50 protein-coding genes and 2 rRNA genes (1 of these 52 running past the window's edge) are annotated in these 57671 nt (G+C 48.8%); 31 read left to right on the plus strand and 21 right to left on the minus strand.

The window, feature by feature from the left end:
• The 8 genes from P8P30_01590 to P8P30_01625 form a co-directional block, all read left to right on the plus strand.
• Nucleotides 1–1469, plus strand: a 23S ribosomal RNA gene (locus P8P30_01590); the annotation flags it as partial.
• A 163-nt stretch (nt 1470–1632) separates the two neighbouring features.
• Nucleotides 1633–1748: ribosomal RNA gene (rrf, locus tag P8P30_01595) — 5S ribosomal RNA — on the plus strand.
• Nucleotides 1749–2204: 456 nt separating this feature from the next.
• On the plus strand, nt 2205–2993 hold the full coding sequence (locus tag P8P30_01600) for an ABC transporter permease (GenBank protein ID MDG1286239.1): 789 nt from the start codon (nt 2205–2207) through the stop codon (nt 2991–2993).
• Nucleotides 2983–4257, plus strand: a complete 1275-nt coding sequence (locus P8P30_01605; protein MDG1286240.1) for an ABC transporter ATP-binding protein — start codon at nt 2983–2985, stop codon at nt 4255–4257. The genes P8P30_01600 and P8P30_01605 overlap by 11 nt, the downstream gene beginning before the upstream one ends.
• Nucleotides 4258–4375: 118 nt before the next feature.
• Nucleotides 4376–5065 carry a class I SAM-dependent methyltransferase gene (locus P8P30_01610; GenBank protein ID MDG1286241.1) on the plus strand — a complete coding sequence of 230 codons (690 nt, stop codon included), beginning with the start codon at nt 4376–4378 and terminating at the stop codon, nt 5063–5065.
• A gap of 218 nt (nt 5066–5283) precedes the next feature.
• The gene (locus P8P30_01615; GenBank protein MDG1286242.1) at nt 5284–7797 is read left to right on the plus strand and encodes a calcium-binding protein; all 2514 of its coding nucleotides are present in this window, start codon (nt 5284–5286) and stop codon (nt 7795–7797) included.
• Between the two features lie 123 nt (nt 7798–7920).
• Nucleotides 7921–9663, plus strand: coding sequence for a type I secretion system permease/ATPase (locus P8P30_01620; GenBank protein ID MDG1286243.1), 1743 nt, complete (start codon nt 7921–7923; stop codon nt 9661–9663).
• Nucleotides 9663–11150: an HlyD family type I secretion periplasmic adaptor subunit gene (locus P8P30_01625; protein MDG1286244.1), complete on the plus strand. Its 1488-nt coding sequence runs from the start codon at nt 9663–9665 to the stop codon at nt 11148–11150. The genes P8P30_01620 and P8P30_01625 overlap by 1 nt, the downstream gene beginning before the upstream one ends.
• A 13-nt stretch (nt 11151–11163) precedes the next feature.
• Here the strand turns inward: P8P30_01625 and P8P30_01630 are convergent, their stop codons facing one another.
• The 6 genes from P8P30_01630 to guaA all read right to left on the minus strand — a co-directional run bounded on the left by P8P30_01630 (nt 11164) and on the right by guaA (nt 19454).
• Nucleotides 11164–13326, minus strand: a complete 2163-nt coding sequence (locus P8P30_01630) for a response regulator (GenBank protein ID MDG1286245.1) — start codon at nt 13324–13326, stop codon at nt 11164–11166.
• A gap of 66 nt (nt 13327–13392) precedes the next feature.
• Complete coding sequence (flhB, locus tag P8P30_01635) at nt 13393–14463, minus strand: flagellar biosynthesis protein FlhB (GenBank protein MDG1286246.1); 1071 nt, start codon at nt 14461–14463, stop codon at nt 13393–13395.
• A 113-nt stretch (nt 14464–14576) separates the two neighbouring features.
• On the minus strand, nt 14577–15947 hold the full coding sequence (der, locus tag P8P30_01640; protein ID MDG1286247.1) for a ribosome biogenesis GTPase Der: 1371 nt from the start codon (nt 15945–15947) through the stop codon (nt 14577–14579).
• Between the two features lie 5 nt (nt 15948–15952).
• A complete protein-coding gene (locus P8P30_01645) occupies nt 15953–17272 on the minus strand; it encodes a PQQ-binding-like beta-propeller repeat protein (protein MDG1286248.1) in 1320 nt (439 codons plus the stop codon).
• 1 nt (nt 17273) lies between these two features.
• Complete coding sequence (locus P8P30_01650) at nt 17274–17903, minus strand: tetratricopeptide repeat protein (GenBank protein MDG1286249.1); 630 nt, start codon at nt 17901–17903, stop codon at nt 17274–17276.
• A 3-nt stretch (nt 17904–17906) separates the two neighbouring features.
• Complete coding sequence (guaA, locus tag P8P30_01655) at nt 17907–19454, minus strand: glutamine-hydrolyzing GMP synthase (protein MDG1286250.1); 1548 nt, start codon at nt 19452–19454, stop codon at nt 17907–17909.
• Between the two features lie 196 nt (nt 19455–19650).
• Here guaA and cpaB point away from each other — a divergent pair, with 196 nt between their 5' ends.
• The 8 genes from cpaB (at nt 19651) to P8P30_01695 (ending at nt 27980) form a co-directional block, all read left to right on the plus strand.
• A complete protein-coding gene (gene cpaB / locus P8P30_01660; GenBank protein MDG1286251.1) occupies nt 19651–20616 on the plus strand; it encodes a Flp pilus assembly protein CpaB in 966 nt (321 codons plus the stop codon).
• A complete protein-coding gene (locus tag P8P30_01665; GenBank protein MDG1286252.1) occupies nt 20606–22003 on the plus strand; it encodes a type II and III secretion system protein family protein in 1398 nt (465 codons plus the stop codon). Before cpaB ends, P8P30_01665 begins: the two co-directional genes overlap by 11 nt.
• A complete protein-coding gene (locus tag P8P30_01670; GenBank protein MDG1286253.1) occupies nt 22004–22612 on the plus strand; it encodes a hypothetical protein in 609 nt (202 codons plus the stop codon).
• 74 nt (nt 22613–22686) lie between these two features.
• Nucleotides 22687–23871, plus strand: a complete 1185-nt coding sequence (locus P8P30_01675; GenBank protein ID MDG1286254.1) for an AAA family ATPase — start codon at nt 22687–22689, stop codon at nt 23869–23871.
• A 10-nt stretch (nt 23872–23881) separates the two neighbouring features.
• Complete coding sequence (locus P8P30_01680; GenBank protein ID MDG1286255.1) at nt 23882–25558, plus strand: ATPase, T2SS/T4P/T4SS family; 1677 nt, start codon at nt 23882–23884, stop codon at nt 25556–25558.
• An 18-nt stretch (nt 25559–25576) separates the two neighbouring features.
• Complete coding sequence (locus P8P30_01685; protein ID MDG1286256.1) at nt 25577–26542, plus strand: type II secretion system F family protein; 966 nt, start codon at nt 25577–25579, stop codon at nt 26540–26542.
• Nucleotides 26543–26550: 8 nt separating this feature from the next.
• Complete coding sequence (locus P8P30_01690; GenBank protein ID MDG1286257.1) at nt 26551–27522, plus strand: type II secretion system F family protein; 972 nt, start codon at nt 26551–26553, stop codon at nt 27520–27522.
• 110 nt (nt 27523–27632) lie between these two features.
• Entirely contained in the window at nt 27633–27980 is a 348-nt protein-coding gene (locus P8P30_01695) for a YegP family protein (GenBank protein MDG1286258.1), read from the plus strand.
• 87 nt (nt 27981–28067) lie between these two features.
• Here P8P30_01695 and P8P30_01700 read toward each other — a convergent pair whose 3' ends face one another.
• Nucleotides 28068–28268: a hypothetical protein gene (locus P8P30_01700; GenBank protein ID MDG1286259.1), complete on the minus strand. Its 201-nt coding sequence runs from the start codon at nt 28266–28268 to the stop codon at nt 28068–28070.
• Between the two features lie 26 nt (nt 28269–28294).
• Here P8P30_01700 and P8P30_01705 point away from each other — a divergent pair, with 26 nt between their 5' ends.
• On the plus strand, nt 28295–29710 hold the full coding sequence (locus P8P30_01705; protein ID MDG1286260.1) for a matrixin family metalloprotease: 1416 nt from the start codon (nt 28295–28297) through the stop codon (nt 29708–29710).
• 2 nt (nt 29711–29712) lie between these two features.
• Here P8P30_01705 and P8P30_01710 read toward each other — a convergent pair whose 3' ends face one another.
• A complete protein-coding gene (locus P8P30_01710; GenBank protein MDG1286261.1) occupies nt 29713–30495 on the minus strand; it encodes an NAD kinase in 783 nt (260 codons plus the stop codon).
• A gap of 30 nt (nt 30496–30525) precedes the next feature.
• Here P8P30_01710 and P8P30_01715 point away from each other — a divergent pair, with 30 nt between their 5' ends.
• The 3 genes from P8P30_01715 to P8P30_01725 are packed head-to-tail and all read left to right on the plus strand — an operon-like array spanning nt 30526 to nt 33109.
• Nucleotides 30526–31350, plus strand: coding sequence for a squalene/phytoene synthase family protein (locus P8P30_01715; protein MDG1286262.1), 825 nt, complete (start codon nt 30526–30528; stop codon nt 31348–31350).
• Nucleotides 31340–32107, plus strand: coding sequence for a phytoene/squalene synthase family protein (locus tag P8P30_01720; protein ID MDG1286263.1), 768 nt, complete (start codon nt 31340–31342; stop codon nt 32105–32107). The genes P8P30_01715 and P8P30_01720 overlap by 11 nt, the downstream gene beginning before the upstream one ends.
• 33 nt (nt 32108–32140) lie before the next feature.
• Nucleotides 32141–33109 (plus strand): hypothetical protein, encoded by a 969-nt coding sequence (locus tag P8P30_01725; GenBank protein ID MDG1286264.1) that lies wholly within the window; start codon nt 32141–32143, stop codon nt 33107–33109.
• 89 nt (nt 33110–33198) lie between these two features.
• On the opposite strand, the gene thiS is transcribed toward P8P30_01725, so the two are convergent.
• Nucleotides 33199–33396, minus strand: a complete 198-nt coding sequence (gene thiS / locus P8P30_01730; GenBank protein ID MDG1286265.1) for a sulfur carrier protein ThiS — start codon at nt 33394–33396, stop codon at nt 33199–33201.
• Nucleotides 33397–33436: 40 nt separating this feature from the next.
• Between thiS and P8P30_01735 the strand changes: the two genes are divergently transcribed.
• A complete protein-coding gene (locus P8P30_01735) occupies nt 33437–33865 on the plus strand; it encodes a 3-dehydroquinate dehydratase (GenBank protein MDG1286266.1) in 429 nt (142 codons plus the stop codon).
• Between the two features lie 51 nt (nt 33866–33916).
• Nucleotides 33917–34522 (plus strand): leucyl/phenylalanyl-tRNA--protein transferase, encoded by a 606-nt coding sequence (gene aat / locus P8P30_01740; GenBank protein MDG1286267.1) that lies wholly within the window; start codon nt 33917–33919, stop codon nt 34520–34522.
• On the opposite strand, the gene P8P30_01745 is transcribed toward aat, so the two are convergent.
• Nucleotides 34481–35986: a Ppx/GppA family phosphatase gene (locus tag P8P30_01745; GenBank protein MDG1286268.1), complete on the minus strand. Its 1506-nt coding sequence runs from the start codon at nt 35984–35986 to the stop codon at nt 34481–34483. The two genes, aat and P8P30_01745, sit on opposite strands and share 42 nt — an antisense overlap.
• A gap of 90 nt (nt 35987–36076) precedes the next feature.
• Between P8P30_01745 and P8P30_01750 the strand changes: the two genes are divergently transcribed.
• Nucleotides 36077–37342 carry an O-acetylhomoserine aminocarboxypropyltransferase/cysteine synthase gene (locus P8P30_01750; GenBank protein MDG1286269.1) on the plus strand — a complete coding sequence of 422 codons (1266 nt, stop codon included), beginning with the start codon at nt 36077–36079 and terminating at the stop codon, nt 37340–37342.
• Between the two features lie 31 nt (nt 37343–37373).
• Nucleotides 37374–38270, plus strand: coding sequence for a galactosyltransferase-related protein (locus P8P30_01755; GenBank protein MDG1286270.1), 897 nt, complete (start codon nt 37374–37376; stop codon nt 38268–38270).
• Between the two features lie 173 nt (nt 38271–38443).
• On the opposite strand, the gene atpD is transcribed toward P8P30_01755, so the two are convergent.
• The 8 genes from atpD to P8P30_01795 all read right to left on the minus strand — a co-directional run bounded on the left by atpD (nt 38444) and on the right by P8P30_01795 (nt 48424).
• Nucleotides 38444–39883, minus strand: a complete 1440-nt coding sequence (gene atpD / locus P8P30_01760; GenBank protein ID MDG1286271.1) for a F0F1 ATP synthase subunit beta — start codon at nt 39881–39883, stop codon at nt 38444–38446.
• A 25-nt stretch (nt 39884–39908) separates the two neighbouring features.
• Nucleotides 39909–40784 carry a F0F1 ATP synthase subunit gamma gene (locus P8P30_01765; GenBank protein ID MDG1286272.1) on the minus strand — a complete coding sequence of 292 codons (876 nt, stop codon included), beginning with the start codon at nt 40782–40784 and terminating at the stop codon, nt 39909–39911.
• A 6-nt stretch (nt 40785–40790) separates the two neighbouring features.
• Nucleotides 40791–42323 carry a F0F1 ATP synthase subunit alpha gene (gene atpA, locus P8P30_01770; protein ID MDG1286273.1) on the minus strand — a complete coding sequence of 511 codons (1533 nt, stop codon included), beginning with the start codon at nt 42321–42323 and terminating at the stop codon, nt 40791–40793.
• Nucleotides 42324–42340: 17 nt separating this feature from the next.
• Nucleotides 42341–42910 (minus strand): ATP synthase F1 subunit delta, encoded by a 570-nt coding sequence (atpH, locus tag P8P30_01775; protein MDG1286274.1) that lies wholly within the window; start codon nt 42908–42910, stop codon nt 42341–42343.
• A 115-nt stretch (nt 42911–43025) separates the two neighbouring features.
• Nucleotides 43026–45197 (minus strand): primosomal protein N', encoded by a 2172-nt coding sequence (locus P8P30_01780; protein MDG1286275.1) that lies wholly within the window; start codon nt 45195–45197, stop codon nt 43026–43028.
• A gap of 20 nt (nt 45198–45217) precedes the next feature.
• Nucleotides 45218–46564: a patatin-like phospholipase family protein gene (locus P8P30_01785; protein MDG1286276.1), complete on the minus strand. Its 1347-nt coding sequence runs from the start codon at nt 46562–46564 to the stop codon at nt 45218–45220.
• Nucleotides 46565–46613: 49 nt separating this feature from the next.
• A complete protein-coding gene (locus P8P30_01790) occupies nt 46614–47639 on the minus strand; it encodes an ABC transporter permease (protein MDG1286277.1) in 1026 nt (341 codons plus the stop codon).
• Entirely contained in the window at nt 47639–48424 is a 786-nt protein-coding gene (locus P8P30_01795) for a thermonuclease family protein (protein MDG1286278.1), read from the minus strand. Before P8P30_01795 ends, P8P30_01790 begins: the two co-directional genes overlap by 1 nt.
• 55 nt (nt 48425–48479) lie before the next feature.
• Here P8P30_01795 and P8P30_01800 point away from each other — a divergent pair, with 55 nt between their 5' ends.
• From P8P30_01800 to recA, 6 genes are all read left to right on the plus strand, one after another.
• A complete protein-coding gene (locus P8P30_01800) occupies nt 48480–48806 on the plus strand; it encodes a hypothetical protein (protein MDG1286279.1) in 327 nt (108 codons plus the stop codon).
• 238 nt (nt 48807–49044) lie between these two features.
• Nucleotides 49045–49419, plus strand: a complete 375-nt coding sequence (gene flgB / locus P8P30_01805) for a flagellar basal body rod protein FlgB (protein MDG1286280.1) — start codon at nt 49045–49047, stop codon at nt 49417–49419.
• A 13-nt stretch (nt 49420–49432) separates the two neighbouring features.
• Nucleotides 49433–49843 carry a flagellar basal body rod protein FlgC gene (flgC, locus tag P8P30_01810; protein ID MDG1286281.1) on the plus strand — a complete coding sequence of 137 codons (411 nt, stop codon included), beginning with the start codon at nt 49433–49435 and terminating at the stop codon, nt 49841–49843.
• Between the two features lie 58 nt (nt 49844–49901).
• Nucleotides 49902–50228: a flagellar hook-basal body complex protein FliE gene (gene fliE / locus P8P30_01815; GenBank protein MDG1286282.1), complete on the plus strand. Its 327-nt coding sequence runs from the start codon at nt 49902–49904 to the stop codon at nt 50226–50228.
• A gap of 25 nt (nt 50229–50253) precedes the next feature.
• A complete protein-coding gene (locus tag P8P30_01820; protein MDG1286283.1) occupies nt 50254–51369 on the plus strand; it encodes an aminotransferase class I/II-fold pyridoxal phosphate-dependent enzyme in 1116 nt (371 codons plus the stop codon).
• Between the two features lie 96 nt (nt 51370–51465).
• Nucleotides 51466–52515, plus strand: coding sequence for a recombinase RecA (recA, locus tag P8P30_01825; protein MDG1286284.1), 1050 nt, complete (start codon nt 51466–51468; stop codon nt 52513–52515).
• A gap of 109 nt (nt 52516–52624) precedes the next feature.
• Here the strand turns inward: recA and P8P30_01830 are convergent, their stop codons facing one another.
• Nucleotides 52625–52990, minus strand: a complete 366-nt coding sequence (locus P8P30_01830) for a hypothetical protein (protein MDG1286285.1) — start codon at nt 52988–52990, stop codon at nt 52625–52627.
• Between the two features lie 184 nt (nt 52991–53174).
• On the opposite strand from P8P30_01830, the gene P8P30_01835 reads away from it, so the two are divergent.
• Complete coding sequence (locus P8P30_01835) at nt 53175–53996, plus strand: 3-hydroxybutyrate dehydrogenase (protein MDG1286286.1); 822 nt, start codon at nt 53175–53177, stop codon at nt 53994–53996.
• A 380-nt stretch (nt 53997–54376) separates the two neighbouring features.
• Here P8P30_01835 and P8P30_01840 read toward each other — a convergent pair whose 3' ends face one another.
• Together P8P30_01840 and P8P30_01845 are read right to left on the minus strand one after the other, a co-directional pair.
• Nucleotides 54377–55921, minus strand: coding sequence for a 2-isopropylmalate synthase (locus P8P30_01840; protein ID MDG1286287.1), 1545 nt, complete (start codon nt 55919–55921; stop codon nt 54377–54379).
• 240 nt (nt 55922–56161) lie between these two features.
• Nucleotides 56162–57671, minus strand: partial view of a hypothetical protein gene (locus P8P30_01845; GenBank protein MDG1286288.1) — the 3' portion only. 440 nt of this gene lie beyond the right edge of the window; 1510 of the gene's 1950 nt are visible here — the last part of the coding sequence; its start codon lies beyond the right edge, outside the window; the stop codon is at nt 56162–56164.

A 57671-nucleotide genomic window follows, 5' to 3' on the forward strand; every position in this document is an offset into this window, starting at 1 on the left:
CTCTCGCCGAAAGTCCAAGGGTTCCTGCTTAAAGCTAATCTGAGCAGGGTAAGCCGACCCCTAAGGCGAGGCCGAAAGGCGTAGTCGATGGGAACCAGGTTAATATTCCTGGGCCGTGGAGTGGTGACGGATCCGAGACGTAGTTCATCCTTATTGGATTGAATGGGCTGCTAACGGGTTCCTGGAAATAGCCCTCCTATAAGATCGTACCCTAAACCGACACAGGTGGATAGGTAGAGAATACCAAGGCGCTTGAGAGAACTATGTTGAAGGAACTCGGCAAAATACCTCCGTAAGTTCGCGAGAAGGAGGCCCGGTTCCAAGGCAACTTGGAGCTGGGGGCACAAACCAGGGGGTGGCGACTGTTTACTAAAAACACAGGGCTCTGCGAAGTCGTAAGACGACGTATAGGGTCTGACGCCTGCCCGGTGCCTGAAGGTTAAAAGGAGTGGTGAGAGCTGCGAATTGAAGCCCAGGTAAACGGCGGCCGTAACTATAACGGTCCTAAGGTAGCGAAATTCCTTGTCGGGTAAGTTCCGACCTGCACGAATGGCGTAACGACTTCCCCGCTGTCTCCAACGTAGACTCAGCGAAATTGAATTCCCCGTGAAGATGCGGGGTTCCCGCGGTTAGACGGAAAGACCCCGTGCACCTTTACTACAGCTTCAGAGTGACGTCAGACATGTCACGTGCAGGATAGGTGGTGGGCTTTGAAACCAGGACGCTAGTTCTGGTGGAGCCACCCTTGAGATACCACCCTTGACCTGTTTGGCGTCTAACCGCGATCCTTGAATCAGGATCCGGGACCCTCTGTGGCGGGTAGTTTGACTGGGGCGGTCGCCTCCCAAATAGTAACGGAGGCGCGCGAAGGTAGGCTCAGACCGGTCGGAAATCGGTCGTCGAGTGCAATGGCATAAGCCTGCCTGACTGCGAGACTGACAAGTCGAGCAGAGTCGAAAGACGGTCATAGTGATCCGGTGGTCCCTCGTGGATGGGCCATCGCTCAACGGATAAAAGGTACGCCGGGGATAACAGGCTGATGATGCCCAAGAGTCCATATCGACGGCATCGTTTGGCACCTCGATGTCGGCTCATCTCATCCTGGGGCTGGAGAAGGTCCCAAGGGTATGGCTGTTCGCCATTTAAAGAGGTACGTGAGCTGGGTTTAGAACGTCGTGAGACAGTTCGGTCCCTATCTGCCGTGGGTGTTGGAAATTTGAGAGGAGCTGCCCTTAGTACGAGAGGACCGGGGTGGACGTTCCACTGGTGTATCGGTTGTTCCGCCAGGAGCATCGCCGAGTAGCTACGAACGGAAGGGAGAACCGCTGAAAGCATCTAAGCGGGAAACTCGCCTCGAAACTAGATTTCCCTATCAGAGCCGTGGAAGACCACCACGTTGATAGGCTGGGTGTGGAAGTGCAGTAATGCATGAAGCTAACCAGTACTAATTGCTCGATTGAATTTAAGTTTTTAGACAACTTGAATTGCACGTATACAGTGTAAAAACTGTACAATATCGCTGAATTGACTAGCAAATTGCTAGCAACAGCAGTCAGAATAACCTATTTCAAATACAGACTCAGAGCTTATCTCGATAAGTTATCAGTTTGGCCGACAAGCCGGTTTAATTAGCTTGGTGACTATGGCAAGAGTGGCCCCACCCGTTCCCATCCCGAACACGGAAGTGAAACCTCTTAGCGCCGATGGTACTGCACCTTAAGGTGTGGAAGAGTAGGTCGTCGCCAAGCTTATTAAGCCGGCTTTTTGGCATGAAGATACAGAGAGCCCCGCACATGTTGCGGGGTTTTTTGCGTTTGGGGGCATTGGTTTCGTTCCCTCTGCGCGACATATTGTCGCTCAAATGGAACGCCGCTTCGCGGGCTCATGGCTGGCTCAGCCTACTGGCCTCCCTTTATTATCTAACATTGTCACCCTGAACTTGTTTCAAGGGCTATTTTCCTCAGACTAGCCATTCCAGACTAACCTCTAAGCTTTTGGCTAAAGCGTCTAATTCTCTTTAACTGCATGGGCGTAGCTGTTTGATTCGTATAGGCGGCATTGAAGGGCGCTTAAATACTCGTGAATTGGAGCTTTCGCGTCTTATTTACGGACGTTAACGTGAGGGTTTTTGTTTGCCAGCTTATGTTGAAAAGCAACTTACCTCAATACATGACAATCTCTCCATCTTCCGCTAAACCCTCTTCATGGGAACTATTACGCAACATATCCCGCTGTATCTTTCGCTGGTGAAGCGGGAGGTGGCGTCTAAATATCGCGGGACGGCGCTGGGCTTTGGCTGGTCGTTATTGCATCCGCTTTTGATGCTGGCGGTGTATACGTTTGTATTTTCGGTGGTGTTTAAGGCGCGCTGGCCGTTGCCGGAGGGGCAGCCGCAGGGGCAGTTTGCGGTGATTCTCTTTACCGGGTTGATGATTCACGCGCTGATGGCTGAAACGCTGACCAGCGCGGTGAGCTCGATTACGGGGCAGGCGAATTATGTGAAAAAGATCATCTTTCCGCTGCCGATGTTGCCGCTCGTACCGCTCGGTGCGGCCTTGTTTCACCTAGCATTCTCTACGCTCATCTTGCTGGGCGCGATCTATTTTATTACCGGTACCCTCCATTTAACGGCGCTTTGGTTGCCGGTGGTGATGTTGCCTTTTATCATTGCGGTGATGGGTGCGGCATGGTTCTTAGCCGCGCTAGGTGTGTATCTACGTGATATTGGCCAGATTATTGGGCTGGTTATGATGGCGATGTTGTTTCTGTCGCCGATCTTCTTTCCGCCTGAGGCGTTACCGGAAAGTTATCGTCCGATTCTGTCGCTTAATCCGCTGACTCTCATTATTACCCAAGCGCGCGAAGTGATGCTTTGGGGTGGGGTGCCAGCCTTTAAGTCGCTCGCGATTTATGGCGGGGTTTCACTGGTCTTTACTGGATTGTGTTATGCGTTTTTTAAGCGCGTTCGTAAGGGGTTTGCCGATGTCCTCTAATGCCATTGTCGTGAATAACCTATCGAAGAGCTACAGGCTCTATGATTCGCCGCGCCAGCGTTTGTGGAGTTTGTTGCGTCCGGGGGGGGTGGGTATTGGTAAGCGTTTTGATGCGCTAAAGCCGCTCTCCTTTGAAATTGAAGAAGGCCAAACCATTGGCATTATTGGCCGTAATGGTTCCGGTAAATCAACCTTGTTGCAATGTTTGGCGGGTACATTGACACCGACGACGGGCGAGGCGAGCACTGACGGCACCGTCGCGGCGTTGCTTGAGTTGGGCGCTGGATTCAATCCTGATTTTACTGGGCGCGAGAATGTCTATTTAAATGGCGCCATCCTTGGCTTTAGCCGTGAGTTGATGGCGGAGCGTATTGATTCTATCCTCGAATTTGCCAATATCGGCGAGTTTATTGATCGCCCGCTTTCGACTTATTCGAGCGGGATGGTGGTGCGGTTGGCCTTTGCTGTGGCCACGGCCGTGCAGCCGAAAGTATTGATTGTCGATGAAGCGTTGAGTGTCGGCGATGAAGCCTTCCAGCGTAAATGTTTCCGTCGTATTGAGCAGATGCGTGAGAGTGGCACCTCCATTCTATTTGTATCGCATTCGACGCAAGCCATTGTGCAGCTTTGTGATCGGGTCATCTGGCTCGATCGTGGCGATGTGATTATGGATGGCGAACCGAAGGCGATTACCGAAGAGTATCATCGTTATTTGAATGCTCCAGCAGATCAGCGCGCGGCATTGCTTGAGCAAATCATTGCAGGTGAGGGCGCGGCGCTGACGGTGACGACAGAATCGAAAACGGGGCATGAATATGTGCCCAATGGTGGCCGTATTGAAGCGTTGCAGATTCTCACCAAGAAAGGTGAACCGATCACGACTCTATCACAGGGCGCAGATTATAAGATCCGTTATCAGATTCATTTTGAGGCGGATGTCGAGGATATTTGCTGCGGAATGATGCTGAAAAACCGTACCGGAGTGGAGGTGGCGGCGGCGACCTTGAGTCTCGGCGAGCATAAGGTGGAGCGTGCTAAGGCCGGCGAGTCAGTGCAGATTGAATATAATTTCACCTGTCATTTATGTCCGGGTATGTTCTTCCTTAATGTGGGGGTGATGGGCAGTGTGGACGGCGATGAGCGTTATTTGCATCGCAAAGTCGATGCGATGGAGTTACAGGTGCTTACGCCGCGCAAAGTAAAAGGCATCACCTTGGGTGGCCTAACCGATTTGAATTTTAGCAGCAAGGTAGAGGTATTATGATTCATTCTTTAATCTCAAGGATAGGCTGGAAAAGCCGCCCCGCCAGATTTTTGGCGCAGTCTGCGCAGTGCGGTGAGCGCCTCTTGAATTTGGAACAAAATCAAGAGGGAGAAGTATTATGAAGCCCTCCGCTTATTATGACCCGAATGCGATTACGCGTGAAGTAGAGCAAGGGCGGCATCGTGCAGCGATTGGTGGTTTGTGGGATGAAATGGGGCAATTGCAGCTCGATTTTCTTAAAAGCGAAGGCCTGACGCCGGAGCATAAAGTATTGGATATTGGCTGTGGCGCTTTGCGTTTCGGCCATTTGGCCGTCGATTATCTCGATGCAGGCAACTACTATGGGCAAGATTTGGCGCAAGAGCTCATTCAGGCGGGGTATGAGCAAGAATTGAGTGATGAGCTGCGTTTGAAGCTGCCACAGTCGAACTTGGCGGCGAATGCGGAATTTGATTTCTCGCACCTGAATGCGCCGATGGATTGCGCGATCGCACAATCGGTCTTTACGCACCTTCCCCTTAATCATATACGCCAGTGTTTAATTCAGCTCGAATCACATATGGTGGCGGGCGGGGTTTTCTACGCGACCTTTTTCTTATGCCCGGAGGGGCACGCTTTGACGCAAGCTTATTCCCAAAATGGCGCTATTGAGGGCGAACCGGTCATCACGACCAGCTTGAGTGACCCGTATCACTATCGAATTTCTGACTTTGAATATGCGATTTCGGGGCTTTCTTGGCGTTTAGAGGGGGCGGGCGAATGGAACCATCCGCGCGGCCAGCAAATGTTAAAATTTGTAAAGCAGTAGCGCAAAGCAAGCACTAGCGCGCGTTGCGACAAGGTGACAGGTTGTTATTTTTGCAACACGTGCATAAACCTTAGATTCTACCGCGATTTCTGTCTTATTTATGCTTGCAATTAGGTTGGGTGGAGTTATGACTAGTGTGATTTCAAAGCTCTCTTTGGGGAGCGTAATGAATAGATTTTGGCTTAAAGTTTTAGTAAATAAAGGAAGAGGTTTTCCAAATGACAACATATAGTTTTGATACCGTTCTAGGCCAGAGCATTGCATTCGACCAGGATGCTGATGATCTGAATATTGCCTATGGCGCAGACGTAGTAACGCTTACACAATCAGGTACTTCGCTGATTGTTACCGTTGCTAACATTGGTACAGTAACATTGACAGGCACAACTCTCGGCGAACTCGTCGGTAGCGGTACTAACCAAAATATCTCAGTTGCTAGTGGCACTCTTACAGTGGGTGACAACACAACTAACGACGCGCTAGACGCAACAGCGAATACTATCGCTGGTACAACTGGTAGTGACCTTATCTTCGGTATGGGCGGTGGCGACACTCTCTCAACTGGCTTGTTGGGTAACGATGTTGTCTACGGTGGTACAGGTGAAACTGACAGCACTGATGGTGCTGACGCTATCACAGCGACTACAACGGGTAACCTAACGCTCTTCGCTAACGCAGGTAACGATACTGTTACTTTGGGCGATACGCTTGCGGGTAACACGGTGAATGCTAACACAGGTCTGGGTAACGATACTGTTACTTTGGGTGCTGCGGCGGCTGGTTCAACGGTTAACCTTAACCTCGCTGATGGCGCTGATATCGTAAACTCTGCAATTGTTGCTGGTTCTTTGAATATCACTGCTGGCGGTGGTGCTGATGTTATCAGTACTGCGACAGTTACAGGTGATGTAAGCATCATCGGTGGTGCAGGCACAACTGATTCTCTTGATGGTGGCGACACGATCACATTGGGTGTTCATAACGCAACTGTTTATGGTAACGCTGGTGTTGATACGATTAACTACGCTGGTAAAGCAAGCGGAACAACTTTCGTTAATGCGGGTATCGGCAACGATACTATCACTGATGGCGCAACTGCGGCTGTTGGCGCAGTAACACTTCAGGGTGGTTGGGGTGATGACTCTATCATTCTTAGCGATGCTGGCGTAACGTCTGCTGTTGTTTACGGTGGTAACGGCGAAACTGATGCAAACACACTTGAAGGTGCTGATACGATTACAGTAACGGATGGTGGTGCATTGGCATCTGCTGGTATCTTCGGTAACGCAGGCAACGATATCATCTCTTATATCGGTACTGATAACACGGTAACTGCTACAGCAACGATCAACGGTGGCTTGGGTGACGATACAGTTAACGTAACCGCTTCTGCTTTGGATACAGTGACGATCACTGCTTCTGCAGGTAACGACACAATCGACGTTGCAACTATCGGTGATACTAACGTAACAATCGTAGGCATGGATTCTTCTGATAGCCTAGTTAACCTCGATTTCGGTAATGCTGCAGGTATCGCATCTACAGCTTTGACGGTTGCTCAGGGTTCTACAGGTACAGTGATCGAATCTGGTGCTAACGGCGCCTTGGTTCTTTCTGGTTTCCTTGGTGACCTGAACTTGACTTTGGCTGATAGCTCTAAGTTGATTGCTAACTTCGACGGTGGTGCTGATACTCTAACGGGTTCTGCACAGGCTGATCATTTGATCGCTGGTACTGCGGGTGACACGTTCAGCTTTGCTGAAGCTAACTTTGCTGCAGGTGATGTTCTCGCCGGTGGTGCAGGTACTGATATCCTGACCTTCACTGATGCTCCAACGATCACAGCTGCTGAGCTTGCTAATAAAACAAGTGTCGACACGGTTAAGTTTGCTGATTTTGCAAGTAGTATCGTAGTGGGTACAGCTGCTGAAGCCGCTGGCATTAGCACGGTTGATGCAACTGTATTGACTTCAGGTAACGCCCTGACGTTGACTGATACAGGTGCAACGACTGCTAATACCTTTAGCGTATTAGGTGGTGCTGGTAACGATGGTATCGATCTTGGTGAAGCGACTGGTAACGTAACTGTAAATGGTAACGGTGGTAACGATACTATCGTGACATTCAGCGGTACTGATACAGTTGACGGTGGTGCGGGTAATGACTCGATCACTACAGGTGCTGGCATTGATAGCATTACGGGTGGCGAAGGTAACGATACAATCGTTGCAGGCGCTGGTAACGACATCATCTCTGGCGGTGCTGGTAATGATGGAATCACCGGTGGTGTGGGTGTTGAAGCTCTCTCCGGTGGTACAGGTACTGATACCTTTACTTTCGCAGCGACTGACACGTCAACTGCTGCTGGTACAGATGCTGCTTTGGTTGCCTCTGTAGATAGCATCACTGATTGGGTGACTGCTGACGATACGCTAGCATTCACCGACCAAGGTACTGAAGTATTTACTGCACAATCTACGACTCAGGCTGTTCTTGCAGCTCTGAACGCAGGTGCAGGCGCTTCGACGCTTCTTGAAGCGGCAAACGCTGCTGAAGCTAGTCTGGCAACTGGTGCGGTTAACGCGCAAGGTACGTCATTCCAGTTCGGTGGTAACACTTACGCATTGGTTACTAACGATGCTACGGGTACTTTCACTGCGGGTGTAGACATCCTAGTGAAACTTGACGGTGCGTTTACGCTCACTGTTGCTGACTTCTCTACTTTCGCTTAGAACGAAGTTAAGTCACACAAGAAATTGGGCCGGGAGGGAAACTTTCCGGCCCTTTTCTTTGTCTAAATTTTGAGCTATCTCAACGGTTGCCCTTTTAGATGATTCGGTTATAGTCCCGCCATTATGGCACCACAAAATAAAGCCCAAGAGCGAGAGCTCGCAAAAATTGTTAAGCTAGCGAAGCGACCGCTTTACTGGGTATTCGTATTCTCTTTTGCGGCGAATATGCTGATGCTTGCTATGCCGATTTATACGCTGCAAGTGCTCGATCGTGTGATCATGAGCTATAACTTCAACACGCTCTTAATGCTGACCTTGGTTGCGACGGGCTGTTTGGTGTTCTATGCGATCTTTACCGCTATACGTGGTGTGATATTGGCGCGTATGAGTGATTGGCTGCAATCCTTGCTTTCGCCTCGTTTGATGGCGGTTGCGATTGAAAATAGCGCGATTGGTATTCCGGCCAGCGCCGGGCAGTTCCAACGTGAGCTACACTCATTGCGCAACTTTATTTCGGGGCAGGGTATTACCAGCTTATTGGATACGCCGTGGTCGATCATTTTCATTATTACGATCTATCTGATCAACCCGCTTCTTGGTCTGCTTTCGCTTGTCGGTGCGGTCCTCTTATTGGGCTTTGGTGTTGCGGTGGAGCTTTCAACGAAGAAGCCTGTCGATGATGCGAATGAACTGGCGAATCAGAATATGCTTTTTGCCGATGCGGCAAGCCGTAACGCCGAAGTGATTGAGGCGATGGGGATGTTGCCGACCTTAACAACCTTGTGGAAGTCGCATAGCGATCGCGCCCAGGTTTTGACGGCTCTGGCTGGGGATCGTTCGAATCTCCTCGTCTCGCTTTCGCGTTTTGTGCGGATGGGATTGCAAATTGCCGTGATTGGCGTCGGTGCATGGCTTGCCCTACAAAATGAACTGACCGTCGGTGGTATGATTGGTGCCTCGATTCTGATGGGGCGTGCGCTCGCACCGTTTGAAGGCGCGATTGGTACGTGGAAACAGCTGATTCTAGCGCGTGATGCTTATCATCGTTTGGATAGTGCTTTGACGGATGTGCCGCGTTTGCGCGGGACGATGCAAATGCCGGCTCCGGGCGGGACTCTACAGGTAGAGCAACTGGTCTATACGCCACCACGTGGGTCCGCGCCGATTTTGAAGGCTGTTTCTTTCGCGTTAAATGCGAATGAGAGTCTCGGGCTGATAGGTCCCTCTGCTGCCGGTAAATCAACCTTAGCGCGTTTGCTCATGGGTATCTTGCCGCCAACGCATGGTTCAGTGCGTTTGGATGGGGTGGATATTTTCCATTGGAACCGTGAAGATCTGGGGCAATATGTGGGTTACTTGCCGCAAAATGTTGAACTTTTCCCGGGCACAATTCGCGAAAATATCGCGCGGATGGAACCGGATGCGAAGGATGAAGATATCATCGCTGCCGCACAATTTGCTGGTTGTCATGAAATGATTTTACGTTTGCCGCAAGGCTATGAAACAGAATTCAATGCGCTTTCGGTGAGTCTGTCTCCCGGGCAACGCCAGCGCGTAGGTCTTGCGCGTGCGCTTTATAAGAGACCGTCTTTTGTCGTGTTGGATGAGCCAAATGCCAATCTGGATGGCGAAGGCGAGACGGCGTTACGTGAAACGATTATTCGCATGAAAGAAGCGAGTATCACCTTTATCTTAGTGGCGCATAAGCCGTCAATCGTGACCAGCGTTGATAAGATCCTGATGTTAAAGGACGGGATGATTAAAGATTTTGGTCTGCGCGATGAAGTCTTGAGTAAATATACGCAAGCGCAGCCTGCACCGGCTTCCAGTAAAAAAATAAAACCAGCAAAACCAAAGGCAGAGTAATGGGCGAAGAATCGTTACCTCTAAAAGCCGAAACGGCTCAAATTCCTGCAGATCAAGCGATTGATGGTTCGGCGCAAGCTGCTGCGCCTGACGAGATGCAATCTCCTTTAGAAAAGGTGATGCCATTGATCAGTCGTGTCATGGGGCTCTTGGACTATGTCAATAACTGGATGGCTCCTGCTTCATCGGGAGGCGATACGCCTAATGATGTGACGCGTCAGCCGATTATTGTGGGCGGCTGGATGATGATTTTCGTTTTCGGTTTCCTTGGCTTATGGGCAGCGTTTGCGCCGCTTGCGAGTGCGGCAATTGCACCGGGTAAGATCATTCTTTCCGGTAACAAAAAGACGATTCAGCATTTAGAAGGCGGGATTGTCGAAGAGATTTATGTCCGTGAAGGACAGACGATTAAAGCCGGTCAGCCACTTATTCGCTTGAATGAAACCGCAGCACGTGCGCGGATGGATTTGTTTGGTAAGCAATACCAAACTGCCCGCGCAACGGAAGCGCGTTTGATTGCAGAGCGTGACGATACGCCAGAGATTGCCTTTCCGGATGAGTTACTCAATCCAGAAAAGCCGACCCAAACCCTGACAGAAATTATTATCAGCCAGAAGCGCTTATTTGAGTCTCGTCGTGCGAGCGTGCAAGGGCAGGCCAAAGTATTAGAGCAGAAGAAGGCACAGTTTAGAGAAGAGATTGTTGGTTTGCAGGCACAGATTGATTCTGCCTCTGAGCAAATTGCGCTTTTGGCTGAAGAGATTCGCGCCGTGCGTAAACTCCTCAAGCAAGGCAATGCGCAAAAGCCGCGTCTGTTGGCATTGCAACGCCAGCAAGCGAGCCTCAAGGGCGATCGTGGTAACTTTAAAGCGCGTATTTCACGTGCGGAACAATCCATCGCTGAGGCTGATCTCCAAATTATCAATGGTCGCAATGAGTTTGCTAATAAAGTGGCGACAGAAAAGCGCGAAACGGTTGATAAGATAGCCGACCTTCAGGAGCGTCTAAAGGCTTCCGCCGACATCATTGACCGTATTATCATTAATGCGCCTTTGTCGGGCATTATAACGGCGTTAAAAGTGCATACGATTGGTGGAGTGATCCGCCCCGGTGATGCGATCATGGAAATTGTACCGATTGATGAGTTACTGGTTGAAGCGAAAGTATCACCGCAAGATATTGATGTAGTGCGCCCCGGCTTAAAGGCACGTGTTATGCTCTCAGCCTATGCTACACGCCGTGTGCCACCTTTGAATGCGGAGGTGATACATGTATCACCGGATCGTTTTGAAGATAAGCGTACCGGGATGCCTTATTACAGTGCGCGTATCCGTGTGAGTGAAAAGGCTTTAGAAGAGAATGAGGGTATCCATCTTTCACCGGGCATGCCAGCCGATACGTTGATTGTAACGGGTGAGCGCAGTGTGCTTTCTTATTTGATGACGCCGATTACAGACAGCTTCCGCAAGGCTTTCCGCGAAGAGTAGTCGTTCACTGAGCCTATTCGTTTTCGACTTCTTTGATCTTGGCTGCCAGTTGCTTCAACGTGAAGGGCTTGGGTAAGAAGTTGAACTCATAATCATCGCCGAAGGAATCGGTAAAGGCATCTTCCGCATAACCCGAGATGAAGATGATCTTCACATTCGGATGGTCGGGTACGATTTTCTTGATCATCTCAGGACCATTCATGCCAGGCATGATGACATCACTTACAATCACATCGAGCTTGTCGCCATGCTCTTCAATCACCTCAATTGCTTGCTCGCCGCAATCAGCTTCGAGCACGGTATAGCCTTTATTACGCAAGGCACGCGCCGCGAAGTTACGCACTGGCTCTTCATCTTCGACCAGTAGGATCGTGCTGTCGCCGGTCAAATCTGCAGGCGTTTCGATCTCGATTGCCGCTGCTGCCGCTGCCGCACCCGCTTCAAGTTCATAGCGTGGGAAATAGAGGCAAAAACGTGTGCCCTCACCCAGCTTACTATCGACATAAACATAGCCGCCCGTTTGCTTGATGATACCGTAAACCGTGGCAAGGCCGAGGCCAGTGCCCGCGCCGACTTCTTTCGTAGAGAAGAACGGTTCGAAAATCTTTTGTAGGCCTTCAGGTTCAATGCCGCAGCCTGTATCGACAAATTCAACCAGCACATAGTTACCCGGTTGGATCGGGTCTTCTTCCGGGGGAGCGACCAAATTATCGTCGAGATCTTTGGCGTTTTTAATGTCGATCACGCTGGTATTGAGCGTGAGCATCCCGCCATCGCCCATCGCATCGCGTGCGTTAACGGCGAGATTGATGAACACTTGTTCGAGCTGGCCTTGATCCGCTTTCACATGCCCGATATCGCGACCATGCACAACTTTTAGGTCGATGCTTTCGCCAATGAGGCGACGGATAAGGTTGGACAGTTCAGCCACCACATCGGTTAGCTCTAGCATTTTGGGCTGTAATGTTTGACGACGTGAGAAAGCCAGCAATTGACGTACCAAGTTAGCCGCACGATTTGCATTTTGTTTCACCTGCATAATATCGGCAAAGGATTGGTCTCCAGCAGGGTGACGCTGTAACAGAAGGTCACAAAAGCCGATCATTGCAGTGAGCAAGTTGTTGAAATCATGCGCGACGCCGCCAGCCAGTTGACCGACCGCCTGCATCTTTTGTGAATGCGCATATTTCACTTCGAGGCTTTTTTGCTCCGTCGTATCAATCAAGTGGAGTAGAATTTGCGGATCGCCATTTCTTTTCTCATAGCGGCTGAAATAGAGCATCGCGGAATGTTCCTTGTTGCTCTCCATCGTCACATCAAGGGGGGAGGTTTCGGCGCTTTCTGTGTTTAAGCTATCCAATCGTGCGGTAATGTCGGCACGATTTTCGTCATCGACGGCTTCGATAAAGTGCCAGCCAGCCGGTTTATCAGTTGTATCGGTCAGCTCACGGAACGAAGCGTTGGAGCTGGTGATCTTGCCATTCATATCCAGACACGCGGCGGCGAGCGGCGAATTGGCAATGAAAGGTTCTAGTGGCGATGTATCTAAGGTTATGATAGCGGCGGAAGCCTCTTGCTTTGCTTCCTCTGCCGGTGCCTCGCCTGTCTTGAGGTTTTCGCGTTCCACGAATGGACGGCCCCGTAAGACACCATACTCATCCGGTTTGTTGAGTGATTCATAGGAGAGAATAAAGTCTCCCTCTTCTTCACCGACGAGCGTTTCTTTGATGAAGGCGTTCTGGTGCGTTGTAATGGCATGATTAAGCGTGCGCTGGGCCTCTTCAGGCAATTGCAGGCTATCCATCATGGCTTTAAGCCCTTTGGGCGCAAGCGCTGCTGCATCAGGGAAGGATTTTTGGAACTCTGTATCGGTAAATTCGACGGTTTTTCCGTCACGAATGATCAGGTAAAAGGCTGATTGGTTGCGCGCGGCCGCCGAGAAGAGGGCTGTTTGGAAGCGAGCGAGCGAGGTGAGCTCATCTTGCTGTTTCATAAAGCGATAGCAAATGGCGAATAAGCCGCCAAGCAGCAAAATTAGCACGAACAGAAATATTGCGTAGCGATCGGCCTCATGCACTAAAGTGCTGGTGGAAAGAATGATAATCAGCGCTGCAAAAAATATCGCCATAAAGCGAGGTAGCGGGCTAGGTTTTTCGGTGGTCATAGGTTGGGTCATTAAGACTCCCTTTCATCTGTCTAAAAGGATGCACTAAAATGGGACATGAGCAAGAATTAGCGGTGCCTAAAGCTTCTTACCTTTAAGTTTGTAAACATAAGAGATGATTTCTGCCACGGCCTTATAATGCTCTAACGGCACTTCATCCTCGACATCGACAGTGAACAGCGCCCGCGCAAGCGGCGGGTTTTCAACAATCGGGATATCATTTTTATCGGCGACATCACGGATGCGGAAGGCGACTTTGTCTTTACCCTTCGCGACCACTTCTGGTGCGGCCATGTTGCCTTGGTTATATTTGAGTGCCACTGCGTAGTGGGTCGGGTTGGTGATAATCACATCGGCGCCGGGAACATTCGCCATCATCCGTTTTTGGGCACGTTCCATGCGAATCTGGCGCAAGCGGTTTTTGACCATCGGGTCGCCCTCTTGCTGCTTATATTCGTCTTTAATATCTTGTTTCGACATGCGCAAATTCTTCATATATTCGAAACGTTGGTAGAAATAATCGAGTAGGGCGATGAAGAAGACGACCGTAATAACCCCAATTAACATGGCGACGGCAGAGTCTTTGAGGAAGTCCATTAAACCGCCAAGATCGGTGTTGGGAAGGCGTTGTAGCTCCTGCTGGCGTGGCCAAACGACCCAAAAAGCGACGAAACCCACCACAGAGATTTTAAAAATACCTTTCAGGAACTCCGTAATCGAGCGCATGGAAAACATTCGCTTAATCCCTTTGGGGATAGAGATTTTCTCTAATTTAGGTTTGATCGGGTCTGTGGAAATGGTCAAAGGTTTTTGGCCAAATCCGGCCAGTAAAACCGCAGCGACAAAGGCTAGCATGGGGATGGACATCGTGATCGCGACATTGGCGACGGTAACTTCCAGCACATCTCCAAGGCTAGAAGCATCTACCGGGATCGATTCGGGGCGTTGGATAAATTGCGCCATATTATTGGCGGCGCTGCGAAAGACGCTATCGGCGCCCCAGGCGAGAATCATGGCAAAGGTAAACAGGATGAACAGGCTATTGACTTCACGCGATTGGTAGACCTGCCCCTTCTTCAGTGCTTCTTCCAAGCGTTTCTGGGTGGGTTCTTCGGTTTTTTCCGAATCGTCTTTGCCGCCTTCTGCCATAGAGTCCTACTGTAGCAAGAATGGAGCCACTAATCAGCATTAAGTTGTTTGTCGATATAATCTGGCAAACATAAGAGAGGAGCTCTTTGCTACAAGTGCGAAGAAATATCCTTCTATCGGGTCTTTTTTGCCTTATGCGCATAGGGGTTTTCGCCGCCGCGCATGGTTAGGCGTATTGGCGTGGCGGGCAGGTCAAAGGCCTTGCGGATACCACCGACCAGATAGCGACGATAGCTTTCTGGCAGCTTGTCTTTACGCGTGGCAAACAGTGCGAAGGTGGGCGGGCGTGCTTTAATCTGCGTGATATATTTGAGCTTGATCGGGCGTTTCGATTTGGTGAGTGGCGGTGGATGATCGAGCAACATCCCGTCGAGCCAGCGGTTTAACTGGCCGGTTGGAATGCGTGTATTCCACAGCTCATACACTTCAAACACGGCTTGCATTAGGTCTTTAAAGCCGGTCTTTTTCTCGGCTGAGATCGGCAAAATCACGACACCACGCACCATGGCGAGGCGTTTTTCGACAATCTTATTGAGCGCGGTCATCCAGGCCTCAGGGCGGTCGACTTCGTCCCATTTATTGACAGCGATCACGAGTCCGCGGCCTTCTTCGACGATATGATCAGCGAGGATCAGATCCTGTTTATCCAGCGGGCAGGCGGCATCGAGCAATAGTACGCACACATGTGCATATTGAATGGCGCGCATGGAATCGACTGCAGAAAGACGTTCGAGCTTTTCGTTACGTCTAGCTTGTTTGCGTAAACCGGCCGTATCGACCAATTTAATCGGTCGATCGCCCCAATTCCAATCAATGGCGATAGCGTCGCGGGTGACGCCGGCTTCAGGGCCGGTTAATACGCGATCTTCGCCTAACAGCGCGTTAATGAGGGTAGATTTCCCCGCATTGGGACGGCCAATAATGGCGAGCTGTAGGGGGGTGTTTTTGTCTTCTTCCGGCTCATCCGTGCCAAATTGATCCAGTTTATGTTCTTGGCACGTATCGGTTAGCGCATCGTAAAGATCGGCCAGACCTTCGCCATGTTCGGCGGAGATGGGCACAGGCTCGCCCAGCCCAAGCTCCCACGCATCGGAAAGTGAGGGATGTGCGCGTTTGCTCTCCGCTTTATTCACAGCGAGAATCACCGGCTTTCCGGTTTTACGTAGCCAGCGAGCGAAATAGGAATCCTCAGGTGTTACGCCTGCGAGCCCATCAATCATCATCACGGCGATATCGGCTTCTTGAATGCCGTCGCGTGTCATGTCTAGCATACGTGATTGTAGCTCGCCTGTGCCGCGGCCATCTTCCATTCCGGCCGTGTCTACAACGCGGAAATCCATCGGTCCGATATTGCCTTCGCCATAGCGACGGTCGCGGGTTACACCTGGTTGATCATCCACAATTGCGTGGCGTGTGCCGGTGAGGCGGTTAAACAGGGTCGATTTTCCGACATTCGGACGACCTACAAGTGCAAGGGTGAGCATAATATTTAACGCAACGCGTGTAGCGTTGCTCCTTTATCCATTAGGTAGAGGGCGCCATCCGCAATAACCGGTGCGGCGACAACCCCTTCCGGAATTTCGAGGGCATTTCCTTCTTCTCCGGTCAGAGCGTTAAAGGCTTTTAATTGTCCGTGGCTGCCAACCATCCAGACCGTGTCAGAAGCAACGATCGGATGTTGCCATAGAATGGTCGATCCACCGTCTTTTTTATCAAGGGTTTGCACCCAAAGAATTTTCCCGTTACCGCCATTGACGGCCATAAGCTGATAGTCGGTCGTTAGCATATAAAGTGTGGTGCCTGTCAGCCAAGGCTGTGCAGCGAGGGGGACGCGACGTTCCCAAATACGACGGCCATTGCCGGTCATATAAGCCGTGAAAGATTTAGCCGATCCGGCGAAAGAGACGCGCGGCGTCATTAAGGTGCTCAGCGCGCCAAAGCGTTCGTCTTGCAACGCGGTCTGTGCACTACCGGCTAGCATATCGGACCATAACTCAGATCCGTCTTTCAGTGAAAGGGCGGTAACTTCGCCGGAAGAATAAGTGGCTAGCACCATTTCGCCACCGGCGGCGGGAACGGTCGATTGCAATTGGCTCGCCTGATCATTCAAACCTTGATGAATCCAGCGTGGTTCGCCATCACGGCGATTGAGTGCGAGTAATTGGTTGTCGGCGGAGAGAATGAGCAAGATTTTACCGATCAAGCGTGGCGCTGCACGTAAGGGAAGGTTCAGTTCTTGCTGCCAAAATAGGCGGCCATCTTCGGTAGAGAGGGCAATAATTTTGCCTTCATCATTGGCGGCGTAAAGCACTTTGCCGGCCACAGCCAAGCCGCCACCAAGCAGTGAATCGTCGCTATCTTCACTGACAAGTGCGTCAGATTGCCAGATAAGTTCAAGGCTTGTGCTATCATGCGCGCTTAAGGCGCCGTTGCCATCCAGTGCAAATACACGGCCATTCTCGATGACCGGCGCAGGAATAATCAGGGTGCTAAAAGAAGTGCCTTCGCCGACAGAAGTAGAGGCGGCAACTTGTAAGGGCTGCGCAAGTGTGAGGTGATCCGAAACGCCAGCAGAGCTGCCAAGCGGTTGGTTCCATGATGCATTGCGGCGTTCAGGCGGTAATTGAATGTTGCCTTCGGCGGCTGGAAGTTCCGCTTCGAATAATTCGGCGCGGCGTTTGAGCGCGATGCGCTCGCCAGGAAGGATCTTTTCATCTTCTTGGTCGCCGATCCAATCGGGCAGGTAGTTACAGCTCGAAAGAGCCAGTAACATCGTGCAAGAAAGCGTCAAAAGAATACCGCGCATCATGTTAATTAACCCCCTGCAGGAGTTCGTTCAGGCGCTGACGCTGGCTGTTTGGAAGGTCCGTGCGATCCAGTAAGCTTAAAAGCAATTTACGTGCTTCGGGTTTTTTGTCGCCATTGATAAATTTAATGGCTTTTTGTTCCGTCGCAAGTGCATAAAACGGGCTCTCTTTTCCAATCGCATCAAGCTTCTCGCTTTGAATTTTGGCGAGATCAGCAATGACAGGTTGTTCATCCTGTTGTGCCAAACTTTCAAATGCTGTGGCCATTGTAGCCCCGCCTTTCTGTTTTAGATAGGCTGCTTGTAAGCCGGCAAGCGCACCTGCAGATGAGTTTTCTTGTGCCAGAGGCGAAAGTTTTGAGAGGGCCGTCTCCGTTTGGCCCTTATCAGCCAAAGAAATCGCCTCAAGTAGAGTGGCGGTGCGCTCTTCAGCCTTGCCATCGCGGTAAGAATTCGCAATTTGATACGCAATCGTGGCCACCACGATCGTGACGCAGCCTCCTACGAGTAGCGAGCCAAATTTCTGCCACCAGTTTTGAAGTTTTTCCGCACGTAGATCATCATCCACTTCACGGATAAGTAGATCATCAGCGATTTGTGCTTCTTTTTCAGGGTCAGGTTTTTTCTTAGCCATTTTCTATTCCCACTCAATCGTTCCGGGAGGTTTACTGGTAATATCATAAACGACGCGGTTAATCCCACGCACTTCATTAATGATACGCGTTGCTGCCCGACCAAGAAACTCATGGCTGAACGGATAGTAATCTGCTGTCATACCATCGGTTGAAGTCACCGCGCGTAAGGCGCAGGCATAATCATAGGTACGGTTATCGCCCATCACGCCAACGGTACGTACCGGCAGTAGAACGGCAAAAGCTTGCCAGATTTCATCGTAAAGCCCGGCCTTACGAATCTCATCGAGGTAAACCGCATCGGCTTTGCGTAAAATATTGGCTTTTTCTTCTGTTACTTCGCCAGGGATGCGAATTCCCAGGCCCGGGCCTGGGAAGGGATGGCGTGCAAGCAAGTCTTTTGCCATGCCGAGCTCTTCGCCCAGGGCGCGCACTTCATCTTTAAACAGCTCGCGTACCGGTTCAATAAGCTTTAACTTCATATGGTCAGGAAGGCCGCCCACATTATGATGTGATTTAATGGTAACGCTCGGGCCCCCGGTAAAACTAACGGACTCAATCACATCAGGATAAAGCGTGCCTTGGGCAAGATAATCAGCGCCACCGGCTTTTTCGACTTCTTGTTCGAAGACTTCGATAAAGGCTGCGCCAATAATTTTACGTTTACGTTCCGGATCACTTACACCCGCAAGGCGCTGCAGAAATAAGCGGCTTGCATCGACATAAGTTAGCGGCACATGGTAATTTTCCGCGTAGCGCTTGCGCACTTCTTCGCCTTCACCCTCGCGCAGTAAGCCCGTATTCACGAAGACGCAGATAAGCTGATCGCCGATCGCCTCGTGCAGGAGTTTTGCCACGACAGAAGAATCGACTCCGCCACTCACCGCGCAAAGGACTCTGTCGGTACCGACTTCACGGCGAATCTTGGAAATGGCTTCCGTATGGAAATGCTCCATCGACCAATCGCCTGAGCAGCCACATATCGCATGAGTGAAGTTGTGCAGTAATTTTGCACCGTCAGGCGTGTGCATCACTTCAGGGTGGAACTGCACTCCATAATAGTGACGTTTTTCATCTGCGATGGCGGCAAAAGGAGCGCCTTCAGTGGTTGCGATCACCTCAAAGCCTTTGGGCAATTGAGTGATGCGATCGCCGTGACTCATCCAAACTTGGTAGTTTTTACCGGTTTCCCAAATTCCCTTATAAAGAGAAGAGTCTTTTTTAATTTCTAATTGTGCGCGTCCGAATTCGCGGTGGTCAGAGGTTGCGACCGTGCCGCCTAAACTATCACATAAGCCCTGTTGGCCATAGCAGATGCCCAAGATAGGTAGCTCCATTTTAAACACTATTTTGTTAACTTTGGGCGATGCTTCACCGCTTACCGATGCAGGGCCGCCGGAGAGGATAATCCCTTTAGGTTTAAAGTCGCGAATCTTTTCATCCGAAACATTGAAAGGAAGGATTTCGCAATAAACCCCAGACTCACGAACGCGTCGTGCAATCAGTTGTGTAACTTGGGAACCAAAATCGAGAATCAAAATACGGTCATTCATGCGAGTATCTATAAGCATTTGCGGCGGGGCTGACAACCGGAAAGGCGGTGGTGGGTGAAAGATGTGTTGTTTAAAACCCACAAAGAAGAAGCGATTGAGGGGTTGGAACTGTTTTACACCCCTAAGTCTAGGTGATTGAGGGGTTGGCATTATACAAAAATACTATAGAAATTAATTTAGGGAATGGGGCCCGCCTATGCGTCCTTTGGTATTTATTCTGATCTTTGCAATCGCCGTTGGTGCGATGGCTTTGATGTATAACCTAATTGCTGGCGACAAAGAGTCGACGCAGCTATTGCAGAAACCTCAAGTCGTTGAGAAAAAAGTTCCAGAAAAACTCGTTTATGTTGCGAAGCAGGAAATTCCTGTGGGCACCGTCATTGAGCAAGGTATGATTGATAAGCAAACTTGGCCACAGCATTTGGTGGGGCCAAGTTTTATCGTTGCCGGTGATAAGGCTCCAACGATTGTGGGTATGGTGGCACGTTCGCACTTCCAGCCACGCGAAGTTATCTTGCGCGCTAAATTGGCAAATCCGAATGATCCAAGTTTCTTGGCCGCCACGCTTCCAGCGGGTATGCGTGCAGTGACTGTTTCAGTGAATGGTGTTACGTCGGTTGCGGGCTTTGTTTATCCGGGTGATCGTGTGGACGTTCTTTTGACGCATACATTGATCAGCGATAAGGAAAAACAAGAAGCCAGCCTGAGCGAAGACGAAGATGATGATATTAAAGGTCAGTACGAAAAACGCGTGACGGAGATTTTAGTTCCAGATGTGCGCGTGCTTGCTATTGACCAATATGCAATGGCCGGACAGCAAGACCCTAAGAAAAAGAAGCGTTTACCCTCTAGTGTGACTTTGGAGCTAGGGCAGTTAGATTCTCAGCGTGTGCGTTTGGCCGAGCGTGAGGGTGAAATTTCACTCGCGCTTCGTTCGTTAAAAGATAAAGGCGCCGCTTGGGTTCGTCCTTCAGGACAAGAAGACTTGACGCGTGGCTTGCCGCCAGGGAATTTCCCGCAGCTTTACGACTTTGACGTTGAATTCAGCGAAGATATGCTGAAGAGAGCTCAGAAAAAAGATGACACGACAAAGGCAAAGATAAGCGTTGTGCGTGGCAATAAAATTGAAGAACTAGAGGTGGAGATCGCTGATGAAAACTAAGTTCCTATTGGTCTTCGCGCTGGTGGTTGCGTGGACAGGTGCTGCAATAGCAGAATCGTTCATTGTACCGCTTAACCGTTCGCGTATTGTTTCAACCGGGCCTGAAATTGCGGAAGCAATGGTGGCGAATCCGGAAATCGCTGATATCCATGTGCATGGACCTAACCGTCTTTCGATTGTTGGTGTAAGTCGAGGTCAAACAACGGTTCGTTTGATTGATAAGGCGCGCAATGAAATTAAAACGATTGAAGTTACGGTCAGCTATGACCTTCCTGCGATCCGTAAAGCCCTTCGTGAATTCTTGCCATACGAAAGTATCGGTGTGGATTTGGTGAATACTAATCTTGCCCTTACAGGTGAGGTAAGTGGTGCCGCATCGGTTGATAAGGCGTTGGAGATTATCAGTCAATTCGTTGATGGTGATTCTCCTGCGACAGAAAAGCGCTCTGAAATTGTTAACTTGATGCGAGTGAGCTCAGGTCAGCAAGTGATGTTGCGTGTTCGTGTTGGCGAGATTCGTCGCAACGCGATGAAAAAGTTAGGCATTAGTTTGCAAGGTGCAAACTCAGGGGGGTCGTTCTCTGGTGTGGCGGCTTCAGGAGGCGGAATTCCAGGTGTTACTGCGAATAGCGGTGTGGACTTCGGTACCTTTGTGCCGGGTGCAGGGTCCTTCTCATTCTTGGGTGGAGTCCTTAATAAGGGCGGCTTAACCTTAGGTGCTTCTCTCGATGCGTTGGAAACAGACGGTCTTCTGAAAATCTTGGCTGAGCCAAATCTTGTAGCACTTTCGGGTGAGCAGGCGGAGTTCTTGGCTGGTGGCGAATTTCCCATTCCCGTTGCTTCGGGCAGTGATGGAAATATAAGTATTGATTACAAACCTTTCGGTGTTTCAGTTTCTTTCATCCCTTACGTGTTGAGCGAAAATCGTATCCGTCTAACGGTTCTTCCTGAAGTATCTGAACTTAGTGGAACAGATGGTGTAACGACTGGTGGTGTCTCAGTTCCTGCTCTCACGACGCGTCGTGCGAAGACGACGGTTGAGTTAGCGCCAGGTGAAAGCTTTATGATCGCGGGTTTGATTCGTAACGATGTCGCGACGAGCTTACGTCAATTGCCGGGTATTAATGAGATTCCTATCTTGAGTGCATTGCTGCGTAGTACGGAGTTTGAACGCAACGAAACAGAGTTGGTCATCGCGGTGACTCCTTATCTGGTGGATCCTCAAAAGAGTGATGAGGTGCGTTTCCCAACGGATCGTTATCGCGCGCCAAGTAATATGGAAATGTTCTTCTACGGGGCGCTCTCAGCAATGGGACCAAATGGAAAAGAACGTCGCTTATCGCAGGCTCCCAGCCTCGAAGGCCCAATCGGATTTATGGTGGAGTAAATGATGAAAATGAAATTAAGATCTTTAGCTGCAATCGGCCTTCTATCTTCTGTGGCGGCGTGTAGTAACATTCCTCATGAAGCATATTATGAGCGAGGGCAGCCCGAGGCGTTATTAGATCAATCGTCTGAGATTGTGAACTTTGAGCTAAATGATTATTCAGCTTTGGATGATTTACTCAACTGGGTGAATCAGGATCAGCCGACTCGTGCAGAGCTTTATTGCATGGATGGTGATTCAAACTGTGCAGAAGCAGAGCAAATTTTGCAGCAATTCGGTGTTTCAACGGTGTTTGTTGCATCGGGCGATAACATGGTCACTCTAGTTTATGAGCGCGTGTTGGCACGTGATTGTGAGAATCGCTATATTGAAAACGGAGTTAATCCTTATAATTTACCTCACCCGACTTTTGGCTGTACGATGTCAAGTAATATCGTTCAAATGGTTACGGATAAGCGCCAATTCACAAGTCCTGCTTTGCTCGATTTGCCTGATGCAGAGCGTGTGCAGCGTGTGATGGATGGTTATCGCCAGCCATATAATGCATCGCCAGCTGAGGTAAATCCTAATTTCGAAACACAGTTTGATATTAAGACTACTTCAAATTAATTCGGGTAGTCATTTCTTAACGTTTGCTCGTTAGACTATGCGAATGATAGTCCTAAGATACAAAGAGAGGTTTTATGTCGCTACATAGTCCTGTGATGGCGGTGCTTCCAGAAGATGGAGACTCTAATTTTGCGAATCAAATCGCAAATTCACTAGGGTACCCTTATGCTGATGTGATCATGGGTTCACCCATGCAAGCAGCTGTTGCGCTTGCTTCTCGCGAACACAGCCCTGCTTACATTATCATTGATATCGGGACACGAACCGGTGAAGTGATTAACGAGATTGACCAATTGGCTGAATCTTGTGAAGCTGGCACACGTGTGATCGTGATTGGTCGAATCAACGATATTAAGTTTTATCGTGAACTTACGCAGCTGGGCGTGTTGGAATATTTTACGCATCCTGTTGACCTGCAAGAAGTGAAGACTGCCCTTATGGCTGGCCGTGGCGGCGATGCTGGAGATGGCAAAAAGGTTGTCACTTTTATGAGCGCTGCTTCGGGTGACGGTTCAAGTACCCTCGCAATGAATGTTGCTTATTCGATGGCGACGGACTATCGCAAAAAAGTTGTCTTAGTGGATATGGACTATCAATTTGGGATGGTAGCTAAGAATCTTGATCTAAATACGCAGTTCGGGATTAAAGAAATTTTTGATCATCCTGATCGTGGTGTTGATCCAACGTTAGTACGCCGAATGATTAGCCCTTATGGTGATAATCTATCGGTGATTGCGGCACCTGAGGAACTTAAATACTTGCCGGATATGAATCCGGAAACCATTCGCGGACTTATCGCGACTCTGAAATCTGAATATGATTGTGTGGTGATTGATTTACCCCATATTTGGTCTAACTGGACTGCGTCAACCATCAGTGCCTCGACGGATATTGTATTGGTTTCGCAACTTTGGTTGCGTTCGATTACACATGCGGCGCGGTTGCTTGGCCTGTGGCGTAACATGGGTATCTCAGACGATATGGTCAAAGTGGCGATTAACCGTAGTGGTGCCAAATTTAAAGAAGGTATCAGCGACAAAGATTTCGAACGTGTTTGTTCCCATGCGATTGACTATAGCGTGGCCAATGACATTAAAACGATCGTTGCGGCGGAAAGCCAAGGGCAAATGATTATGGAAGTCAGCCAATCGATGTTAGCAAGTCAGTTAAAAGGTTTAGCGGGAATGTTGATGGGGCTGTCTACTGATGCGGCATCCTTAAAATCATCTGATGGGCGTTTCTCGCTCTTTAAAAAATAAAAAGAGGTAAATGATGTTTGGTAAGAAAAAAGATGATGGTTCTGGAGCTTTTCCTGTAGATGCAGTTCCAATTACACCTGCAGAGCCTGCCGGGCAACCTGTTGCAGCTCCAGCCTCTCCTCCTTCGGCGGCGCCAATGCCTCCGGTTCAGCCGTCTGTTCCCCCTGCGGGTTCGGTGCCGCACGTCCCTTCTTCAGTGCCGCCAACTCCTCCTCCTCCTGCAGATGCCGGAGCGAACTTACCAGTAAATGTGATGCAGCCGGAACAAGCGCAGCAACAAACGGACGGTGCTTTGGTCGCAAGCCAAGAGCGAATGCTGGCAGAGCAAGAGTCGCTCCTTGAGCAGCGTAAAAAGATGGCGGAAGCGGCACGAGGAAAGCAGTCAGCCTACACGGATAGAAATCTCGAAACGCCAGATTATATTAAAGCGAAGTTGCTGATTTCGGAAGAGTTGTTGGAGAGGCTTGATTTTGAAGAGCTTGAGAAAACTGGTGAAGAGGACCGCCGCCAGGAAATTCTCGATGAAATCAATGCATTAATTGAGAAGGTGAATTTACCGCTAACGGCGGCTCAACATGAGTTGTTGAAAAAATCCCTCTTGGATGATGTGCTAGGTTTTGGACCTTTGGAGGTCCTTCTCGCCGATCCTGATGTGTCCGATATCATGGTTAATGGTGCGAATCAGGTTTATATTGAGAAAGCGGGTAAAATTAGCGTAACCGATGTTCGGTTTGTTTCGGAGCGTCACCTTCTGAATGTGATTCAAAAAATTGTACAACGTGTGGGGCGTCGGGTGGATGAAACAAGCCCAATGGTCGATGCGCGTATGCCGGATGGTTCACGTTTTAATGCGATTATTCCGCCTTTGGCGCTCGACGGTTCCTTAGTTTCGATTCGTAAGTTTAAGCAAAATAAGATGCCACTAACGCAATATATCGATTATGGGTCGGCGACACCTGAAATGGTGCGCTTCCTAGAGATTTGCTCGCAGATTCGAATGAATATCTTGATCTCGGGGGGGACGGGTTCAGGGAAGACAACGCTTCTTAATGCGCTTTCGGGTCATATTGAAGAAGGCGAACGCGTTATTACGATTGAGGATGCCGCCGAGCTGCAAATGCATCAACCCCACGTGTTGCGACTGGAGACTCGTCCGGCAAATATGGAGGGCGTGGGTGAGGTGACTCAGCGTGCTTTGGTGAAAAATGCTCTACGTATGCGTCCGGATCGAATCATTCTGGGTGAGATTCGTGGCGAAGAGGTCATTGATGTACTTCAAGCGATGAATACGGGTCACGATGGTTCGATGGCAACGATTCATGCGAATAATCCACGTGAATGTCTAACCCGTCTGGAGAATCTATTCGGCCTGACGGGTCTGAATTTCCCGCTATCAACCTTGCGTAATCAGATTGCAGGCTCACTTAATATGGTTGTTCAAATTAGCCGTATGCGTGATGGTAGCCGTAAGATTACTCAGATTGAAGAGATTGTTGGAATGGAGGGTGATGTGATCATTACTCAAACATTGTTCCATTTTAAACCCACTGGCATGTCGGAAGACGGGAAATTGCAGGGTCAGTTTATCTGTAACGGGGTTAAACCTCGCTTTATGGAGCAGGCAAGTTACTATGGGTTAGATCAAGAAATGTCGCAAACCCTCACCGGTTCGCCGGGAATGATGTAAAGGGAGAATGGTGCGCTAATGGAGCCGCTGGTTGTTATAGGAACGGGAGCGATAGTATTTTTACTACTGTCAGCTACGGCGTTACGTCTTCTTCCAGATAGAGGCGAGCAACGCACGAAATCTATCATTGATCAAATTGCAACGGGATCTGATGATGAGCCCTCAATGCAAGATGACGGCGATGCTGCCGCGCATTTTAAGGAAGAGGCAACGGGTTTAACAAGAGTTTTACTAAGCTTGCCGGGCGCGGAAAGTTTTTATGCGAAGCTTTTAAAAGCCGGTCATGCACAGCGTATCAAGTCAGTCTTACTTATTATGGTGAGCTTATTTGTGGTTCTATCCATTATTTTAGCATTTCCATTCGGTCCTTACTCGCTCCTTTTCGCAGGGCTCTTGACGTATTACATTCCGAAAAAATTCTTCACATGGGAAATTAAAAAACGTAACCGTAAATTTATCGATCAATTCCCTGAAGCGATTGATATGATTGTACGAAGTGTGAAATCAGGACATCCGTTAAACACGGCGTTACGCATGATTGCTGATAATATGGAAGCTCCGGTCGCGCCAGAGTTCCGTCAGTTAGTGAATGAAATTGCCTACGGTCGTCCGCTGGTGGATGCTTTGCGTCGTTTGGCCAAGCGTGTCGATGAGCAGGATGTGCATTTCTTCGTTGTTGTATTAGCGGTGCAGCAAGAAACGGGCGGTAACCTCGCCGAAATTTTGAAGAACTTATCGAACGTGATTCGTGGACGTAAGCGCCTACAGCAAAAGATTTCTGCGATGACGTCAGAGGGTAAGGCGACTCTTGTTATTTTGGGGGCACTTCCAGTGCTCGTATTCTGTGCGATTCAATTTACGAGTCCGCAATATTTGCAACCACTGTATGATACGCTCATAGGTAATATTATTCTTTCGGCGGCGATTGGGTTGATCTTAATGGCTATTTTTATCATCAATAAAATGATCGATATCGATATTTAGAGGGTGTTATGGAAAAAGACGAAGGATTTTTAGGTGAAGTTATCCAGTACGGGGTTCCGATATTGGTGGCTTTTCTTGTCTTTATCGTTTTCATGTGGGCGGTCAACATCTCTAAAAAAGAGAGCCTAAAAGCCCGTTTGCGCCGTCTGGCACCTTCAGATTCAGAGACAAAGGACGCGATTGATCGCAAGCGTGAGGGTGATGGTGCCGGTATCGCTGCCGTGATGGAGCCTTTTGTTGGGCTCGTGACAAACCTGACAGAGTTTCGCCGTTTAAACTTTTATAAGTTTTATCGTGCAGGTGTCGATCCGGTGGATGGGCCCGTTAATTACTTAGCCTATAAATGGATTACGACCCCCATTGCTGTTTTGCTCATCTATGTGCTTTGGACTACGGGTGTGGATGAGGGAATGGCGAAAAAGATGATGAAGGGGGTCGGGACTCTTCTTCTGATTGCTCTAAGTTGGTTTGGACCAAACCTCTTTCTGGCCAATAGTCGTGCGAAGCGAGAGCTTTTATTAATGCGTTCCTTTCCAGACACCTTAGATTTGCTACTGGTTTGTACAGAATCAGGTCTGGCTTTAGATGGTGCACTGGCTCGTGTGTGTAGAGAGTTGGGGCATGCTTACCCTGAAATCACGGATGAGATGAATAAAACACGTTTAGAGCTCACCTTATTGAATGATCGTGAGAAGGCGTTGGCTAACCTTGCCGAGCGCTCTGATCTTGTTCCGTTTCGTTCATTGGTCGCATCGTTGTTACAAACAGAGCGCTTTGGTACGAGCCTGACCGATACGCTGCGTGTATTGGCCGATGAGTATCGTAATACACGCCTGATGTTGGCAGAACAAAAAGCCGGGCGTTTGCCCGTTATGATGACTGTTCCGCTCATCGTCTTCTTGTTACCCTCGTTATTCCTGATTATTCTTGGCCCAGCGGTTGTTAGTATGCTGACGGTTCAAGCAGAGCACGGCTCCTGAAAAAGGCGGTCAAACGCCTAGCTTTCCTTTACTTTTTATTTTTAAGTGGCTACCGTCCTATGGCTACGCTTTAAAAATTAAGCATATTAGACAAAATGGAGGTATTTATTATGGGTAAATTTACACTTTTCACGGGTAAAAACGGTGAATTTTATTGGAATCTTAAAGCTGGAAACGGTGAAGTGATCGGTAAAAGCGAAGGCTACACTACCAAAGCTGCAGCGATGAATGGCATTGAGTCCACTCGTAAGAATGCGGATGATGAAGGTAAATATGAGATGAAAGAAGCTAAGAACGGCAAATTCCACTGGAATCTTAAAGCTGGTAATGGCCAAATCATTCTTTCTAGCCAAATGTATGAAACAAAATCAGGTGCTGAAAATGGCACAAAATCAACGATGAAAAATGCGCCAGAGGCGTCTTTTGTTGATGAAACTGAAGGTTCAGCAGCTGCTTAAATAGCGAATCGTTATTTAAAGACTCTAAATACCTGTCGCGGGAGTGCTCCTGCGACAGGTATTTTTTGATAAAATTTTAACAAACCTTCATATAGGTTCATCTGGATCTGGAAAACTTGGTGGAATTCGCCAAGCCGAGCGGTCTGGGATGACGGCGGTAAGTAACGGCATTTTGGTTGCCAATGCGACGACAGGTAACTTCGAAGAGGGTGACTTTGAATCCGTCTGGAATTCAGCCTGCTTATTCATAAAAAATAAATCTTTTGCGGCTACAATTCCTAAATTCACGAACGAATCTTTAAGAGGCTGCCCACATGATATCTTTATCCAATATTTATAACGCATTAAATGCGACTGAATCTTGGTCGAATAGCTTGGGCGAGGGCGCGATTGTTTCCTACAGCTTCAATGGTCCTTGGGGCACCGATGGTACGGGCGACTTAGGCGGCGTAATTAAACCCTTAAGCACAGCAAATCAGGCGCTCACACGCGATATTCTCCAGCTTTATTCCGATGTCGCCAATATCACCTTTAACGAGCTTTCAAGTGGCGATGGCGATATTGCGTTTCGCAATGAAGAGATCGATGGGTTAGGCGGAACCGAAGGCTATGCCTATTTTCCCGGTAGCGGCATTGGTGGTAATGTGACGATCGAAACCGCTTTAGGCGATGCGATTACGGCGAATAGTTTCGGCTGGTATACGATCATTCATGAAATTGGCCATGCCGTAGGGCTAGACCATCCCTTTGTGGAGGGAAACCCCAGTGTAGCGAAAACCAACGGTATACCTGTTGAAGAGCTAACTTCCGAATATAGCGTCATGGCCTATAATGGCGACGTGGATGATGTTATCAATTTACAACTCTATGATATTACGACGATCCAATTGAAATATAGCCCGAATTTCAATTATAATTCTGGCAATACTAATTACGATTTTAGCACGACGACCGGCCCGTTGCAGTCTTATGCTTTGTGGGATGGTGCTGGCACAGATACACTCAATGCCAGCAGTCTTGGTAGCGGTGTCATCTTTAACTTAAATGACGGTGACTACCTCAATGTAGCAGGGGGCGAACGTTTCAAAATCGCCTTTAATGCGCAGATCGAAAATGCCATTGCCGGCGACGGTGCGGATTCGGTGACGGGTAATGAACTCAATAACGCGCTTTATGGCGGCGGCGGTAACGATACCATCCGGGGCGGCGACGGTAACGATGCACTGGTGGCGGGCCGTGGTGTCAGTGATGGCGCGGATGGCGATGATATGCTGTTCGGCGATCTGGGCTCCGATACGCTTTATGGAAATTCCGGTAATGATATTCTGGTCGGTGGCCGCGACTTTACCGATCCAGTTGATGGTAACGATACGCTTTATGGCGGCCTCGGTGATGACCAAATTTACGGCAATTCCGGCGATGACCGCATCGTAGGGGCAAGCGGTAATGACACAATTTATGGCGGCCTCGGTGATGATACCTTCGTGTTTAAGGCAGGAAGTAATGTCGATACAATCTGGGGCTTTGATGGCGCGGGGCAATCGGGCGGCGATGTCTTACTCTTACAGGCCAATATGAATGGCACAGACATTGATAGCTTTGCTGAACTTATGGCGGTTTCCTTTACCGATGGCACGCATAGTTTCCTTGCGACCGGAGGAGGTAATGGCATCCTTTTGCTGTTCACCACGCTAGATGATCTAGGCGCGAGCGACTTCGTTTTTGCTTAAAGCTACATAAATTGTTCGTTGATGAGGCGTTCTTCTAGATGATGCTCCGGGTCGAACATCAGCGTCAGCGGAATGGAGCGGTCTTGCGTGATCGAAAGCGATGTGACATCGCGTACTTCGGTAAAGTCAGCCACAGCGCCGACTGGGCGTTTTACGGGATCTAACACCTCTAAATAAACGCTCGATTCTTGCGGTAGAAGTGCTCCACGCCAACGTCGCGGGCGGAACGGGCTAATCGGTGTCAGCGCCACAAGATTAGCTTCTAGTGGGATAATAGGCCCGCCAGCAGAATAATTATACGCGGTGCTACCGGCGGGGGTTGATACCATAATACCATCACCCACCAGGGTTGGGATACGCACCACGTGATCGACTGTGACGCGGATATTGGCTGCTTGGCGTGTTTCACGGAAGAGTGAAACCTCGTTAATGGCCAGCAATTCATGCTGTTCGCCGCCATAGCAGCGGGCAAACATGCGTAAAGGGTAGAGTGTGCTCAGTTTGGCGGCGTCTAAGCGTTCCAGCAGCATTTCTTCGCGAAATTGATTGAGCAAAAAGCCAACGGTCCCACAATTCATGCCGTAAAAAGGGATGCCCCGGTGCATATGTTCATGCATGACTTGCAGCATAAAGCCATCTCCCCCCAAAACGAGGATGACATCGGGTATTTGTTTTGCTTCTGGCTTCACAAACTTATATAGCATTTTCAGTGCCTTATAAGCTTCTTGTGCGATATCTGATGTATCTGCGATGCAAGCGATACGTGGAGTCTTGGCACTGTTCATAGTTTAGACTATATCTAGGGGGTGACTAGCATGCAAGAATCTAGAATTGATCCAGAAAGCATCGGTGAGAATTTCCCCGTTGCTTCGAAACTGTTGCCCGAGCAATGGCGACAGCCCATTCTTGACTTTTACTCCTATGCGCGCGGGTTGGATGATATTAGCGACAGTATCGTGCTCAAGCGTGAAGAGAAGCGCGATCAGCTGCGTTTGATCCGCCTTGCTTTGCAAGAAAAACAGCCCGAGATGCTGCCCAAATGGGCGCTGCCTTATTATAAGTGTTTGCAGGATGGTACCTTCTCACCCGCGCATGGAGATGAGCTGTGGCAGGCTTTCTGGCAGGATACAGAGAAGAAACGTTACCAGACTTTTGGTGAAGTTTTGAGCTATTGTAAGCTCTCGGCGAATCCAGTTGGGCATGCGGTTTTGGAGGTCTCTGGGGAATTCGATGCGGATTTGACCGCCGCAGATGCGCTTTGTACGGCGTTGCAGCTTTTGAATCATTTGCAGGATGTTCGGAGTGATTATGTGAAGCGTCAGCGGATTTACGTACCGCAAGAATGGATGGCGCAAGTGGGTTTGAGCGAGAAAGTGCTCGAAAAATCAGAAACAGGGCCAAAATTACGTGTGGTCTTTCATCAATGGTTGGATGAAGTGGATGTGCTATTGCGAGAAGCAGGGCATTTACCCAAGACTATCCACCATCGTGGGGTGCGGTGGGAATTACGGATTATCCTCGCCTTTGCGCGTGGGTTGGCTCGTAAATTGCGTAAAAATGACCCGATGGCACGCCATGTGAAGCTGGGTAGTTTTCATCGTATATTGCTCGCCGTAGGAGCCATTATCGGTGTCTGCTAATCGTCCGCATCGCCGCTCTAGTAGCTTCTTTCTGCCCATGTTGCTTATGGGTAAGAAGAAGCGTTATGCCCTAAAGGCGCTCTATTATTTTTGCAGTGCGGTGGATGATGCGGTGGATGAGGCCCCCACCAAGCCACAGGCCCGCGAGAACCTCGCCTTTTGGCAAATGGAGCTGGAGAATATCTACACCGTGCAGCGCCCGCCTGAGAATGAAATCATGCGGCAGTTGGGGATAGCGATTTGGCAATTTAAGTTACCACGTCAGCCGTTTGAAGATTTGCTGCAAGGCATGGAATTTGATTGCTCAGACTCCGTCGAGATACAGACTGAGAAAGAGTTAGAGCGATATTGCTATTGCGTGGCCGGCGCGGTGGGCTTGCAAGCGATGCGTATTTTTGGTCTGCAAGGCGCTCAAGCCGACAGTTTTGCGGTGGCTTTAGGGCAAGCATTACAGCTGACGAATATCTTGCGCGATAAACGTAAAGACGCAGCGATTAAACGTTCCTATATCCCTAAGGAGTGGGTCAGAGATAAAGACTCAGAGCTTATCTCCAAGGCATATGAGAGTTTTGAGGAGGTGGCAAAACTAGAGCAAATTTTACCGTCACGTCCGATCTTGCCGGCGCTTTTAATGCGCGATATTTACCGTTGGAAGCTCAAGCGCATCCAAGCCAAGCAATCGGCCAAGCCATTGCCCTTTGCCTTCTATCTAAGATTGCTCGCAAAAGCAGGCCGTTATTACGCAAAAGCGTCATAAAGTGGTAACATTTATGCCCTATACTGCAAGGGTATGGCAGGCACGATAAACTTTCTAGATAAAATTCCGCAAATTGCGAAGGGCACAAGAGTGCTTTCGCAACAGCAGATTTATGATGCCGATTTTACCCAAGCAGTGTTCGATGAAGCGCATGAGAAAGGGGTAGGGTTGGTACCAGAAGGCGTAGAACCAGGTGATGTACTCACTCAGTTCCAGTCCCCTCAAGATCTTAATCGAGTGATTGAGCAATATGGTCTGGACCGTCGAGCTATTAACGATAAAGCACAGATGTTTAGTCAAGGTTATCAGGCAAAGAATGCGCCCTATGTGATGGATACGCTCATGCATTTTGGCCATATAACGGCGGCAAAGAAAGATCCGCTATTGGGCGCGCAATTTGCCGCTCGCACTGCTGAAACGGTAAGGCAATTAAAGGCTGGAAAGGCAGAGCTAACGCTTGATGATGCGTTATCTCAAAGGGAACCTAGAAAGAATGAAGCCGGTTATTTACGCGCGTCTCAGTATATTGCGAATAACGCAAAAATGTTAGCCGCAGCGATTGCTGAGAATCCGTCTCTTAAGGATAATTCTGATGTGGCTCGTGCGCTTACGGCATTAGAGTTGCTTTCAGCGCAGAGCTTTCAACGCTCGTCCGAAGCGGCAGAAGCCGCAGGGATGGGTTTAGCGGCTGATGATATGCTGAAGCATAAAGCCGGACAAGAGCAGGGGTTTCCTATTTCAAGTTACGCTGCGACTTCGACTTTGATTGCTAAATTAGAAAATGGAATGAATAAGGCGGTGTTAGAAGTTGCCAAGAAAGATCCCGCAAAGGGTAAGGCAATGGTGAACAAAATGGCTGTGAGCAAAGCAGAAATGCAGCAATTAGGCGTGTATGGTACGTTGGTTTTGCCAGATGTGATGATGAAGAAAACGAAATTGAGTTTCGTCGAACAGGTCAATCAAAGCCGCAATGGTCCTGACAAAGGCGGCCCTCAGTTTTAAGAAGTGAGCCAGTAGGCAAACCAGCCATGAGCAAACGAAGTGTCGTCTATCGCGTCGGCCGTTAGGCCGAAGCGGGGGTAATCAAATACTCATCCCCCACCAATAAAGCTCACAATTTCAACCACATCATTATCATTCAGCGCAGTCTCTGCATGCAGCGACTTTGGGATGATGGCCGCATTCACCTCAACCGCAATGCCACGCGGTGGAGCGGAAATTTCGGCTAATAGTTCTGTAATGGTCATTGCCGTGACTGTTTTCTTTTCACCATTGAGAGTAATGTTCATGTTTCTTGCCTTCTATTGCGCTGTAATCTATGGCTAGTGCATGAGCAAAGCAAGCAGCATCCTTATTCTAAACGGTCCTAACTTAAACATGTTGGGTACGCGTGAGCCTGAAATTTATGGCGCGACCACGCTGGGTGAGATTGAAGCGATGTGTGTCGAAGCGGTTGGCTCGTCTTTGAGCATGGAATTTAAGCAAAGCAATGATGAAGGTCAGCTCGTTACTTGGATTCAGCAATGCAAAGCCGATGCGCTTATCATCAATGCAGCGGCCTATACTCACACATCTGTCGCGATCCATGATGCGTTGAAAACCTATGCGGGTCGTATTATCGAGGTGCATATTAGCAACCCGCATGCGCGCGAAGAGTTCCGCCATGTGAGCCTGATTTCTGCACTATCAGAATCGGTTATTTGCGGGCTTGGTGCGCGTGGCTACACCGTTGCGATTGAGCATGTGCTGGCTGCCTAATGCTTTCGTTATTACCCGAACAAGTTGGGCAACGACGGGTTAAAAAAGGAAGTGATTGAAAACATAACTCCTGAAATGCTGCTGAATGCTTACGCGCAGGGTTATTTCCCGATGGCACAGAGTGAAGATGATCCGGAGCTTATGTGGTTCAATCCTGATCCGCGCGCGCTTATACCATTAGACGGTGGTTTCCATATTTCTAGAACGAATAAAAAGCTCTTCCGGCAACATGAATATCGACTTACCTTAAATCGAGATTTTCGCGGCGTGATGGAGCAATGTCGACGAGACCGTGACGGTTGTTGGATCTCAAATCGGATTATCGATTATTATAGCGAATTGCAGACACGAGGGTTTGCGCAGAGTTTGGAATGTTGGCAGGGCGAGCAGCTTGTCGGTGGAATCTATGGGGTTACGCTGGGTGCTGCTTTCTTTGGCGAGAGCATGTTTAGCCGCGTTTCTGGTGCAAGTACGATTGCGCTTATGGCGATGGTGAAGGCATTACGCGCTGCGGGCTATACGCTATTCGATGTGCAATATGTGAATGATCATATTGAGCAGTTTGGTATCATTGAGATAAGCCGTGAGCACTATTTAGAGCGATTAGATGTGGCGTTAGATGTGGCACCGAAGGAACTCAACATAAGCATCGGATAAGGTTTGCTTACGTTTATCGAGTGTTTCGCCGCTAAGCGGTTTGATTGGACCAGATAGGCGCAATTTCGGGCGATCCTGCTCTAATCGGAGTTGAGTTTGCGGTAAGTTGCCGGGTGAACCACCTGAGAGCATATAGCCCAAGCGCATGGTCGTGCCAATTAAGAGCGCCCAGCTTTTCCATTTATCATCGAGCAAATCATAGCTGCTAAAGCCTTCTTCCATCGCCGTGCGATAGCGGAAGAAGAGTGCCGCAGCCAGTGCGACCCGTTCTTGATGCTTTAGCCCGCGAATGGAGGCTTGAAGCACATGGTGATACGCCCAAGAGCCACGGTTACGGCTTTGGATATTGAGCGCTAGGTGATTGAGCATACAGGCGGCCATTCGTACCCGGCGCATGGATTCGGTTTCATTATCGAGGAGCGGATTCATCCACTCGAACAGCTCACGCGCATAGCGCGCTTGTCCGGCAAAGCCGCGGCGTAGTACATCGCAACTGGATAGGAGAAGATCCTCATTGCGTAAATAGGGTGAGAGGTGACTAAAGAGCAAGCCTTCGCGAATACCTGTTGTGCTGAAAACGATTTGTTTCACGCCGCTACGTTTGAGCAAGGCCAACATGATGCGTGCGGCTACGGGTAGTTGGTTTTGCCGTTTAGAGGCGATAGGTAAGCTACGGCAATCTTGTTCGCTATAGCCACTGATCTCTTCTAAGAGCGGCTTTAATTCATCGGTTGAGAGCGTGTAATTATGCAGCAAGTTCAGCGGATAATCGACACGCTTCATATAGATCTTAGCAAGTGCACGGAAGCTGCCGCCGACCGCATAAAGCGTTTCATATTTGCCTGAAATACCGTATAACCAATCATTTTGGTTTAGGTGTTTTGCGATTAATTCGTCGAGTAATTCTGATTTATTGCCCGCGCGGTCCATCAAGCGTAGCGAGCCCATAGGCTGCGAATCATGGTGTAGAATCTCTTGCCCTTCGAGTGCTGTGAGCTCCAAACTACCGCCGCCTAAATCGGCCACTAACCCTTGCGCCTCATGATGGCTGGAGGCGATTCCCATGGCTGCATATTTGGCTTCGCGCTTGCCGGAAATAATATCGATCTTAATCTTATGGCTGCGTTCCAGTTCTTTGACGAAGGCTTTACCATCATCTGCGTCACGCACCGCTGCCGTGGCAATCACGTGCAGTTCAGCCACTTTATTGAGCCTCGCCGTTGCCAATAGCCGCGCAATCGCTTGACGTGCCATCGTCACGCCTTCGGGGTTTAGGCGGTTGGTGCTGTTAATGCCCTTGCCCAAAGTACAGAAAGCTTTTTCGTTATAAACCGGTAGTGGAACCCGTTTCATGCCGTCGTAAATCACCAAACGAATCGAGTTCGAGCCGATATCAATCACCCCAACACGGCTTTCACGTTGGCCGCCAAAGGCGAGTTGATCCAATAGTGGGTCATGCTGCATACTCTCTCTAAAAACATAAAAACCTGTTAAGATAAAGCAGAAACTCAAGCTATTTCTTTTTTCCAAACAATAGGCTAGTTTGCGTCCCTTATGAGCAAGCCCTTACATTTCGAAACTCAATTAGTCCATGGCGTATCTGAAGAAGACGGCCAACGTGCAACACAGCCGCCGATTTATCAGACGGTTAGCTTTAGTTTTCCGGATTTCCAAACGGCGGTGGATCGTTTTGAGATGAAGGCAAGCGGCGCGACTTACACGCGGTCAGGCAATCCCACGGTGGATACTTTGGCGACCAAGCTTGCGCAGTTAGAAGGCGGCATTGGCGGCGTAGTCACATCTTCCGGCCATGCGGCGCAGCTTGTGGCACTCTTGCCGCTTATGTCTCCTGGCGATCATATTGTCGGGGCGAGTCAGCTTTATGGCGGCTCGACTAATCAGTTTAATCACGTCTTTCCACAGCATTTCGGATGGACGGCGAGTCTCGCCGATGCGGGCAATGCCGATGCGGTGGAAGCCGCTATAACCGAACGCACTCGTGCGATTTTTATCGAGAGTATCAGTAACCCCAGCGGCGCCGTTAGCGATATGGAAGCGGTTGCACGCGTGGCAGAGGCTCACCACATTCCGCTCATTGTTGATAATACGATGGCCTCGCCTTATCTGTGCCGCCCATTTGACCATGGCGCGCATATTATCACTCATTCAACCACGAAGTACCTAACCGGCACAGGCACCGCGATTGGTGGCGCAGTGATTGACTCTGGCACGTTTGATTGGGGCAAGGATGATCATTTTCCCGCGCTGACTCAGCCCAATGCCGCTTGCACCGATATTGTGCTGCACGAGCATTTTAAAGAGCTGGCCTATCTCGCACATTGTAAAGCGATCGGTATCCGCGATATTGGTGCCTGCCAACAGCCGATGAATGCCTTCATGACCTTGGTAGGGTTAGAGACACTTAGCTTAAGAATGCAAAAGCATGTTGATAACGCGAAGATAGTAGCGGAGTGGCTCTCTCAGCACCGACAAGCAGGCGCTGTTAGTCGTCCAATAGATGCTGAGGTGAGCAAATATCTTCCTCATGGTGCGGGAGCCGTTTTCACCTTCGATATTAAAGATGGTGATAGAGCCATCTGCGGTAAGTTTATCGAGTCGCTGAAGCTCCTGCAACATGTCGTCAATATCGGTGATACAAGAAGCCTCATCGTCCATCCCGCCAGCACCACGCATAAGCAGATATCGCCTGAGTTACGCACCCAGAGTGGTATTAGCGAGGCATCCTTGCGCCTATCCATCGGCATAGAGCATCCAGAAGATATCATCGCGGATTTGGCGCAGGGCTTTCAGGCTTTATAATTTTTTAATAAATTTCTGTTAATCTGCGTCAATGGCGAATGCACCGGATAAAAATTTAAAGATATCGTTTTGTACGACAGTGATGAATCGCGGGTATCATTTGGTGCAAACCTTGCCACAAAATTTAGCGAATAATGCTGATCACCCCAATACCGAGTTCGTGATTCTAGATTATGGCGATAGTGACGGCATACCTCCGCTAAAAGAAAATAAAGTAACGAGTAAGTTAGAGGTGGATTTAAAGGCGCCAAAAGAAAAATGGAAGTCGATCAAGAGTTGGCTGATTGATGAATTTTCCAAAGAGATTAAATCTGGCAAGATAAAATATGTTCGCACTGAGCAAGAACATTTCCGCATGTCTCATGCGAAAAATATGGTACATCGTTGTGCCTCTGATGATAGCGATGTGCTAGTCAATTTAGATGCGGATAATATTTTACCTATTGATCCCGAAACAAGCTTAAGTTTTGCTGGTTGGCTTAATCAGAAATATTCTCAATCGATCGACCAAGTCGTTAAAGCGACGGTAAAAGACAAGGTGTATGCAAAGTTTCAGGGGCAGTCGACAGACGGATTTACTGGGCGCATCGCTGTTCACCCATCACATTTTAGAGAGCTTCATGGTTATGATGAGAATCTAAATGCATGGGGAGGAGATGATCATGATTTTGAAGCTAGAGCCAATGCTTTAAATCTTCCGACACTTGCCCTTCCGAGAGCATATTATGGGGAAGTTTTGCCTCACTCCAAAGAGTCGCGTTATAAGCATATGGCGCCAACGGATGTTGCAAAATCGATCGAAAATTTGAAGAAGAAGGGCGGCATTATGAGAAAAATGAAGGTGGCTGCACAACTCTTAAATATCCGACAAGAGAAAGACTTCGTCAAAGCGGCTAATAAGGGGGGGATTTCGGCTGTGGTGAAGTGACTGTATTAAAGCCAGACTTTACGGAAGAAAAAGATAATCTTCAGCCCATGCACCACCCTAAATGGGTCGATTTCTATAGTAAAGGTAAGGCTAATCCGGGTATGGGGATGGGCTGAAGACATAAAAAAGGCCAAGATCTCTCCCGGCCTTTTTCATTTAATTCTCGACAAAAACTAGGCGGCTTCAGCGGCCATTTTTTGTGCTTTCTCGATGGCTTCATCGATTCCACCTACGAGGTAGAATGCTGATTCTGGAAGATCATCATACTGACCCTCTAGAATGCCTTTAAAGCCTTTGATTGTGTCTTCGAGAGCTACCAACTTACCTGGTGAACCGGTGAAGATCTCAGCCACGAAGAAGGGCTGTGATAGGAAACGCTGAATCTTACGAGCGCGCGCGACCGTGAGTTTATCTTCTTCCGAAAGCTCATCCATACCAAGAATCGCGATGATATCTTGGAGTGATTTATAGCTCTGTAGAACTTCTTGAACACGACGTGCGATAGCATAATGCTCTTCGCCCACGATGTCAGGCATTAGCATACGGCTTGTAGAATCCAGTGGATCTACCGCAGGGTAAATACCGAGCTCGGCGATCGAACGGTTAAGTACCGTTGTTGCATCCAAATGGGCAAATGTCGTTGCAGGAGCAGGATCGGTCAAATCATCGGCAGGTACGTAAACAGCCTGTACAGAGGTGATTGAACCTTTCTTGGTCGAGGTAATACGCTCTTGCAGCTGACCCATGTCAGTTGAAAGGGTCGGCTGGTAACCTACCGCTGATGGGATACGACCCAAGAGTGCAGAAACTTCCGCACCGGCTTGGGTAAAGCGGAATACGTTATCCATGAAGAAGAGTACATCTTGGCCTTCTTGGTCACGGAAATACTCAGCGAGTGTTAGACCCGTTAGCGCAACACGTGCACGTGCACCGGGAGGTTCGTTCATTTGACCGTAAACGAGTGCTACTTTAGAGCCGTCGCCTTCAAGGTCGATAACGCCGGATTCCATCATTTCGTGATAGAGATCGTTACCTTCACGCGTACGCTCACCTACACCGGCGAATACAGATACACCCCCGTGGGCTTTTGCAATGTTATTGATCAATTCCATGATGAGTACTGTTTTACCAACACCTGCACCACCGAAGAGGCCAACTTTACCACCTTTCGCGTAAGGCGCGAGAAGGTCGATGACTTTAATACCGGTGATGAGAATTTCATCCGAGGTTGATTGGTCAACAAATTCAGGAGCTTTCGCGTGAATGCCGGCCATGCCTTTAGTTTTTACAGGACCGCGTTCGTCAATAGGGCGACCTACAACATCCATGATACGACCCAATGTTTGTGGGCCTACAGGAACCGTGATTGGCGCGCCTGTGTCAGTCACTGCCTGACCACGAACCATACCGTCCGTCGCGTCCATTGCGATACAACGCACTTCGTTTTCGCCCAGATGCTGAGAGACTTCTAACACGACCGTTTGCTTGCCGAGTTTGGTTTCGAGTGCGTTCAAAATGGGAGGTAATTCACCTTCAAATTTCACATCAACTACAGCAGAGATCACCTGAGTGATAACACCTGTATTTGCTTTATTAGACTTTTTTGCAGCCATTGCTTTGCTCCTTCTAAATCGCTTTTTATACGGCTTCTGCGCCGGAAATAATTTCGGTTAACTCGGTGGTAATCGCAGCCTGACGGGTACGGTTATAAACGAGTGAGAGTTTGTCGATCATGTCGCCTGCGTTACGCGTCGCGTTATCCATTGCGGTCATACGCGCACCTTGTTCAGAGGCGTTATTTTCCAGCATTGCTTTAAAGCATTGGATCGTGATGTTGCGCGGCAGAAGTTCTTCCAAAATCGCTTCTTCACTTGGCTCATATTCGTAAGGAGTCGGTGCTTCAATAGTTTCGTCTGATTGTGGAATTTCCAACGGAATAAGTTGTTGGTAGGTGACTTCTTGGTTGATCGCAGAATGGAACTTGTTAAAGACAATCGTCACGACATCAATGTTATGTTCTTCGAAAATTTCGAACATTTCTTCCGATACTTTTTGCGATTGCTCAAAGCTTAGGTTTTTGGTGATGTCAGGAATACGACCAGCAACAATGCCGTCAAAATCCATCTTCAATTGTTCATAGCCTTTACGGCCCACGCAAAGAAGGTGCACTTTTTTTTGAGCGCCTTGCAGCTCATGAATTTTTTTCCGAACCGAGCGGGTGATAGAGCTGTTAAAACCACCACATAAGCCACGATCAGAGCTCATTACAAGAATCAGGTGATTGTCTGATTTACCCGTGCCACCGAGTAGTAGCGGTGCATTGGCATCGCCATCAAAACCAGCGGCGAGTGAATTGACCACTTGCTCCATTTTCTCGGCATAAGGGCGGGCTGCTTCTGCGCGCTCTTGTGCTTTACGCAATTTTGCCGCCGCTACCATTTTCATGGCTTTGGTGATTTTTTGCGTCGATTTAACCGATTTAATTCGGTTTTTGAGATCCTTGAGGGATGCCATCGAGTGCTACTCCTTGAAACGGCTTGCTACGTCAGAGCATAGCTTAGCAAGTTTCTTTTCAGTGCCGTCTGTTAGTTTTGACTCTTTCGTAATATCTTCGAGGATATCGCTTGAACCGCCATCTAGCTCACGCAGTAGCGCTTCTTCAAAATCACGCACTTTGTTCACAGGAACTTCATCGAGATGACCTTTTACACCCGCGAAGATAACGCCGACTTGTTGTGGCGTTGAAAGCGGAGAGAATTGAGGCTGCTTGAGGAGTTCAGTTAGGCGAGCGCCACGTGCAAGAAGCTTCTGAGTCGCGACATCGAGGTCAGAACCAAACTGTGCGAATGCTTCCATCTCACGATATTGTGCAAGCTCAAGTTTGATTGAACCCGCCACTTGCTTCATCGCTTTAATCTGTGCGGCAGAACCTACACGAGATACTGATAGACCCACATTTACCGCTGGACGAACCCCTTTATAGAAGAGCTCAGTCTCTAGGAAAATCTGACCATCGGTAATCGAAATTACGTTTGTCGGAATGTAAGCAGATACGTCACCAGCCTGTGTTTCGATGACTGGCAATGCCGTCATTGAACCACCGCCCAAAGCATCAGACATTTTTGCTGAACGCTCTAACAGGCGGCTGTGAAGATAGAATACGTCACCCGGATAGGCTTCACGTCCTGGAGGGCGGCGAAGTAGAAGTGACATTTGACGATAGGCAACGGCTTGCTTTGAAAGATCATCATAAATGATTAAGCTATGCATGCCATTATCGCGGAAATACTCAGCCATCGCGCAACCTGTGTAAGGGGCGAGGAACTGTAGAGGGGCTGCTTCAGAGGCCGTTGCAGCAACCACGATAGAATAATCCATCGCGCCTTGCTCTTCGAGCTTCTTAACAACCTGTGCAACGGTTGAACGTTTTTGGCCAATCACGACATAGACGCAGTAAAGTTGGTTCGCTTCGTCACCTGCATCGAAGGCTTTTTTCTGGTTGAGAATCGTATCAACTGCGATCGCTGTTTTACCGGTTTGACGGTCACCAATGATCAACTCACGTTGGCCACGGCCTACAGGGATCAATGAATCAATCGCTTTAATACCGGTGCTCATCGGTTCATGTACCGATTTACGCGCGATAATGCCGGGAGCTTTCACTTCAACACGGCTAGATTTTTTCGCTTTGATTGGGCCTTTGCCATCAATTGGGTTGCCAAGCGCATCAACGACGCGGCCGAGCAGTTCTTTACCAACCGGTACTTCAACAATTTTGCCAGTACGTTTAACAATGTCGCCTTCTTTAACCGAGCGATCATCACCGAAAATTACGACACCTACAACATCACGCTCTAGGTTAAGTACCATGCCTTTAGTACCGTCAGCGAATTCTACCATCTCGTTTGCTTGCACATCTTGCAGGCCATAAATGGTAGCAATACCATCACCTACTTTAACAACTTCACCTACTTCAGCCATTTCAGCTGCAGTATCAAAGCCTGAGATTTGCTTCTTCAAGATATCTGAGATTTCAGAAGGACGAATTTCCATGATTAATTCCTTATCCGTTAAACGATTTGCTGGATGCCAGCATTTAAATGAGTTGTTACGCGCTGCAGGCGACCTGCAACAGAAGCGTCAATGAGTTGGCCATCTACACGGATACGTAATCCGCCCAGAAGGTTCTCATTTACGTGAATTTCGAGAGCTACTTTTTTGCCAAAATGATCTTTCAGCATTTTTTCGAGCTTAGTTTGTTGAGCTTTTTTCATCGGGACAGCCGAAGTGACTTCCGCCACAAGCTCATCATTTTTTTCGTGCATGCGGCGCGCAAATTCGCTCACAATACCGGGTAACACATCCATACGGCCATTGGTGGCCAGGGTGTTGAGGAAATTTACGAGAAGGGGCGATGCTTTCGCCTTCTTCAGGACGGCTGCGATGGCGCTATTGCGTTCTTGCGTGCCAATTGTGGGGTCGCCACATAGACGCGCGAAGTCATCAGACTCGCCAAAGAGTGCACCTAAGCCCTCAAGCTCTGCAGCAAGGGGCTTTAATTTCTTTTGGTCTTCAGCTAACTCGAACAACGCTGTGGTATAGCGTTGTGCAATAGCGTGAGAATCAGAATTTTTAGACATAAATATAAATACTTAAACAATCGTTATCCTGCGCAATCGTGAAAACATATCCACAACCACGCGCGTTAATTAGCATAGTGATGCTAGCAGGGCAATAGCTAAGCCCTACAAAAAGTTACAAAAATGAATAAGGGTCGATATCAATTTTCATTCTGACGGAGGAGGGGACCTTTAGGGGGGTGAGCCATTCGCGCAGCACATCTTGCAATTTGGTGACGCGCTCGGCCTTGATGAGCAGGCGATAGCGGTACTTTCCGCGTAAGATGGCCAGCGGTGCGGGGGCGGGACCGATGCATCTAACATCCGCGCACTCTGGCTTGGTTTGCGCGATGCGGCGGGCAAAATCCATGACGATCGGTTCTTTGGGACCCTCTAAGATAATGGCGGCCAGTTTACCGAAAGGCGGCATTTTCCCAGCGAGACGTTGAGATTTCTCGAGCTCTATGAATCCGTCGCGATCATGGCATTCGAGTGCGACCATGACCGGGTGCTCAGGCAGGTAGGTTTGGAGCAATACTTTGCCAGGAATATCGGCACGACCGGCACGGCCACCTAGTTGATGCAGTAGTTGCCAGCAGCGTTCGCCCGCGCGCAGGTCGCCGCCGGCAAGCCCCATATCTGCATCGACCACGCCGACCAGCGCGAGGTTTGGGAAGTGATGACCCTTGGCCATCATCTGCGTGCCGATGAGCAGATCAATTTCGCCTTGCGTGACAGCGGTGATTAGTCGCTCGGCTTGTTCGGGCGTGGACAGTACATCGCTGGTCATTTGCGCGATGCGGGCTTGTGGAAAGAGTCGTTCCGCTTCGGCGGCGACGCGCTCGACACCGGGGCCGCAAGCGGTCAGGCAATCGGCCGCGACTTCACCGCATTCTGGGCAATGTTGCGGTGGCGGCGTACGGAAATCGCAATGGTGGCATTGTAAACGCGGTGGGCGCTGATGTTCGACCAGCCAAGCCGAGCAATGCGGGCAGCCAAAACGATAGCCACAAGCACGACATAAGGTAAGCGGTGCAAAGCCACGGCGGTTAAGGAATAACATCGCTTGTTGTTTGGCTTCGAGTGTTTCAACGACCGCAGCTTCGAGCGGTTCGGATATCCAGCGGTTGATGCCGGGGCGGTTGGAGCGCATGTCGAGAATTTTGACATCGGGCAGTTTCGCTCCACCATGACGGGCCGGAAGCACCACGACGTTGTAGCGGTCTTGCTGAACATTGACCACGGTTTCGAGTGACGGCGTGGCAGAGGCCAGCACAATGGGAATCTTTTGACGCATTGCGCGAGCCACGGCCATATCGCGTGCTTGGTAGATCACGCCATCTTCCTGCTTATAGCTGCCTTCATGTTCTTCATCGACGATGATGAGTTCGAGGTTTTTGAACGGTAAAAACAGTGCCGAGCGAGCGCCGACGACCACCGTCGCTTTACCTTGTGCAATGGCGCGCCACGTATCGCGCTTGCGGGCGAGCGGGACGGAGCTATGCCATAAATGCGGCTCCTCGCCAAAGCGCGCTTTGAAACGCTCTAACCATTGCACGGAGAGCGCGATTTCTGGCAGTAAGATAAGGGTTTGGCCTTCGGATTTTAGTTTTTCTTCTATTAGCTCAAAGTACACTTCTGTTTTGCCGGAGCCGGTGACACCATCGATCACACTTACGGAGAATTCTGGTTTAAGGTGAGTCAGGAGTGTTTCAACCGCCGCTGCCTGTTTATCGGAGAGGTCCGGTTTATGTTGCACTTTATATTTAGGTAGGCGAGGTTCCATCGTAATTTCATGCGCGATGAGTCCGCCATCCTTGGCGAATTTGCGGATCGTGCCGGCGGAGACTCCACTCGCCTCGACGATTTCTGGCGCTGTGCGAGCATAGCCATCGGCCAAGGCTGTTGCGATGGCCACGCGTGCTTTGCTGGTGAGGGGGGCATCAGTGGCGTTAGTATAATGTGTATTTGTTGCGGGCGTATGCAATGCATCCGGTACTGATAGTGCCATTTTCAATACGGAGCCTTTAGGCGCCATCGTATACCATGCGACCCAGTCGATAAATTCGCGCATTGGCTCGGTCATGGGTGGAAGATGTTCCGCTTTGGCAGCAATCATTTTGAGTTTTGCATCGGGCGTTTTACCCTCCGCCTCGCCCCAAACAACACCGTAAATCTCACGCGAGCCAAAAGGCACTCGCACGAAATCACCGCTCTCAACCTGTAGAGCATCCGGTACTAAATAGTCGAAAGCCTTGTCAAAAGGCAGCGGAACAAGAACAGCGATGCGAGACATAGCCTGCAGCATAGCAAAGTTTTAGTTAAGCGTTAGCGAAAAACCTGAGTTGCTTTATTCGGAATGTTTTGACTTGGGGTGCTTGTTTCACAGGGAGGTTCGTTTGAAGTTTTTTCCGGTGATTCTGTTAATCCATTACCCTCTGGTTTTGGAGGTTTTTCGCCTGAGATATTGGATTTGAAATTGCCTAACGCACTGGCGATAACCACTTCTTTGCCACGTTCTTTACCCGCTTCAATAATTTCTAATTTCTTTTCGATGCTGATATTGAAGTCGGTATAATTTACGCCTTTGACCTGCACTAAAATCATGCGGTCAGTATCTCGCGTATCCGTATATTCATCTCGTGTGAGCTTTGCGGCGAGGTCTTTTGTTTTCTGGACTTCCCAATCCTCTAGACCGGGAATGGAATTATGCACTTCTATGAATTTTTCTAATTGTGCCGTTTGGCTGTTATCGACTGAGGCCTCAGGGTCCGGAAGAGAAGAAACGCCAATGGCGATGGTTTCAGGGTTCGGAGTGCCATCTGGCGCATCAAATACTTCGAGCGCGATATTATTGCTTAAACCGCCATCGGTATAATATTTACCATTAATTTTTTCTTGAGCAAAAACAAATGGGAAGGAGGCTGAGGCTTGAACCACTTGTGCTATTGGTGCCGATTTTAATGCCTCATTTTTATGGCTGAAAACCGTTTCCTTATATTCAGTTTTGTCATCAGTCTTTACTACTTCAGAGGCTATAACATAAAAATTTTCCATTTTTAATGCATTGTCGCGGAGATCTTCAGTACTCTCAAAATCAAAGGAGAATGGTACTGAATTTCCCTGAACGTCGTTGCTGTAATCTTTGTAACGGTCAGTATAATCTGTTTTTTGCCTAGAGGCAGCGGTCAGTTTTTGTTCAAAGAATCCGAGGTCGTTATTTTGGGCTCTTACACGCCACTCATGCATGTCTTCAAATGTCATATCTGGATGACCTGTACGTTTAGCGATGGCATGCTCGGCCCATTCACGAAGAGGAGTGCCGGTGAAGATACCTTTCTTATTAACGACATTGGGGATGATAGTGAGTGCTTCAGAGACACTATCAACAGAAGTTAGTTTCGAATAATCCATACCTACGCTCAGAGGTAACAATTCTTCGTCCCGATAGCCGAGATTAACTAAGAGCCCCATCTTGGAACCTGCAGAGGTTCCCACAATGTTTTCGACTTCATTGAGCTTTCCAGCTTTATAAAGTTCCATAAAAACGCCAAGCTCCGCAAAAGCGAGAATTCCGCCTCCACCAAAAACGAGATTCTTCGAGTGATCGTTAACCGTAATGGTCTTCTTGCCTAACAAAGCAGTAATTTCGTTTAAAGGGGGATTTGTTGTCATAGTTTACTATATCGCAACACTATTACGATTAGGTGACGCTGGGTAGTATTTACGCGAAGTTTTTGCGAGGGTCGAAGGCGTCGCGCACGGCTTCGCCGATGAAGATCAGTAACGAGAGCATTAGCGCCAAGACCGCAAAGCCGGAAATACCCAGCCATGGCGCTTGTGGGTTGGATTTACCTTGTGCCAGAAGCTCGCCTAGCGAGGCGGAACCGGGCGGCAGGCCGAAGCCTAGAAAGTCGAGCGAGGTGAGTGTGGTGATGGATCCGTTAAGGATAAACGGCAGGAAGGTGATGGCCGAAACCATGGCGTTGGGCAGCACATGGCGCCACATGATGGTCGGTTCCGATACGCCGAGTGCGCGAGCGGCTTTGACATAATCAAAGTTACGCGCACGCAGGAATTCTGCGCGTACGACATCGACCAGCGACATCCAACTAAACAGGAGCATCAGCCCGAGTAGCCACCAGAAATTTGGTTCAACGAAACTGGCGAGGATGATGAGGAGATAGAGCACTGGAAGCCCCGCCCAGATTTCGATAAAGCGTTGGAAGATAAGGTCGGTCTTGCCACCGAAATAGCCTTGAATCGCGCCAGCAAAGATACCGATAATAGAGGAGGTGATGGTGAGCGTGAGGCCGAAAATAACGGAAATTCGGAAGCCATAAATCACACGGGCGAGTACATCGCGCCCCTGATCATCGGTGCCGAGCCAGTTCTCTGCGGAGGGCGCTGAGGGAGCGGGTGTGGCGCTATCGTAGTTGATGGTGGTGTGATCGTAAGCGATGAGTGGGTGCAGCATCCAGCCCTTTGCTTCGATCCGGTCACGCACATAAGGGTCGCGGTAATCGGCTTCGGTTTCAAATTCGCCACCGAAAGTGGTTTCCGGGTAAGTGTGTAAGACCGGAAAATAGAGTTCATTTTGATAAGACAAAACGAGCGGGCGTTCATTTGCAATGAATTCTGCTCCCAGCGTTAGAAAGAAAAGTGCGAGGAAAATCCACAGACTCCACCACCCACGCCGATTGGCTTTAAAATTGGCGAAGCGTCGCAAGGTGAGGGGAGAGAAATGCACTAGCCTAGAATTTCAATTTGTTCAGGTTGGTGCAGGTCCATTGCGGGGCCGTTATAGCGGTAGGTCCAGCCGCGTAGACGGACGCGTTTGCCGGCAAGGGCTTTGACATCGTATTTTTTGAACAGGGTCTTGGCGTCTTGCTTGCTGATGACGCCGCTGAAATCCGTTTTCCAATCCTCATCGAAGTTCAGGAACCAACCGCCTTTCACTTTGGCGACTTTCTTGACTACGCCTTCGACGAGCAGATAACGCTCCTTACCGCCTGTATCAACGCCATCAGAAGATTGTGGATCCCAATAGCTATTTTGCCAGATGCCGCGTTTGGCTTGGCGAGCCTTGTTTTCGAGCTTCAGCCATGCCGGCAGCGGTTTGCGTAAATCCGGAAAAGGATAGGCCAGCGCCCAACCTTCGCTAATCATGGCTTCCTGTACGCTGCGCCCGTCTTTTAAGCGAGCGATGGCGACAAAGCGGCCTTTGCGATCTTTTTTTTCTGGGCCGAATTCGAGGGTGAGCGTTTGGTTCTGGATGAGATCAATGAGCGCCTGATGCGACTGTTTTCCCATCGGTTCGCCAGGGCGTTTAAGGCCGTGAGTCTCGCGGATATTGGGAACTTGAAGGCTGGCGAGGCGCACTTTCTTGCCACTTTTAGCAGTGAAGCTTTTACCATTATGCACGTGTTTAACGGTGACCGTTTCAGTTTCCGCATTTTGCTTCGTTTGAGAGGCGAGTGAGGGGAAAAGTGCCGCTAATGCGAGTACCATGCCGAGAATCCATAATAATTTCATGTATTTTGTTTAGCGCGCTATTGCTTTTGGGGCAATGGATTGATATGGCAGTCTTATGGCTTTATTTATTTTATTTATTTCGTTTTTCTCAGCGCTTTACGGCGCGTGGGTATTTTTCACCGGTTATTTCGGGGCAGAGAATGCGACTCAGCAATTGACTGCCGCCATGGCCGGCATTGGTTTTGCGCTGATTCCTTACATTGTGGGTCGTTCGCTTTCTGAGATGGTGGCGATTCGCCAGCGTCACTTGATGTTGGAGCAAACCACGCTACAGCAGCGTATGATGCTGGAAGCGATGGATGAGGCCGCGCGTGAAGCGGAAGCGACGGAGCAACAGTCTGCTCCACCAGAGAGCGCGCCTCCAGCACCTCCACAAGGCTAAAACATCATCAAATAGGCAATAATTGCCTATAAGGCGGAAAATAATCCCCATTTGGGACAGTTTTTGTGCTATGGTAAGCTTCTTAGCGGGGTTTCCGACGATCTGCCGATAAGCGCCTTCAGCCTTGCTGAATGTGTTTTAAGGCAGGAAATAAGGTCCCCTCTGAGAGCGCCGCCAGATTTGGCATGAAAATAGCATATAGAGTCGTATGGATTATTCAGGAATTACACTTTTTAAAATGATGAAAGCCAAAATGGGCTATCATGCAGAGCGTCAGGATATTTTGGCGCGTAATGTTTCAAACATTGATACGCCGGGCTATAAGGCGCACGATCTGAAGAAACTCGATTTCCATCGTTTGGCGATGATTGAGTCGCGTCGTTTGCGTGTGCGTGCGACCAATTCAAACCATATTACCGATACGAAAAAGGAGCATCTGAATTTCCGCAGTGAGAAATCGCGTGAAACTTATGAGACGACGCCGGTCGAAAATAATATCGTCTTGGAAGAGCAAATGATGAAAGTCGCTGAAAATCAGTTGGAATATCAAAAAGTTACGAATCTCTATTCGAAGGTGGGCAAGATGTTCAAAACCGCGATTGGTAACCAGTAAGGGAGTATGAAGCATGGATCTCGTTAAATCATTACATATCGCCGCATCAGGCATGAAGGCGCAGAGCGATCGCTTGCGCATTGTTTCCGAAAACATCGCCAATGCCGAGTCAGTCGGACAGCATCCGGGAGATCAGCCATATCGCCGTAAAACCATTACGTTTAAGAATGAACTCGATCGCGAAATGGGCATCCATAAAGTCGAGGTCTCGGATTACGGCACGGATAAAACACCGTTTCAGCGTAAATATGAACCGTCACATCCAGCAGCCGATCCTCAGGGCTATGTGTTGCAACCTAACGTCAACTCGATGATGGAAATGATGGATATGCGTGAGGCTCGCCGTGGTTATGAGTCTAATATGAATATTATTGAAGTATCAAAAGCGATGTTGCAGCAAACGATTGGTCTGCTAAACCAGTAATGAACGAAGCGTTTTAAAAGCGCACGGCCTTACGCTAAAAAGAGAATAGGATATAAACATGGATATCAGTAAAGCAGCGGCAGCCTATAACCAAACCAGTGGTATGGGTGGCAGTGCGGTTAAAAGTGCGGATACGGTGTCTCTTGGCAATGAGGCCGATCAAATTGGTCCTAGCTTCTCCGATCTCGTGGCGGAAGGTTTAGAGAATGCGCGTTCAACCGGCTATACGTCTGAAGCAGTCAGCACGGAAGCGTTGGCAAATAAGGCAGAGTTGCATGATCTCGTCACGGCGATGTCCAATGCAGAACTTACCTTGAACACCGTTGTCGCTGTGCGTGATCGTATGGTGCAGGCCTATCAAGATATTATCAAAATGCCTATTTAGGGCGCTCAAGTCCTGCGCAGATCTAATGAAATTACAGCCATTCTTTTTAGAGCGCTATTTTGCTAAACATGAGTTTAATGTGAAGTATCTGCTATGCTCTTCTGATTGTGAATCTTATACGATTGCCGACCTTCTTGCGTGGGATTCGTCTGCGCAGCAGCAGTTTCACGATCTTCATCTTGGCTATACTGAATCGTTAGGGCACCCTGAATTAAGACAGGCGATTGCGACCCTCTATGAGGGTACAACGTCAGAGGAAATTCTAGTCCATTCTGGGGCGGAGGAAGCTATTTTCCTCTTTATGCAAGCGTTGCTGGAATCTGGCGATCATGTTGTGGTTCATTTCCCATGCTATCAATCTCTCGGAGAAGTCCCTCGTGCCTTAGGCTGTGAGGTCAGCTTCTGGAAAGCGGACGAGGATAAAGGCTGGGCTTTGGATATTAACCAGCTTGAGAGCCTCATTAAGCCTAATACAAAGGCCGTGATTATCAATTGTCCGCACAACCCTACGGGCTATGTGATGGCGCAGGATGATTTTACGGCGCTCATTGAAATTTGCCGTAAGCATGATGTTTATTTATTCTGCGATGAAGTTTATCGTTATCTCGAATATGGCACAGAAACTCGCCTTCCTGCTGCCTGTGATGCTTATGAGAAGGCGGTGTCTTTGGGGGTTATGTCCAAAACATTTGGACTGGCAGGCCTTCGAATCGGCTGGATTGCGACGCAAGATAAAGCCATTTACGAAGCGATAGCTGCATTGAAAGATTATACCACCATCTGCAATAGTGCGCCTTCGGAGTTTTTGGCGACATTAGCGCTGAACCACAAAGAAAAAATCATTACGCGGAATCTTTCAATCATTGAAGAGAACATGACGCTATTAGACCGCTTCTTCGAGAAATATAGCGAGCGGTTTTCATGGGTGCGCCCGAAGGCTGGCCCAATCGCACTGCCACGTTATAGAGGTGAAGAAGGAACATCGTCACTCGCCAAGGCAGTCGTTGACTCAAAACAAGCGCTTTTGATACCGAGCAGCTTGTTTGATAGGGGAGATCAGCATTTCCGCATCGGCTTTGCGCGCAGAAATTTTGCTGAAGGCTGGAAGCAATTTGAAGAATTTATAGATGAAAGCTTATAGTATCCAAAAAAGATACTCGCTTTTTCTTGCATGAGGGTGAGAGCGGTCTATAACTAAGTCTTAATAAATTAATTAAGAAAAATAGGCAGGGTCATCATGGATAAGCAAAAAGCGCTTGAAACCGCACTTTCACAAATTGAAAAAAGCTTCGGCCAAGGCTCGGTCATGAAGCTAGGCGATCAAGAGGCGCTAAGTGTTGAGTCTATTTCAACCGGCTCACTTGGTTTAGATATCGGTCTCGGTGTCGGCGGAATTCCCAAAGGTCGTGTCGTTGAGATTTATGGCCCTGAAAGCTCGGGTAAAACAACGTTAACGCTGCATTGTATTGCCGAAGCGCAAAAACAAGGCGGCACGGCAGCCTTTATTGATGCAGAGCACGCGCTTGATCCTGTTTATGCGAAAAATTTGGGCGTGAATACGGATGAATTGGTGATCTCTCAGCCCGATACAGGTGAGCAAGCTTTGGAAATCGCGGATACGCTGGTACGTTCTGGCGCGATTGACCTGCTCGTGATTGATTCCGTCGCGGCACTTGTCCCGCGTGCGGAGCTAGAAGGCGATATGGGCGATAGCCACATGGGCTTGCAAGCACGTTTGATGAGTCAGGCGCTTCGTAAGCTAACCGGTTCGATTTCAAAAACCGGTTGTACTATTATCTTCATTAACCAAATTCGTATGAAAATTGGCGTGATGTTTGGCAATCCTGAAACGACAACCGGCGGTAACGCGTTGAAGTTCTACAGCTCGGTTCGTATGGATATTCGTCGTATCGGTGCACTCAAAGATAAAGATGAAGTGGTTGGTAACGCGACTCGTGTGAAAATCGTGAAAAATAAAGTCGCGGCTCCCTTCAAAGTCGTCGAGTTTGATATTATTTACGGCGAAGGTATTTCCAAGCATGGTGAAATTATCGATATGGGCGTGAAAGCGGAAATTATCGAGAAGTCCGGCGCTTGGTATAGCTATGACAGCCAACGTATCGGCCAGGGTAAAGAGAATGTACGTAAATTCTTGAAAGAAAATCCTGAAATCTCGGATGAGATTGAGCGCAAAGTTCGTCAACAAGCCGGTTTGTTAGCCAAAGATATGGAAGATCCATCGATTGCTGATTCTGAAGCCGCGAAAGATGCAGAAGCCGCCGCTTAATTTAAGCTTTGGTCAAAAGAGTGAATATGAAGGGTCTTCCCAATGGGAGGGCCCTTTTTTTGGATTTCAGGCAAAAAAAAGGGTGCGCGCGGCACCTTCTTTTTTTTAATTAGTCTTTCGAGTTTGATTCACTCCACAAGCCATAGGCAAGAAAGAGAGATCCGACAAGAACGATGACAGAGAGGATAATTCCCCAAAAAACACTGCCTTCATCACCTTTTAGACTTATCGCCGGCAATAAGGCAATGCCCATTGTCGAAAATCTAACGATAAAATCATCCGCGGTTTTGACGCGTGGAATAATTGTTTTTGCAATCACCCATCCAAAATAACATTGGAGGATAAAGACGAGAACAAGAATCCCAAAAAGACTGTTTTGTGAATACACTGCTTGATGCAATAGTAATCCACCGGATATAGTGCTTGTTAATGTCATACCCAATGCAGTTTTGACTGCGTTTGTGATTTTTTTCATAAGAAAAATTTTATTCTAAAACTTTTTAGAAAGGTAGGGTGCTCATATAATATGAGACGAAACCTTTCGGGGAAAAATTCTAGAGAGGTTAAGAAATAGCCCTTAGTATAGCCGATTCTTGGTTAATAAAGCGTGAAGGTCTCCGGTTTTTTTACCATTGCTCGGCTGAGGTAAGCCATCCATAATGATGTCAATTGTAGCGAATAAAGAGAGAGGCTTCATCATGGCATTACACGGAAAAACAGCCCTTATTACCGGATCAACCAGCGGGATTGGTTTAAGCCTCGCCCGGCATTTTGCGGGGTTGGGCGTCAATATTGTGATGAATGGCTTTGGTGATGCCGATGCGATTGAGGCTAATCGTAAGGCGCTGGAAGCGCAGGGCGTAAAGGCAATTTATTCCGGTGCGGATATGACCAAGCCTGAGCAAATTGCAGAAATGACCGAGCTGGCACTTAAAGAATTCGGCGCGGTGGATATTTTGGTCAATAATGCCGGCATTCAGCATGTGCAGCCGATTGATGAATTCCCTATTGCGAAATGGGATGCGATCATCGCGATTAACCTTTCTTCCTCCTTCCACACGATCCGTTTGCTGTCTCCCGCGATGAAGGCGCAAAATTGGGGGCGTATCATCAATATCGCTTCGGTGCATGGTCTTGTGGCCTCGCCTTATAAGGCAGCCTATGTGGCGGCTAAGCATGGCATTATGGGGCTTACAAAAGTTGCGGCGCTCGATTTGGCGGCATATGGCATTACCGCGAATGCGATTTGCCCGGGTTATGTGAAGACGCCCTTGGTGGAAAAGCAAATTCCAGAGCAAGCAAAGGCCCATGGTATCTCCGAAGAGGAAGTGACGAAAACAGTGTTCCTTAAAAACCACGCAATTAAAGACTTCGTGAAAGTTGAAGAAATTGCCCACCTCGCCGAATTTTTATGTTCGAATTCGGCGGCAACCATGACTGGTATTGGTTTACCGATGGATGCGGGCTGGTCTTCGCAATAGGGCTTGAGTTACGCACTCACCCTGTTTTACACATAAAAAATGTAAATTCTATGCGCCAGTTTGTGGGCTGGGGCTAACTGTACCATTATGGCATGCGTTTTATGCATAGGTACCATGTATTATATGCAAATAAGGGGTTGCAGAGAGTTCCGACGGGCATTAAACTTAGTTCAACAAAAGGGAACACATCATGAATCAAAATTTCAGCACTACTAAACGAGCTATTTCAATGCTCCTTCTTGCGAGTTTTGCGATGGTATCCCTTTCTGCCTGTTCTCCGAACAATACCCAAGTGGGTAACTGGTGGTATGACCAACAGTGGGAAAGCGCTTCAAACTAGTAGCTCTTTGCTCTAAATAATCTAATTATTTGAAAATGATCTACTCTTGGGTGAGCAGGGTGATCTTAGTCTCTGATTCATGTTCGAGTAAGCGGTTCAGTGCATCGATATAGGCTTTTGCCGTAGCAACGAGCGTATCCGCATCGACCCCGTGCCCACCGATTAGATCGCCATCTTCTGATTGCAAACGAATGGTCACTCTTGCTTGTGCATCGGTACCGCCTGTAACTGCGTGCACTTGGTAAAGCTCCAAGCGTGATTTATGGTGCACTAATTGGCGGATGGCGGTGAAGATCGCATCGACAGGGCCATTGCCTTCAACACGCGCGGTTTTGCGTTCTCCGCCCACGGACAATGTCATTTCTGCCATCTGTTCGCCTTCGGTTCCGCAATTGATCAGCAGCTTATGCAACTGAATCGTATCGTCAGAACCTGTTCCGGCATCGATGAGGGCGCGAATATCTGCGTCGTAAATCTCTTTTTTCTTATCGGCCAATTCTTTGAAACGAAGGAAGGCATCTTCCAGCACATTATCGCCGAGGTTAAAGCCCATTTCTTCCAAGCGATCTTTAAAGGCGTGACGGCCAGAGTGCTTACCCAGTACGAGGTTGGTCTTCTCTAAACCAACAGATTCAGGCGTCATGATCTCGTAAGTGCCCGCATGTTTCAGCATACCATCTTGGTGGATACCGGATTCATGTGCGAAGGCATTCACGCCGACAATCGCTTTATTCGATTGCACCTTTTGGCCGGTGATTGATTGAATCAAGCGGCTCGCGCGAGTGATAAGGCGGGTATCGACACCGCATTGAATATCATTAAATTGGTCTTTGCGCGTTTTGAGTGCCATCACGACTTCTTCGAGCGCCGTGTTACCGGCACGTTCGCCGATACCGTTGATGGTGACTTCCGCTTGGCGGGCGCCGGCACCGATGGCGGCGAGCGTGTTAGCCGTTGCAAGGCCTAGATCGTTCTGGCCGTGGAAAGAGAAGATGGCTTGATCGGAATTGGGCACGCGCTCAATCACGGTGCGGAACATTTCGGCAATATCGTGCGGGGTGCCGTAGCCTACGGTATCGGGTAGGTTGATGGTCGTGGCGCCGGCTTTAATCGCCGTTTCGACTGCTTGGCAGAGATAATCATGACCCGTGCGCGTTGCATCCATGGCCGACCATTCGACATCATCCGTATAATTGCGAGCGAGCGAGACGGTGGCTTGGATCATCTCCAGTACTTCGGCCTCGGTTTTCTTAAATTGATATTCCAAATGGATCGGGCTGGTCGACATAAACGTATGAATTCGCGGTCTTTTTGCTGGTTTCACGGCTTCGGCGGCGCGCTCAATATCAGCGGTCTTCGCGCGAGCGAGCGAGCAAATAACGGTGTCTTCAATCTGTTCAGCGATGGCTTTGACGGCTTCAAAATCGCCATTAGAGGCCATGGCAAAGCCAGCCTCGATCACATCGACCCGCATCGTATCGAGCAATTCGGCGACCATGAGTTTTTCCTCTAAATTCATAGAGAAACCAGGAGACTGCTCGCCATCGCGAAGCGTCGTATCAAAAATTATAATTTTATCAGCCATCCAAGCAATATAGCGATGCAGCGCGACTTGTCATCCCACTAATCAGCATTTCGCCCCGCGCCGAGAAATCTTGGGAGAACTCCCCTAGGCCCAACCTCAGCCAAGATGACGAAAAGCAGCCCAAACAAAAAAAGAGCACCAACCCCTGGGAGGGTGGTGCTCTTGCTAAATTTGTAGTTAAGTATTGAAATAACCGCCCGGACTTCGCCGAACGATTATTTCTTCTTTCAATTATGAAACTCATTGTACGCATACAATGATTACGTCAATACTTATCCCAGGTAAATAGGGGAAGTATTTTGTTGTATTTGAGTTCACGTAGAATAAATTCTTCTGAAGCCCATCGGTAGCGTCTAACCAATGTGATACTGTTGTAGTACCATTATCGATTCTTACTCCACCATTCGTCACGACTCCGTTGTCGATCTGCACAACCATCTCCATCGGGTAGTCTATACCCTCATTTGGAATCGTGTAACGAAGTTCGTTACAATCATCGAAGTAAAGATCTCCTGTTACCGGGTAGATCAAGTCATCCCAACCAAGTAGGTTGGCAAGATCTCTCCATGGAAAATGAAGTACAGGATTAGTAGGTAACGGTAAAGAGACGGGCCACTCATGTCTTAAACTGATCGATGAAGGTCCGTTTGATATTGGAATCCAATATGTTAAGGAGCCGTAGTAAAACGGTGTTAACGTACCGTTTGTCTCATCGACGAACGTAATCCACGCACCCTCAAAAGTGATGAGGCCAGTAGATAAGCTTGTGACGGTGTACATAGGTACGTCTGTGCCGTTCGCGGTTTCAAATTCAAACTCGACCAACAAAGGTCGGTTAGAATTTGCCGCATTGACAGCAGCTATCAAATCATCAATATCTAGTAAAGTTGAAATATCTACACATCCTAAAGAAATTTGCAAATTTGCATTTGCGCCTTCCAATCCGATGTCATAATTCCCGAAATCAAAGCTGAATTCGACAATCTCCGCGATCGTTGGGTCTGTGCTAATATTGAAACTATAGTAAGTTCCAAAAGTAGCAGTCCCCGCGCTTACGTCGAAGGTTGCAATCGTCCCAACGGGAGCTTGTCCGTTAGGCGTCGGCATTGGTGTTCCTAGCTCGAAACTAATACAGTCAGTAATGTTTGCTTTCGCATCCAGTAAACCCTGTGTTTCGTTCGGTAAAGGAACTACGATACCCTCACATACAAGCCAAAGTTGGCCGGGAGTGACGATCTCGTTCTCAAATGGGATTGAGAACTCAATACCATCCAACAAAACTTGGTGATTAAATCCCATATCCTGCGCGCTATTAATAACGAGGACGTATAATCCTCCAAAATTAATACCTGCAGGTAAGAATTCAATCCACGTTCCGGCTGGAATAATCATTCCATTATCTAATGTAATCTCGACTTGCGTCATCAGATCACAACTTGATAACTGAGTTATCCATTGGGTTAACATTCCTGGTAACTGATTCTGTAATGGCCCAACCGGCTGTTCGCAAATAAATCGAGGTTGAACTGAGAACGTTTCCTTGAATGGAACACTAAAACTTGCACCGTTTACGGTGAAAGTTGTCACCGTCGCTTCATCTTCCACGTCATGCACAGTTGCTGTGTAGACGCCGAAGTCAATTTCATCACCGTTTCTGAAAATAATTTCAGAACCTGCTAGAACTGGAATTACGCTGTTTTCAGTAGTGATGCTGAGCCCAATCTGCAGTACCATAGATACACAGTTTGGG

It is taken from the genome of Rickettsiales bacterium, from assembly GCA_029252805.1.
Classification (GTDB): Bacteria; Pseudomonadota; Alphaproteobacteria; order Rickettsiales; family JALZUV01; genus JALZUV01.

Coding starts and splice junctions, on each gene's coding strand:
- P8P30_01715 (MDG1286262.1), top strand. CDS start 30,526: ATGCAAGAATCTAGAATTGATCCAGAAAGCATCGGTGAGAATTTCCCC.
- cpaB (MDG1286251.1), top strand. CDS start 19,651: ATGCGTCCTTTGGTATTTATTCTGATCTTTGCAATCGCCGTTGGTGCG.
- P8P30_01795 (MDG1286278.1), bottom strand. CDS start 48,424: ATGAAATTATTATGGATTCTCGGCATGGTACTCGCATTAGCGGCACTT.
- P8P30_01675 (MDG1286254.1), top strand. CDS start 22,687: ATGTCGCTACATAGTCCTGTGATGGCGGTGCTTCCAGAAGATGGAGAC.
- guaA (MDG1286250.1), bottom strand. CDS start 19,454: ATGAATGACCGTATTTTGATTCTCGATTTTGGTTCCCAAGTTACACAA.
- P8P30_01685 (MDG1286256.1), top strand. CDS start 25,577: ATGGAGCCGCTGGTTGTTATAGGAACGGGAGCGATAGTATTTTTACTA.
- P8P30_01750 (MDG1286269.1), top strand. CDS start 36,077: ATGAGCAAGCCCTTACATTTCGAAACTCAATTAGTCCATGGCGTATCT.
- atpA (MDG1286273.1), bottom strand. CDS start 42,323: ATGGAAATTCGTCCTTCTGAAATCTCAGATATCTTGAAGAAGCAAATC.
- P8P30_01830 (MDG1286285.1), bottom strand. CDS start 52,990: ATGAAAAAAATCACAAACGCAGTCAAAACTGCATTGGGTATGACATTA.
- fliE (MDG1286282.1), top strand. CDS start 49,902: ATGGATATCAGTAAAGCAGCGGCAGCCTATAACCAAACCAGTGGTATG.
- P8P30_01690 (MDG1286257.1), top strand. CDS start 26,551: ATGGAAAAAGACGAAGGATTTTTAGGTGAAGTTATCCAGTACGGGGTT.
- P8P30_01735 (MDG1286266.1), top strand. CDS start 33,437: ATGAGCAAAGCAAGCAGCATCCTTATTCTAAACGGTCCTAACTTAAAC.
- atpH (MDG1286274.1), bottom strand. CDS start 42,910: ATGTCTAAAAATTCTGATTCTCACGCTATTGCACAACGCTATACCACA.
- P8P30_01625 (MDG1286244.1), top strand. CDS start 9,663: ATGGGCGAAGAATCGTTACCTCTAAAAGCCGAAACGGCTCAAATTCCT.
- der (MDG1286247.1), bottom strand. CDS start 15,947: ATGCTCACCCTTGCACTTGTAGGTCGTCCGAATGTCGGAAAATCGACC.
- P8P30_01820 (MDG1286283.1), top strand. CDS start 50,254: ATGAAATTACAGCCATTCTTTTTAGAGCGCTATTTTGCTAAACATGAG.
- thiS (MDG1286265.1), bottom strand. CDS start 33,396: ATGAACATTACTCTCAATGGTGAAAAGAAAACAGTCACGGCAATGACC.
- P8P30_01620 (MDG1286243.1), top strand. CDS start 7,921: ATGGCACCACAAAATAAAGCCCAAGAGCGAGAGCTCGCAAAAATTGTT.
- P8P30_01710 (MDG1286261.1), bottom strand. CDS start 30,495: ATGAACAGTGCCAAGACTCCACGTATCGCTTGCATCGCAGATACATCA.
- P8P30_01800 (MDG1286279.1), top strand. CDS start 48,480: ATGGCTTTATTTATTTTATTTATTTCGTTTTTCTCAGCGCTTTACGGC.
- P8P30_01645 (MDG1286248.1), bottom strand. CDS start 17,272: ATGATGCGCGGTATTCTTTTGACGCTTTCTTGCACGATGTTACTGGCT.
- atpD (MDG1286271.1), bottom strand. CDS start 39,883: ATGGCTGCAAAAAAGTCTAATAAAGCAAATACAGGTGTTATCACTCAG.
- recA (MDG1286284.1), top strand. CDS start 51,466: ATGGATAAGCAAAAAGCGCTTGAAACCGCACTTTCACAAATTGAAAAA.
- P8P30_01615 (MDG1286242.1), top strand. CDS start 5,284: ATGACAACATATAGTTTTGATACCGTTCTAGGCCAGAGCATTGCATTC.
- P8P30_01630 (MDG1286245.1), bottom strand. CDS start 13,326: ATGACCCAACCTATGACCACCGAAAAACCTAGCCCGCTACCTCGCTTT.
- P8P30_01680 (MDG1286255.1), top strand. CDS start 23,882: ATGATGTTTGGTAAGAAAAAAGATGATGGTTCTGGAGCTTTTCCTGTA.
- P8P30_01835 (MDG1286286.1), top strand. CDS start 53,175: ATGATGTCAATTGTAGCGAATAAAGAGAGAGGCTTCATCATGGCATTA.
- flgB (MDG1286280.1), top strand. CDS start 49,045: ATGATGAAAGCCAAAATGGGCTATCATGCAGAGCGTCAGGATATTTTG.
- P8P30_01600 (MDG1286239.1), top strand. CDS start 2,205: ATGGGAACTATTACGCAACATATCCCGCTGTATCTTTCGCTGGTGAAG.
- P8P30_01785 (MDG1286276.1), bottom strand. CDS start 46,564: ATGACAACAAATCCCCCTTTAAACGAAATTACTGCTTTGTTAGGCAAG.
- P8P30_01650 (MDG1286249.1), bottom strand. CDS start 17,903: ATGGCTAAGAAAAAACCTGACCCTGAAAAAGAAGCACAAATCGCTGAT.
- P8P30_01725 (MDG1286264.1), top strand. CDS start 32,141: ATGGCAGGCACGATAAACTTTCTAGATAAAATTCCGCAAATTGCGAAG.
- P8P30_01665 (MDG1286252.1), top strand. CDS start 20,606: ATGAAAACTAAGTTCCTATTGGTCTTCGCGCTGGTGGTTGCGTGGACA.
- P8P30_01695 (MDG1286258.1), top strand. CDS start 27,633: ATGGGTAAATTTACACTTTTCACGGGTAAAAACGGTGAATTTTATTGG.
- P8P30_01745 (MDG1286268.1), bottom strand. CDS start 35,986: ATGCAGCATGACCCACTATTGGATCAACTCGCCTTTGGCGGCCAACGT.
- P8P30_01670 (MDG1286253.1), top strand. CDS start 22,004: ATGATGAAAATGAAATTAAGATCTTTAGCTGCAATCGGCCTTCTATCT.
- P8P30_01780 (MDG1286275.1), bottom strand. CDS start 45,197: ATGCTGCAGGCTATGTCTCGCATCGCTGTTCTTGTTCCGCTGCCTTTT.
- P8P30_01605 (MDG1286240.1), top strand. CDS start 2,983: ATGTCCTCTAATGCCATTGTCGTGAATAACCTATCGAAGAGCTACAGG.
- P8P30_01755 (MDG1286270.1), top strand. CDS start 37,374: ATGGCGAATGCACCGGATAAAAATTTAAAGATATCGTTTTGTACGACA.
- P8P30_01705 (MDG1286260.1), top strand. CDS start 28,295: ATGATATCTTTATCCAATATTTATAACGCATTAAATGCGACTGAATCT.
- flhB (MDG1286246.1), bottom strand. CDS start 14,463: ATGGCAGAAGGCGGCAAAGACGATTCGGAAAAAACCGAAGAACCCACC.
- P8P30_01610 (MDG1286241.1), top strand. CDS start 4,376: ATGAAGCCCTCCGCTTATTATGACCCGAATGCGATTACGCGTGAAGTA.
- flgC (MDG1286281.1), top strand. CDS start 49,433: ATGGATCTCGTTAAATCATTACATATCGCCGCATCAGGCATGAAGGCG.
- P8P30_01765 (MDG1286272.1), bottom strand. CDS start 40,784: ATGGCATCCCTCAAGGATCTCAAAAACCGAATTAAATCGGTTAAATCG.
- P8P30_01840 (MDG1286287.1), bottom strand. CDS start 55,921: ATGGCTGATAAAATTATAATTTTTGATACGACGCTTCGCGATGGCGAG.